The following is a 57,671-nucleotide window of genomic DNA, read 5'->3' as shown; positions in this document are numbered from 1 at the left end:
TATATCCTGATTCGTTCTGTCATCATAAAATATAACTTAAGAAATATGGTGAGTTATTTGTGTAAAGTAGCTGGTGTATCCCGTTCGGGATACTATAATTATTTTTCCATTTCATCTCAAGAACAACGGAAACAAAAGAACAATCAAGATGAAATCGTGAAAGAAATCATATTAAAAGCACTTCGATTTAGAAATCGAAAGAAAGGGGCTCGTCAAATAAAAATGACATTGGTGGGTCATTTTCAAGTTGTCTACAATTTAAAGCGTATCCGTAGAATCATGAAAAAATATGAGATTGTCTGTCCGATTCGGAAAGCAAATCCTTATAAAAGAATGCTGAAAGCTTCAAAAGAACATCGAGTAGTGCCGAATCAATTAAATCGAGAATTTAAACAAAACACCCCAGGAAAAACGCTTCTTACAGATATCACTTATTTAGTTTACGGTAAGAATAAAAGAGCTTATTTATCTACAATTTTAGATGGCTCAACCAATGAAATTTTAGCTTACCATGTTTCAGAACAGATGACATTAGACCTCGTAACAACAACTCTTCATAAACTAAAACGGAATAAGAGGATTCGATTGACTGAAGGTGCATATATTCATTCAGATCAAGGAGCCCACTACACAAGCCCTACCTACCAAAAATTAGTCAAAAAGCTAAAGCTCGGACAATCTATGTCAAGAAGAGGGAACTGTTGGGATAACGCTCCACAAGAATCATTTTTTGGTCATCTGAAAGATGAAGCACATATAAAACCTTGCGAGTCTTTTACTGAGTTGAAACAAGAGATTAAGAAATATATGACGTACTATAATCACTATAGATATCAATGGAATTTAAAAAAGATGACTCCTGTTGGATGATATGATCCCCTTATAGTAGACAGTTGAAAGAAAGTTACTTTACTGTTTATTATGGAGGGGATTTTTTATGGGGAAAATTAGAAGAACTTTTTCAATTGATTTTAAAATGAAAGCTATTGAATTGTACTTACATAGAGGAATTGGAAGTAAGCTAATTGGAAAGGAATTAGGAGTTACATATTCAGTTGTAGATAGATGGATTAAAAAATATAAAAATGAGGGTATTCTGGGCCTACAAGAAAAACGTGGAAGATCTAAACAAACAAATGAAATAAGTCAAGATGCTAGAATACAACGATTAGAAGCGGAAAATGCATACTTAAAAAAGCTATTAGATACGAAAAGGGGGATGAGATCAAAAAAAGTAAATCAGTAGAATATGAGGTCATTCATACCTTAAAACAAAATTTTTCAATTGTATTGCTTTGTGAAATTGCAGGTGTTTCAAGAAGTGGATATTATAAGTGGAAAAAAAGAATCAACAATCCCTCTGAAAAGATGAAAGAGGACCAATTTATCATGTCTAAAATAGGAGAATGCGAACGAGATCCAGATATAAATGGCAGCTATGGTTACCGAAGAATTTGTATATGGCTCAAAAAGTATTATGGTTTACAGGTAAATCACAAAAGAGTATATCGTTTAATGAGGAGAATGGGGCTACAAGCTAAGATTCGAAAGAAAAAGTGGCGGCATTTTGGTTTAAAAGAACAATGCGTCGTGTCGGAAAATCTGTTAAACAGAGAGTTTTCAACTACAAGACCAAATGAAAAATGGGTTACAGATATAACTTATCTTACCTTTAATAATAAGCGCATATATCTTTCAGTGATACTAGATCTTTACAATAACGAAGTTGTGGCCTACCAAATGAGCGAATACAACAATTTAAAATTAGTTACAGATACAGTCAATAAAGCCTTAAGAAAAAGAAAAGCCTGCGAAACAGTATTACATAGCGACCGAGGTTATCAGTATACGTCAAAAAAATATAACCAATTACTTAAAAAGCACAAAATAACTGTGAGTATGTCTAGGAAGGGAAATTGTTACGATAATGCATGTATAGAGAGCTTTTTTAGTCATTTTAAGGCAGAATGCTTTTATAGACATACCTTTTATGAAAAGGCAGAAGTTTTTAAGGCCACTAAAAGATATATAAGCTATTACAATAACAAAAGATTTCAAAAAAGATTAAACAACCTTAGTCCTATTGAATTTGGAACTAAGGCTGCTTAATGAAAAGGCACCTAATCTATTACTGTCTACTTGACAGGGGTAAGACCAGGATACAGAAATCATCTTCTTGATGTTGCCTAACTTTTTTAAAAATGTCCTTTACAAAGGGTACAGATTATATTCCCAGGCCTCTTTTTTATTATTTTGATGTACCAAACATTTTGTCTGGATCCATAAATGCAGCTAATTCTTCATCATTCTCAGCATCTGCTGATGGTTCCTCATTACTAGTTCCCATATCGATGTAATCACCGAAATTAATACTGAAATCATCGTCTTGATCTTGCATTTCAATTGTATTAATTTGAGATTTTTTAAACTGAATTTGATTTTGCTTCTCTTTAAATTCATTGAATTCTTCAACTAAACCTTTAGACAAACGAGACGGTAATGCATCAGTTTTATAGAACGTATACACACTGCCCATAAAATCATTTTTACTAATTAAATACCCATTAAATACCGTACCGTTAATTGGTAATGTATTTGTAACTTCTACTTTTGCATCATCCATAAATGAATCATCAATATTCTTTTGTTCGTCTAGAATTGCAAGCATTCCAAAATGATGCACCTTTGAGGCCTCCAACTCACCATCATCGTTCTTTTTCACTAATTCTATAGGATGGTGGAAAGAACTTCCTTTCAACGATTCTGTGAACATATCTACTATTTCTTTACTATTTTCAATTTGATTCATATTGCGGGAAATTTTATTAATAACTAGACAACCAGTTTTCTCTAATAAAATACGTTTAAAGTCCTGAGAATCTAAAATAACAGATGTTCCTGCGCCATTAGAAGCTGTATTTAATTCATGGATGATTTCACCAATGCGCTGATTGGCATAGTCTCGTGAATTAGCAATACCTTTTTTCTCATTTTCGTTTAATCCCTTAAATTCATCATAGAAATGTTGGTTATCCGCGAAAATAACGAATGCAACACCTTTTGCTTGGTCATTTGCTAACTTCCAAATCTCTTGAGAGAATTTATTTACTTGTCTTAGTACATCAGGCCCATCGGCTCTTACAGGGAGTGTCACAACAATACCCATTTTAATAAAATCTTTACGCTCAATTGCATTATTGAATGCAATTCTTGCATACTTTTGTTGATTTGCTATTAATTCCTCTCTAGGAATTTTCATTGCCATACTTTTAAGTTCTTCAGCGATTATAGGTTTATTATGAAAAGCCGAGAATTCTTCAATTGCTTTAATGATTGTAGAAGTACCTGTTCCACCGCCTAAGCCAGCAAAAAATAGAACCAATTCATCTGTTGGTCTTACACGCTCTGTGATGAATTCCTTTAACTTTTCTTTCGCTTCATCATTTGATTCTAGTACTTTTACAGCACGTTCTGGATTCTTCCCTAGTCCGCCTAATTTTAGTGATACTTGGTTACTTGTAGGCACATTTTTTAATTCGGCTAAATCACCATCGTTACTATTTAAAGCAAGACAGTTGTACACAGATGTTCCATCCGTATGCTTATATTCGGCAAATTTATCTACCATTCTAGTTCCAGCTTGACCAAAACCAACCATTGTCATTTTTACCGCTACTTCGTTTTTCAGAAAGTTCTTCGCCATTATTTTATCTCTCCTTTTTCTTATCTATTGGTTTGTTTACGTCTTCCTAGTTCAATTAACACCTGCTGTCCTCTAATTGTTGAGATTAAAAATTTATAAGGATGCATAATCTTTTCAGTTATTAATGACATTGAAGATAATGTACTAACACTTACCTCAGCTGATCTTCTTGATATATTGGTTCGTTCAACCTCTAATGAGTACGATTTTCCCTTTAATTTCTTAACTCTCCTGTCAATTACAACATTACCTACTATTTCATTTATTGAGATGCCTCTCATATATTTTGTCTCTTGGTATTGTTTATTTACCGCAGATCCTATGTAATGAAATACATTATAAAGTATTTCGTCTTCTTCAAGAATGTCTGCAAACATGTTCACAACTTCATCAGGAAATTTAATTACTTTATACTTTTCGCTCAATACCTCGTTCAAGTTGCCTCCCCCTTAAAACGTTGGTTAATTATTCCTACGAATATATTACATTATTATAAAGCGTATATCAAGTCATTATATATAGCACTTACATATAAAGCGTGTAAGTATTAAAGTAGGCTGAAATGTTGATATATAAACACAAATTTATACGACGTATATGTACGATGTATGTTGTATATGTCAATTATAGGTTTCATGTAATTAACAATACCGTCTATAAAACTATAAATTCATTATTTAATTTGACATTCTTTTGAATAATCCTTTATAAAAAATATCAAATTACAAACATTTCAAGTTAAAAAACTTCACAAAGTATTCATACGCTTTATTTATAAGCTGTATTTATAAGCCCTATTTATAAGATGTATATATAAACCTTTAAAAACAAAGGTTTTGTAGTTCCTATATCAATTTCATATTAACATATTTAACACATTTTCTTTTTGCACAGCTTATATATAGGCTTTGTATGTAAGTTGTGCATGTAAAGGGTGTATATAATATAAAAAATCATTGCTTTGTTCATATTAAATGGTTTGATATGAACTTACTAGTTTAATAAAGAGATCTTCCTATTCATTTTTCTTTATTAATGTTTTTTCTACCATTTATATCTATTGATAAAGGAGCTCTGTCAATGTCATGTTATAGTTTCTCTTCTCTGTTATTAACTCCCATATTTACAAATTCAGTATCTCAAGTGTTAGGCTCTACACATTCACTTGTTAATCTCATATGTACACCATCTTTATAATTAACATATAGAGTCAATGTTAATAAATTTAACTAAATTTATTATATTTTTGTGTAAGTATAGATTTACTAATTGAATTATACATATTACTGTAAGCTACCAACTTAACAAAGCAATAGATACATTAAATGACGATTAGTTCTGTTCAAGAAATTGGACCTGTTGTATATTCTGGCAAGAAAGGGGAAGGGGGGATTGCTGACAAAGTGGAAAGTGACTCAGGATACATCAGAAAGTGAAGAAATGTTAAATGGACTAATTTTGTACATTGGAACCTGTGAATCTAGCAATGGTTATTAAGTTTTAGTTTGAAGAGTTAAAAGTAAATCGTATCCAATTTTCAGTTAGCGTAGAGAATATACGTTCTCAAAAAGCTGTTGAACGAATAGGAGCAACAAAAGAGGGAACTTTTCGTAAACATAGAGTAAAGGCAGACGGAACCATTCAAGACAATATATTTTACAGTATTATTAATGATGAATGGGAGTCAGTAAAAGAAAGATTTATTTATTAGAGAAAGCATACTGTTAGCCTCACCTCTTCTTTTTTAACGAATTCTGTCATTGTACAAGGGAAAGATGATAAAGAAAGGGATGTATACTTTAATACTCGTTGCACCATTTGGTTAAAAAGGTATCTAGATGAAAGAGATGATGAGGGGCTGTATTCGTCGTGCTTTCACGCCTGAATATTCCGAGTTTCTCCGCAATAACATTGTCAGGTGCCATAGCTTTACGCGGAAATTTTCTTTTGATACAAAGATTCTCCTGGAACGAGTCGCTAAAGAAATCACTGGGGCAAACACGATACAGATTGTAGATAGGATCGGCCAAACACTTCGTGAAAAATGAAGCAATGCTAAGAGAAATAGAGAACAAAGCGGATGCATTTTTCGGTAAGAAAAACTTTCAAACGAGCCTTATGCAATCTATTACCATACTTACTACTCAATAGGAAAAAATGCCTGTCACTCCCTGAGAAATGTCGAAGCTACAAAATTCATTCGACATTTCCAGGATAATGACAATGGATTATTTTTTATAATTCTATTTTCTGGTCACCACGTTTTTCTAGATTTTTAGCAGTTTTACTTTGTGCAACATCCTTTTGGTCTTTAAAGGTGCCCATGAGAAAATCATAGGCTGGGTTCGTGACACCATACCAGTAATTTTCATTTTTGAAGTGATGCCATAAATGAACCTTTTTCATCCATCGCCCCCATGGTGATATTGGTTGAAGGGGGCGATGCGCGATATAATGCTTCCACTCATAAAATAATAAAAAGAGCATAATACCTGCAATAAATGCGTTTGTCATGACCAAGCTGGATGAAAGAAAATAAAAAATTGCTCCTGAAATTGCAATGTTTGGCACACTATACCATAAGGGTAAAAATAATAAATGTAATTCATTCGGATTTGTATGGTGGTCATAATGTAAGCGCTTAAGCATTTTTAATAAAAATGCATTCTTTGGTGGCTTTAGATGAAAAATAAACCTGTGAGTAGCGTACTCAGCTAAGGAATACATAATCATTCCCAAAATAAAAGCACCCAAAATTCCGATAGAGGTTAAATGTAAAATCATAAATCCAAAGCTAATGAGGAAAAGACAGCTCATGATCAAAATATCAGGATAGGAAAAATACTCTTTAAAATATTTTAGTTTCATTTATCACGCCTCCAGCTTTCTTTATTTTTTTCTATCTTTCCAGAGAGCCAAGCTTTTCTCCAATGTTGTCTTACACAATCTTTCCGCTTCAATTGCATCTCCCTTTAATGCAGCTTTTAATAAGTCGTGATAATAGTTGAAGGACAACCCACGATGATCTTTTACAGAAAAATATCTTTTCGCCATATCTACATAAATGGAATCGAAGCTATTTAAAATGAGTAGAAAGATCGGATTGGCAGCAAGCCCAGCACACCTTTTTTGCAAATACCAATCAAATGCTGCATAGCTTTCTGCACTATCTTCAAGTTGCTCAAGATTGGCAAGGAGAGCAACCACTTTAGGTTGATTAAACGTAACAGCATCACGAATATAAGTCGGAGTCAACGAACTTCTAAATTCTAATAAATACATAATAAATTCATCTGTAATGGTATGATGATTCTCAACAATATTAATAAGTGTCGTTAGATTCCCATTGCTCCAATAATCATTAATAATCGCTGGCATTCCTTTTCTTCCTGTTATCCATCCACTCCTTCCTAAACGTTGAAGCGCCTCCCGAATAGTTGGGCGACCAACACCAAATTCTTTCGCAAGCTCTCTTTCCGGCGGTAAAGTACTTCCTACAGAATAAACACCAGCCAATATGGATCTAATTAATTCATTCTCAATTTTATCTGAGGAGCGTTCCTTTTCTTTCAAGCCATCGTCCCCTTTATTTTATGGTAATACATGTTAAAGATATTGGTAATACCAAAAAATTATATAACGTGTTTGAATTTTCCGTCAATAGGATTCATTAAAAAAGAGGAAACCATTTTCAAAGTGGTTTCCTCCTTTTTTGCTTACATAGACTCGATTATCATTTGTCTTTCATACCATTTTGTTAACTTATCATTAACACTGTTTGAAATCCGTTTCATTTTCTTATTACAGAATCTCGATAGTGTAGCAGGGGATAAGCCTAACTCATCTGCTATTTCGCGCATTGTTCTATTTTGATGCATATGTTGGTGCATAATTTTCTCTCTAATTAGCTCCTCAGTACTTACTGTACTATGAGCTATCGTATTTATAATCACATTATTTTCTTGCTTATCCGGAGTATCAATTACCTTTTTCTTTGCCAAACTCCCGATATTATCCATTAACTCTTTTGGTGGTAAAATGATGATTCCTAATTTTGAGTAATAATTCTTAAACCAGTTCCGTTCTCCAATTCTTGATTCATCAATTTCCTCAGCGTACTCCCAATGTGAAATAACTTTTTCTTTTTCTAAATCTATTAATACATTTTCTAATTGCTCACGAATACGGTGGGGGCGTCCCTTAGCTATATTAATCCCCATAACAGACAATAGTCCTTTTTCTCCATCAATTGAATATGGTCTTTTTAAATTACTGTACTGTTGTCGAATTCTCCATTGCCAAGATAAATAGCGAATTAGTCGCTTATGGAATTTGTGTCGATAACTATTATACTCCAATGCTTTTTTAGATAATAACGCTGTTGTGCTACTAGATCCGTATAAATACATCGACAAAAAGCTACCTGGCTTTATTCTACAAGATTCAATACCTACGTAATCATTGGTATTTTTATCTCTCCAAAGAACTACAGAATCTAAAACGAAAAGTCTTTTAATTATTTCACGTTTCATTTCAAATTGCTCACCAGTTTCTGCACGATCATTTAAAACCACGACTTCATTATCGTCATTTAAATAAATAAAGATACTCGCCAAAGCAGCTATACGTTGTGCAATTTTAATTTTATCTTCTGCACGATAATACTCTATACCATTTGCTGATGCTTTTGGAATATTACACATATCTAGTACATTTTCATAGCTGAAATCAATAAAATCATCTGGAGATTTCGCTTGATTCAACCACTGTATTGTAATTGTATCTAAACAGTCTGCGGTAAGATCATCCATGTTACTAATAACACCATCGACTAGTATTGACCATCTTTCTGCTTCATTGGTGTTTACTAGCCTTAAATCTTCATCCTTGTGTGATGATAGCTGAGCAACTCCGCTTGTATTTTTAGTTTCTAATGGTAAAACAGGTACTGCTCCTACTTCATCTTCTTCAAAGTGATTCTTGGCTATACCATCTCGTAGTTGATAATATACCGCATCATTACTTACAGGATAGTAATCCTCTTGTAGATCAATTGAATGCTCTTTTAACTTTTCATCTGTTGTATTAGATATTATAGCCGTTTCAACTTCTTCAGATGTACCTCCAAATTCTTGCTCTATTATTTTATCGAGTACATTTCGAATCTCAATTTTATATTTATCTAGATTTGCATATATGTGCAATAATGAAATCCCTTGTTCTTGTTTCTGACCTAACCAAGAGACAAGTGCTGAAAATGAAGGGGATATATTAGCTGAAGTTACTACTTTGTCATGATTTCCTTGTACTTCCTCATAATATCTATTCCACTTTTCCCATAGCTGCGTGTTCTTTTCATACATTGGAGCAGCAAGTAAAAGGGCATCGCTAAACAACACTAATACTTTCTCCATATTAAAAACCTCCTTACTAAATTCCCACCAATTAGAAATATAAATTATAGAACTTGAGACGTTATAGCTATATGGTGGCAACATAGCATATAAGTTGAAACGTTATCAGAATAATCTATATCGAGAAATGATTTATCGAACAGTATTTGTCCTATCAAGTAAACATTCTTGTACTTGTATTATATAAGACTGTACTTATTTGTAAAATTACTACTTTACACCACAATCTCCATGCGGGAAACCCATTTGGCATTAAATAGTGTAAATCATACTTTTAAAGTGAAACGTAATTGTCCCTTTTCTTACAAATGAAATAAAACATTATAGCGATATGATAACAATTACTTTCTGATCAAGAAACATCGATGAAATGTCGGTTTCATCTAAAAAATTCTGAAAGTCACTCTATACAATGATGCAAATACCTCTACTTTTATGAAACACCATAGCTGCATTGTGGCAAGTTCTATTAAAAACTTGAAACGGTTTAGCTTTATGGTGGCAAGTATATTCTCAACAAAAAATGCAAATGGATTGTCGGGTTTTATCTAACAAGAATTAACGGTATTTCATACTTCGATACGAATACCTCTACTTTTTTGAAATCCCATAGCTACATTGTGGCAAGTTCTATTAAAAACTTGAAACGGTTTAGCTTTATGGTGGCAAGTATATTCTCAACAAGAAATGCCAATGGATTGTCGGGTTTCATTTAACAAGAATTAACGGTATTTCATACTTCGATACGAATACCTCTACTTTTTTGAAATCCCATAGCTACATTGTGGCAAGTTCTATTAAAAACTTGAAACGGTTTAGCTTTATGGTGGCAAGTATATTCTCAACAAGAAATGCCAATGGATTGTCGGGTTTCATTTAACAAGAATTAACGGTATTTCATACTTCGATACGAATACCTCTACTTTTTTGAAATCCCATAGCTACATTGTGGCAAGTTCTATTAAAAACTTGAAACGGTTTAGCTTTATGGTGGCAAGTATATTCTCAACAAGAAATGCCAATGGACTGTCGGGTTTCATTTAACAAGAATTAACGGTATTTCATACTTCGATACGAATACCTCTACTTTTATGAAACCCTATAGCTACATTGTGGCAAGTATGTTCTGAACAAGAAATGCTAATGGATTGTTGAATTTCATTTAACAAGAATTAACGGTATTCCATATAGCGACACGAATACCTTTACTTTTATGAAACATCATAGCTACATTGTGGCAGGTACTATTGAAAACTTGAAACGTTATAGCTATATGGTGGCAACAACCCTTTAAATATGAAACATTAACGCACTAAAATCTGTTCATATAAAAAAAATATTTTTTATTTAAATTAGTGCTAAACATTGATATAAAGCCATTCCTTAAAAAAACTAAAAAATCCCAATGAAATGCTATAGCTATATGATGGCAACAACTTTTTTTAAAAAAAACCTATGAATCCATATGTAACAAGGGTTTAGGTACATTTCAAGCGCAATGAAACATTGATTTCAAACATGAAACGGCATAGCTTTATGATGGCAACAATCTAAAAAAAACATGAAACGTATATAGCTATATGATGGCAATAATCCTTTGACGTAAATTAACATGAAAAGGCTATACCACAACATTTATGAATGAATTCTACACATTATTTAGTCATTTCAAAACTTGAAACGTTATAGCTATATGGTGGCAACAACTTTTAACCCAAAGCACTAAAAAACCTATTATATCAAGGTTTAGGTGCTGTTTCATTAATTTCAGATACGTTTCATATTCAAAATACCTTATAGCTTTATGGTGGCCAAAAGATTTTTTTTGTGAAACGTTGAATCCCTTGTGCCTCTAAGGATGAGGCTGCGTTTCACATTTTTGATTTTCCTCTTAAAGAGACACATTTCACCAAGATTCGATTTGATATAATCAAAATTGAATTTTTATATCCTATTTAGGTAAAAACTGAAACTCATAATAAGAGGAGGTGAAAAAGATGGCTAAACCTTTCGTTATAAAGAACAAACGTAGTTTAAATGGTGAAACAACAACTCCAGTATTAGTAACAATTAAAGCATGGCAAAAATTAGTGGAAGCTTTAGAAGGCAAATACTATAGCTTTAAAGATACATATCTAGAAGATATCGTAAATTCAATGTCTTACGAGGAACGAATTGCAGATGAAGAAGGGTTTGTTGAAAAAGCCAAACCATCTTTTTCACTTCAAATGAAAAATCTCTTCACTAAAGCAAATGGTAGAAAGCATAAGCTATATGGTATTACTAATGCAGATCTAGAAGTATTTCTATTTCTACATAAAAAATGTAATACCTATGGTGAACTTTCTCATGTTTCCATTCACATGCTTTGGGAGGACTACAAAAACTATAAAGAAGCATTTTCACATATTCATCATTCACAATTCTATGTTGCGTTGAAAAAGCTTAGCTTACACAACATCATTGAAATTGAGAATGAGTACAGTGGTAAATATAAAATTACATTAACTGATTTTATGAACAAGGAAACGAATAAAGCGAATCCTTACACGTTTATCAGCCCAATTGTATTTACAAAAGAGTTCTTCGATTTATCCATTGCTGCTAAAAAGCTATTTATTGATATCGCAATGCAGCAAAAACGAGAAACTACTTTGAAACGTTCACTATACAAATTTGATGAACAAGGACAACAGACTCATTTTGGCGGTATGTATCGCTTCTTACATAAGAAATACCCACATCAGATACGTTCTGTAATGGCTGAATTAACAACTAAATCTACTGCTACTGGATCTTCTTTGTTTAAAATTTGCAAATTAGAAAAAGGGAAAAAGAATAAAAAGCAGTATACAACACTGTATTTATCTGTACACCCTGATTTCTTGTGTAATAAGGAAGTAGGGGAAGAGTATCGCGATCCATTTACACCAAGACTTACATATAAACGTAAAGCTAAGTTCATTGAAGAATCGTTAGTTGAAATGAATATTGCAGAATTTACAAAAGATATAAACCAATTTGTAAATGTCTTAAAACATTCCTGTCATCGTCAAATCCGCCAAGTGATTCGTGGATTACGCGAAATGATTGATAGACAAGAGGGTTTCCCTAAAAATCTTGTTTATACACTAAGCAAATTATTAAAGCAGTCTTCACAATATCGCGTATTAGATACGGCTGCTAAAACAGGTATTTATTCTCTGATTACACATAATGTACCGAAAGAAAAGCAAGAAGATGCGTTATTTAAATTTGGTACTCACTTTGCTATATATTCATTGCAAAATGTTAAGAAGTTATTCTGTAAAGCGCATGACCTTCTTCATTCTACATATGCGGTTCCTGTGACTGAAGAAGCATACCATCGTAATTATATGCAGTATCAAGAAGAAACACTATTTAGGAAGTATGCTTTTGAGCAAGGAGTAAATGTTAACTCATATATTGCATTAGAAATTAAAATTCGTGAATTATTAAAATCTCATGGCCATAAAGAACATCATATTCCAAGTGATATTCGCGAACTGTTCATTGAAAAAATAGATAGATTGCCTAAGGAAAAAATCCGCGTAATTGAAGTTCCTAAAGACTTTAATTTAATCGATTTTCTTCATTCCTTAGAAGCTTATTACCGTAAAAATAGTGAAACACCATGCACGGTAGATCAGCTGCTTCCTGCAATGTAAAATTACATGCTCTCCTTTTTTGAAAAATCAAAGACGGAGGGCTATTCGTGCTGAAATTAGAAATTATATTCGTACTATCCAAACATAAAAGAGAGAGATTCTTAAATTTGAGTTAGAATACCTCTCTTTTTTTATACACTTCCATACAAAATTCCTAAAATATAATCAGTAATTCACAATTTCACTTTACATTTTTCTGAACATTCGCTCTCTTATTACGATTTAATCTACTAAAAATCGTAAATATATATATAAATTCAGTGGATATCTTAATAATATTGTCCAAATGTGTACAATAAAATAGCTCAAAGCTTTATTTATAAACGTTTTATATATAAAGCTACTTAAAATCAGAATGTTTTTTGTTAATAATGTTGATTTACTGAATTATGTCTATAACTTACTTCTAAATGTTAATAAAATGTGGGTTATTTTATAGCGTATGTGGAAATCATGTTATTAATTTAAGCTAGACTGCCATTAATCTTATATACACTTTTACGCATCAAAATGATGCTGATTATATGTAGGTTAAGTAATTCAACTTTATGATATTTTGTATATTTAGAGCGGCGTAAAAAGCAATAAATACATTTCCAATAAGTGTTTTTTTCGATTTTTTATGGTTCTATAACTTTGCAGACACTGTTATTACTGAGTTTGTAAGCCATTTTTCATAAGTATAATAGTTTTATCTTTATATTCTTTTTATATAAAAGATATATATTATATTAGGTTTTAACGTACTATCCGAAAAATGCGCATCTCTTGATTATCTAAAAGGTAATAGTCTTTCACTAAGTAAAAATAAATTTAAATACTTGAAGTTACTGATAGTATTATTTTATAAAAGATGTGTAATCAGTATGAAAAGGAAAATTAGTTCAAATAGAAGCATTATCAGTATGAACTAAAGGGAAGAGATGTATTAATTGCTCAGACAACAATTATACGCTGAGTTTATCCATATAGGCCTTAATTAGAAGAGACAATGCAATATCATCTTAAATGAACAAACAACTCATGAGGAGTCGATAAAACCTATATTAGAGTAAAAAGAAAACTTATTTTGTCGAACAAGTCTGTCTAAGATCAAAAACACTTTATGAATAAAGTGTTTGTTTTAGCTTCATAAGCTAAACATGTAGAAAAAATTGCTACTCTATGTTTTTATAATTTAATTTTGTATCAGAACCATCCAATATTAAATTATAAAAATTATGGAAACCATTTGAAGTTTACAAGATTCCCTTTGTATATTGAAAATATGCCAAGCTTTCTAAAGAAATGACAAAAAATATAGAATACTATATTTAATAAATCTTGTTTTAGAAATTAAAATAAATAAAAACATTAGAATTAATTTTTGATCTTTCATACTTACTACAGCAAGCTATTGAAGATTTAAGCTTAGTAAATTTCAAAGTTAATCCATTGGTAAATAAATGAATATTCAGTATCTATTAAATGTAATTTCTATAGTAGAGTTACCTGGAAACAAATAAAGTAATCAAGTTGTCGGGGATGGGAAAATTGATTGTAGAACAAAGGGAGTATAATCCACATAAAAATTTCATAGAAATTCGATTTCGGATAGAAGGATATGAGGAAACTGGCTTTACGTTTAAGGCACAAGAAAAAGGAAAGCCAGGTGTTCAATTACCTGTCAAAGTGTTGTATGAAGAGAATGGGAATTACGTGATAGAAGTCAAAGAATTATCTCCAAATTGGGGAGCTTTAGCTTTAGATATTTACAATAAAAACAGTAAAAAAGAACAAATGGATATTCGGAAGTTTACACAAGATGTTAACGAGTACGAAGAAGAAAATGCAAGTACAAAGAGTCCCAATAAACTTGTTCAGACGATTTTTACCGATCAAAGAAAAACAAAAGCAAATGATGAATTGTTAGCTGAAAATAAAAAAACATATGAGTTAGATTTTATAGAAAGAGACAAAAAAGATATTGAAACAAAGATCGAAAATTATGGGAAAGCAATCAAGCTTGAAGAAGAAAATGGGAAGACAGTTTTTGAGAAAGTAAAAGAACTAAAAGATGAAATGAAGTACCAAACCGAAGCGGAAAAAACGGAAACCCAATCGAAAATATCATCTTTAGAATCCAAAATAAAATCATCAGAAAAGAACATTGAATTGTTTAAAGGAGAACAAAAAATCGCACGAGATAAGATCAAAAAATTAGAGCAAAAGGCACAAGAAATTAATAAAAATTGAAAAAGTCATGTCGTCAGTGAATACTCACCAGTGAAATTTGAGTACTCATTGAGTGCTCATTTGGTGGTTTTTGTGTGCTCACTAAGTACTCATGTGTTTGATTTGGGTCATCAGTGAGTACTCACCTGGAGGATTTTCTTGCCCCCATCGTTTTGCTAGGCTCCGCCTAGCCCCACACCCTCGGTGGGGGCAAAAACCCCTTATGCTCTTCTCACTATTTTTTGATCTCTACCCTGAATTGCAGAAAGGAGAGGGAAAAGTGGAAATTAGAATTAGAGAAGTAGATCCAATTGCCGTAAAGAAAATAGATGAAATTGCAAAGAGGAAAGGATTATCCAGGCAGAAATTTTTGAAAGACCAAATTGAAATGCTGGCATTTTTTCAGCAACAAAATAAAAGAGAAATGGAATTAGAAAATATCATCCAAAAGAACATCCATATGATGAATGATTGTTATAGCGAAATGAAAAAAATGAATGAGTTTATACAACTCATGATGCAGGATGATGAAAATGAGTAATGCCGTTCCTGTTCATTCTTCCACCACACCTGGTGTTGTTTTAAAAACAAAATTTGTGTTACCAGGTTCCGATGCATTTCAGAACTATATTGAGTATGTAGATCGGGAAGAAGCAAAAAGTGAAGTGAAGCTGAATCCGAAAATGTTTGAAACGTATCAAGACTATATGGGGAATCCAGAAAAGACATCGGCACTGTTTACGGAACACGCAAATCGTTTAACAGAAAGTGAGAAAAAATCCTTAAAGGAAATGTTTAAAACCGCTCACGAAAATGGAAGTATTATGTGGCAGGATGTCATTTCTTTTCATAATCCTTGGCTAGAGGAACAAGGCATATATGATGAGAAAAATAAAACATTGGATGAAAAAAAGTTAATGGATGTGACACGGCTTGCGATGAAGGAAATGCAGAAAAGGGAGGGGTTAGAAAAAAGTTCTACCTGGTCGGCAGCCATTCATTTTAATACGGATAACATTCATATTCATGTGGCAACTGTTGAACTATTTCCAACGAGAGAACGTGGCAAAAGAAAACCCAAAACATTGGATGCGATGAGGGGAAAAGTCGTAAACAATTTGTTAGATCGTAAGCAGGAACAAAAACAAATTAATGATCTGATTCGAAATAATATGGTGGGAAGTAAAAAAGAAGATTCCGTTTTTGATTGGCGCAATCAACATTTGAAACCATTGTTTTTACAAATCTATAAACAGTTACCAAGTGATAAAAGACAGTGGCAGTATAGCTACAATACCATTCAGCCATTAAAGCCGGAAATTGATGAATTAAGCAGGAGATATATTCAACATCATCATAAAAAAGATTACGATCAGTTTCTCCAAAAGTTAGATAAAGAAGTGCAAGTTTTTAAAGAAGCATATGGGGAAGGCAAGTATGATAAGAAGCAATATGAAAATTACAAAACGAATAAAATTAATGACTTGCATAAAAGAATGGGGAACGCCTTTTTACAAGAAATGAAGGCATACGATAAAGAACAAAAGAGAATCCATCACATAAAAAAATCAAAGCCGTTTCAAAAATTTCAACAGAATGTATCTATTCAGTATTCCATGAAAAAAGTAGAACGTGCTTTTAAAAGTGAATATGAAAGTTGGAAGAACCAAAAGTATTATGAGCGTATGCAAAAAGAGAGTGCATATCAAAATGAAAGGGGTTATTAAATGAGTACAATTAGAAGACAGGTAATGATGGATCAAGAGACAGAGGATTATATAAAGGATTATATGGAGGAACACGGAATTCGATATACAGGGGAAGCAATGGGAAGAATTTGCAAGGAGCATGAAGCAGCAAAAAGCACAGAATGGTCACTAAATTATGTAACGGAAGTCGTATCGAATAACCTACACGATGTGTTAAAAAGTGAGCTAACAAAAATTCGTCTTGGTGCAAATAGTGCGGATCGAAATACACAAGTTTTAATTGAATTAATGAATGGATACTTCTTTGCCAATGACTTAGATTTAGAGAGTATTATTACTACGGATAAAATAGAAGTCGGTGGCGTGAAAATGGCAAAGGAAGTCGTAGCGGAACGAATTAGTCATGCGAGACAAAAACGTATAGATCACGAGGCAACAAAGAACAATGTAACATAAGCTACATTGTTCTTTGTTATAAAAAATAGGAGGTTATTAGGATGTTATTATTTCATGAAGATATCGCATTAGGAGTCATTAAAGAAATTGGAGAAGATGATATTGTGTTACTTGTAAAAGATGAAGAATTAACAATTAAAATTACAAGAGAACAAGTGAGAGAACTGGCAATCCATGTCATGAATCAAGAAAATATGTTAGTTCCGGTTAATGTAAAAACTCATGAGCTTTTCTTTGACACAACGGAAAGATGGAATGAAGAAGATATGGAGGAATTGCAAAGAGCAAGTGAAAGAGTAGGAGAAGATCATGAGTAAAAGTTATAAGAAAAAGTATCAAACGAAATCACCGGAAGAAAAGAAAGAAGCGGTGCAAGCTTTAACAAAAAAGATGGAAAAAAGTATAGAAGGCTATTTTCGTACACCGGGAGATTTGAAAGATTATTTATCGTTTATGGCAAAGTTTTATCACTATTCACCATCTAATATTTCATTAATACAGAGTCAATTTGAAGGAGCCAAGGCAGTTGGTTCCTTTTCTTTTTGGAAAGAAAAAGGGTTTGCGGTTAAGAAGGGTGAGAAAGGAATCCAGATCCTTGTTCCAAACAGAACTATAGCAAAATTTAAAGACAAAGAAGGCACTTGGAAAACAGTAACTCAAGCAAGTGAGGAAGAGAAAAAACAAATCGAATCTAAAAGCGTAGAAGTGATACCTGGTCGCTTATATTTTGCTGTCTGCCATGTGTTTGATGTGTCGCAGACAAACGCAAAAGCAGAAGATCTACCTCGTATTTTTCCGAATCACTGGCTAGAAGGAAGTGTAAAAGATTACAAGAGTTTGTATAGAGGAATGGAAGCTGTTGCGGAAAAGAACGGTGTGAAAATTATTGAGCCGAAGCAAGAACTTGGGGTCGCAAAGGGGGTTAGTTATACCTTAACAAAAGAAGTTGCTTTGAATCCACGAAACAGTGAATTACAAAATGTAAAAACACTTCTTCATGAATTGGCACATGCAAAACTTCATACAGCAGAGACACATATGAATTACACAGCACCAGAAAAAGAGTTTCAAGCAGAAATGACGGCTTATGCCGTATCTTCTTATTTTGGGATTGATACAAGCGAATATTCCTTAGGGTATTTAGCAAGCTGGACGCAAGGAAAAGAAATGAAAGATAAAACGAAATTATTGAAAGAAGTACATGAAACTTCAATTGAATTTATTGAAACAATTGAAAACACATTAGAAAAGGAAAAAGAAAAAACAAATGAAAAAGAGGTGGAAGGTATGGCAAATAGAAATGAAAAACAGGATGAAAAAAACATTTTACTGGTGGAATACATGAGTTTAAGTAACACGACACAAGAGCTTGTTTCCGTTACAGAGTTAAGGGAGCAGGCAGATAGAAATCGAGCGTTTGAGCCTGTAGAAGGTGGAGAAAAATTGAGTGATAAGGAATATATAGATGCATTTAACGTGGCAAATCAAGAAAAGTATGCAGCACTAAATCAGGATGAAATTAATCGTCCAACTATGTTAGTTCAATGGAGCGACAACGAAAATATTAAGAACAATCAACTGATCCCATTTGGAGAAGCCAATGAAAAAATGGCTGAAGTCATTTCAAGTATTGAAAAAGCAAGGGAAGAAGCTAGAGAAAGAGGTGAAACCATCCCTTACAATCAAGCTCGTTATCATATTGCCATTCCAAAAGAAGTAGATAGGGATTTTGGGAGAATGGAGCTTGTGAGTATGGATCGTTTGGATATGGGGGATGGGGACTACAAGACACCGTATGAACAAGTATTAAACGAGAAAAGGTATCTATCGGATGATGTGAAACAAGCGTTACGAGATGAGGTAGTGAATCATAGAAATAACAAAGAAATACCGATGGAAAAAGCACAGGAAAATACATTAGAAAAATCGAAAGAGACACCCCATCACTTAGTTACAATTGAAGTATTAGCAAACGGTATGCAAGATGAAGAACTTGCAAGAATACACATGATGGATGGGGTTACGAAAGATATTAATTATTTATCAGTATGGAACCAAGATAAAACAGATCGGGAAGATTTATATGTTTCTTTAATGGAGAAAAACGGAGAACGAGAAAATGTCTATTTGGATAACATTTTGAAGCCGGATTTATATGAAAAAGTTCAAAGTTCTATTTTTGATGGCAGAGGAAATTTGTCATTTGTCATTCATGAAAAAGATGCAAAAATGAGTCTGGATGAAATCGTAAAAGACGAACGATATGGACTCTTAGTTGATAAAGCGGAGGAACAAAAAGATCATTCGTTTAATGAAAAAGAAGTGGAATTGTATAAAGAAATGAAAAAGGAAGGATATGCACCTATTGCCTCTTTAGATCAACAAATTCAACCTTCAAAAGAAAAAGAGGCAACTACATTAGATAAGGATTTAAGCTGGAAATACGAAGCATACAGACGTTCACAATATGAAGAAACACCAGATAATATTGATAGTATTGTCACTCGTGTAAAAGCTGAAGAGCGATATTATACAACAAAGTATGTTTCGATTGATAATGAGCTGGTAAGCCAGGAACACGTAGTGAAATTAGAAAACCAGGTGGATGAGAAGCTTGGGAAAGAAGGAATAACGGTGAATCAGTCTACAACTTCAAAGGAAATAGATGTAGATAAAAAATTTCAGCCATTAAACGGAAAACAAACGAATAGTAAAGAAAAAGACAAGGAGCCAGATCCTGGTAATGTAGAGCAGCCAAAGGCTACAAAAAAATCAGGTAGGAAAAACGGAACAATGGAAATGGAACGATGAAAAATTTTATAACAGGAAAAACAGATTGAATCATTTTTTGTTACTCAATTGAGAAAACGGAAAGTGATTTTTTTATGTCTAGAAATGAAAGAGGGTACATGTAAAAGCCCTCTTTCTTGTTTTTAGAACGAAAGGAGTGAAAAAGAATGGGAAACATTGTGGAAATCGTAGACATTGATTACAAGGGCGTTTGGGCAGAAAAAAGAGATCCCAAAGAGCTTATTTTCATTTCGTTATCTAACGAAGAAATTCAAGCCGTACGTGAAATGCTGTCGGAACAAAAACCATTATATGTGTTCTTACAGAAGGAACTAGAATGGAAGGTTATGTCATGAATGTATGGCTGTTTGCAGGCTGTATGTTTCTTGTGGCTGTCTCTTTGAACGTATTGTTGTTATTTGGTCAAAGAATCGTGAAAAAGCTGAGGATCAAGAAACAGAACCATAAAGCTGAAATTGTAGATTAAGAGAAAAGGACTATGAAACGGAATAGTCCTCTTTTTTATTTCATTTTATAGAGTAAAGGGGGAATTCCGTAATGTCACATGTCAGTACGGAGGACGCGATGAAAGCAAGAAATATAGACTTGATTTCATATCTGGAAGCAAAGGGAGAAACGTTTAAGAAAGAAGGAAACTATTACCGTCATACAGAGCATGACAGTCTCATTATTAAAGGGAATCAATACGCCTGGAATAGTCGAGGGGAGAAGGGATATGGAGCGATTAGCTTTGCGATGATGTACTATGAAATGACATTTCCACAAGCCGTATTAGATATAAATAAAGGGGATTACAAAGAGTTTGATCGCTCAAAAGCTGAAGAAGAACGCAATAAAGAACAGCAGCCATTTATCTATCCAAAACACTTAGAGGTGCAGAAACAAACAGAGATCAAGCAGTACTTAATTGATGAGCGAAAAATAGATCTTCGTTTAGTGAACTGGTTAATTAAAAAGGATCTCATCGTCCAGGATAAGAAAAATAATGTCGTTTTCAAATGGAGAGAAGAAGGGGGCAAAGGGCAAGTAATAGGAATGAACCGTCAAGGTACTGTCAAAATGGAGAATAAAAGAGGAAGCTTTAAGCAAATTGTCCCGAATTATGAAAAAATCCATGCAGGTTTTACGGTTGATGTAGGTAAGCCGGTTAAGATTTATTTTTATGAAGATCCAATCGACATGTTATCTCATTGGAGTATCAAGCAAAATAAAATACAAAATGCTCGCCTGGTTTCTATGCATGGATTGAAGTCAAAAACGGTGATTCAATCTTTAATGGATGCGAAAAAAGAAGGGCACGATATTAAAGAGGTCATTATGGCAGTGGATAATGATAAAGCTGGGACAGACTTCATTCAGACAATGAAATGCTTTGTAGATCTTAAAGAGGATATCCCAACGAATGAAAAAGATTGGAACGATGTCCGGAAGAAACAAGTGAATGAACAACAGCCAAAAGAAACAGCTCAACCAAAGAAAATGAAACCAATCAAAGAGGTGGAGAGAAGTGTCTAATCTACCAGCAATGCCAAATATACTACAGATTTTGATTTGTGGTTTTATCCTTTATGTTCTTTTTCGTATCTGTAAATTTATGTACTGGAAGATCCAGGAGCGAAGAATACTGAAGCGAATGGCGAAGTCCGGTATTCGCTATATAGATAAAATGGACGGACATCAATTTGAAGTGTATCTGAAGGCTCTCTTTCGAGAACTTGGCTATTCTCCGATGGTCACAAAGCAGTCAAATGATTTTGGTGCAGATCTTGTATTAAAGGGAAAAAATCGTATTGTAATCCAGGCGAAACGATACGGGATGAAAAATAGAGTTGGCATTAGTGCCGTACAGGAGATATATGCAGCACAAGCTTATTACAAAGCACATGAGGGTTGGGTTGTAACGAACAGTGTGTATACAAGGCAAGCGAAAGAATTAGCGGAGGCATGCCATGTAAAACTAATAGATCGTGTAGAACTTCAAAAATTGATTAATAAAATCAATCCGGAGTATTCGGCCGAAGATGTATATCAGGGGATAAAACCTGCAGAACGGAAATGCCCAACATGTAAAAATCATTTAGTCGTTCGAAATTCTAATAAAACAGGGAATAAGTTTTTTGGCTGTTCTCAATATCCCACATGTACACATATGGAGCCAATAAATAAATGAACTGTGATGAAAATCCAGCTCTTTTTCTATTTTTGTAAGAACGTGTTAAAAAAATGAGATTTGATTTAAAAACGGCTTTTCAAATTTGTTTATTTTGCATTTTGATGAATAAGTTGATGTGATAGGTCTTATTAGCTATAAAAACGCATGTAAAGGTATATACAGGCTTTACATGCGTTTTTAGGGTTTTTAGGAAAAATAAAAAGGTTTCTCGTGTATGGTGAAAGCCTGTTACAATAGTAGAGAATAACTTGGGTACAAATTGATAAATGAAATGGGGAAAGATGCTAGATGAAAGCAACCGGAGTGACTAGAAAAGTAGATGAATTAGGGCGTGTGGTAATTCCAAAGGAACTTAGAAATACGCTAGGTATTAAAGAAAAATCACCATTAGAGATCTTTGTAGAAGGTGAAGACATTGTTTTACAGAGGTATCAGCCTGGTGGTGTTTGTGCGTTAACAGGAGAATTGTCAAATCGTAACATATCATTAGCAAATGGTAAGATAGCATTAAGTCCAGAAGGTGCAGAATTATTAATAAAAGAAATAGAACAATACCTTGTAAAATAAGAGGCTCCTTTCAAGGGGCTTTTTTAGGCTTAATATTATAATTTCACGTACCGTATTAATTAATAAAAAACAAAATCTAATTGAATTTTGACTCCTGTCGTATGGCTACTTCCACCTGAACCTGGATACTGTGAAGAAAACTTATCTGGAAGCTGAAATGTTGTAGAATCTAGAATCCGAATGTGTTTAAAGCTCGTGGTATATTGATGAATTATTTCTTTTGTTGAATGAATTCTTTGAGTTAGAAGATTAGCTAGAACTTGTTCTAGCAACTGTACTGCGGAAGCATTAAATCGTTTGTTAAGTCCTTCAGGGCTGATAAGAACACCCGTAGATACTTCAAGATGGCTACATAATTGTGTGAGTGATGTACTTGCAACCTGTTGGCTAAGCCATACACATAAAGCAACTAACTCCTTTGCTTGATATTTACTCTTTTCGCTGAACGAATCCTTTTTCTTTAGCTAGGTGTTCTAGAACACGAGGAGACATATGTCGTTGTAATTCTTCGGCAATCGGTTGAAGTTCGTCAAGAATCAAAAGACCCATAAAAAACGTTATTCTTTCTGTATATTTCTACAAAAAGAATAACGTTTTCTGTGAATTATGGATATAAATTTATCCTAGGTTGATAGTGATGTATGGTGACCCCATATACATAAATACATTTTGTCGAAATTATTAAACAGGGGAATTTTTCTATTTGAAGAACTAATAATTGATTGCCAATATGTATTAGAAATCTCAATCTAAACTAAAGGAGAACAAAATGGGACAAAACAATAAAGGTTTTTCTGAAACAGGATTGCGCAAAATGCGCAATGTACTGGCGCAGCATGTCGATTCTGGAAAGATTCCTGGGCTCGTCGCCTTAGTCAGCCGAAACGGCGAGACGCACGTCGAAGCGCTTGGAACAATGAGGCATGATGGTGGCGCACCAATGCGTCGGGACACGATCTTTCGATTGGCGTCCACTAGCAAGCCGATCGCAGTCTCACCGGTAATGGTTCTGCTCGACGAGTGCAAACTGCATTTGGACGACCCAGTAGACAAATGGCTGCCCGAACTCGCCGACCGGCAGGTGTTGAAACGGCCCGATGGTCCGCTGGAAGAGACCGTCCCAGCACGGCGTCCTATCACTGTACGAGACCTGTTGACCTCCACATTCGGGCTCGGAGTGGATCTCACGTTGATGGGTTCTCCGATCATGAACGCGTTCTTCGAGAGTGGGATATTCGACACGCCAGGGCAGGATATGCCCGATCCAGATGAGTTTATGTGTCGCCTAGGTGCACTTCCGCTAAGCTACCAGCCCGGAGAGCGGTGGCAGTATCATATCAGTATTGAAGTGCTCGGCGTGCTTGTTGCCAGGGTAACGGGTCAGACATTCGAGTCGTTCCTACGCGAACGCATCTTCGATCCACTGGGAATGAAGGACACTGGCTTCTACGTGCCTGAGCTCAAGATTGACCGGCTTCCACCTGCCTTCAACCCCGATCCGCATACAGGTGAGTTCATCGTGTGGGATGAGGGTGCAGGCGGACGTTACAGCAAACCTCCAGCATTCCAAGCAGGCGGTGGTGGGCTGCTCGCAACCGTCGACGATTATCACGCGTATTTGCAGATGCTGTTGAACAAAGGGATGCACGGAACCAAACGGATCCTGTCCCGACCTGCAGTCCAGCTGATGACCACCAACCGTCTTACTCCGGAACAACAAGTATACCGAGACGATTTGGCCAAAAACAACGTCCATTTGTCGTTTGGACAAGGGATACAAGGCGGCTGGGGCTTTGGGATGGCGGTGCGTACCTATCTTGGAGACTACGCGTCTATCGGTCAATTCGGCTGGGATGGCGGAACCGGCACTGCAGCTTACGCTGATCCAGACAAACAGTTTACTGGAATCCTGTTCACCCAGGTTGGGATGTCCACTCCGGACCCATCGCATCTTATCCAAGACTTCTGGACCACGGTCTACCAAGCAATCGAAGACTGAAACCGAACTTAGGTATTGTTTATTGGAATAGGAATATGCATCTTTCAAGGTATTAGTAGCATCTTGTGGACTAGATTCTTTCAATATGGGCCATTAGAGTGGCTATGGCGTAAATGTGTTTATAAAAAATAAGATGGATACGGGCAGGATATGTTAATCAATTCGCGAATACTTCAAATAATCATTAGCAAAGATTCTGCATGAACCATAAAAAATGGTATCCTTAAAAAAGTGAAGGGGCAGCATAGCCTTATGAAACTAGGACATATAATGATTTTCGTCAATGACATGACAAAGGCGAGATGGTTTTATTCTGAATTGCTGGGTTTGCAAACATTGTTAGAGCAAGAAAATAAGCTTGTATTTGCCCTTGACGGCTGTCAGCTTATAGCTTTTAAATGTGAAAAGACCAAAGAAATTGGAGATTATTCAAACGAGGCTAGAACAGTTTTGGTGTTTGAGGTCGTATCTGTTGAGCAAACTTATAAGGAAATGAAGGAAAAGGGTATTCAATTTTTGCATGATAAACCTACTCAAGGGCGATATGCTGCTTTCGTTGATCCGTTTGGTAACGTGCATGAAATCGCTGAATCGTTCGAATGAGAGTCGTTAACTTTGTTACAAACAACGTGGTGAAACATATTACAAAGGTATTGCACTAACGGGACACGATAGCGCAAAGATTGATTGCAATCAAAGTTAGACCGAAGATTAAGATCGTGGTTTGATACTGAATTAGCCCGGGGGTTTCGCGCCCCCGTCTTTTTTTATTTGTCAGCGTCACAAAGCGCCATATCGTCGCCACATAAATTGCGTATATTAAGTTGTTCGCTATACAAACGGCACAAGCGAAATCATAGAAACATTGATTACTGCGTCCTAATTGGGTGTGGATTTGAAATAAAGTTTAACCGTTTTGAAAAAAGATTAATTGTTTATAGGGGAGGACGCACATTTTAACGTTTTTATACGCTAAGGGATTCTCAAAACTCCATAACACGAGTTGAATTGAGAATCAAATTACATCTAATTTGATTCATAACAGATTGGCGTCATAGACTACCGAATAAAAACACAGGGTTTTATCTCTGTGTTTCTTCAAATTTTCGTTTTTGAATATATGCTTGAGCATGAATAATTTCTTCCTGAAGTTCTTTTAATTCTTTCATAGATTCTGATTCAATAGTCATGTAAGTAGTAACTAAACTAATCATCATATCCATCTTCTCTACTATATTTTGAATGACCTGTTCAGATTGCTCTTTTTTAGGGTGTTGTATTGCTTTTAATACATCTTCCATATAATTGTTCTTTCTTTGCTGGATATCATAAATAAACTGTTTTGTGTTTGAGTTCAGTTGTTTTTCCTCCGTTTTAGATATATTTCTATTCTATCATATTTAAATAGAAAATATTGGATTCCCCTAAATTTACACCAGTCTCATACATTTTCTCAATTATACAAACTAATTCCTTAACGTACAGGGAACTAATCGAAACGTTTCAATTTTGTGTCTAAACGTACATTATCAAGACCTAAATTTATAAATGCTTAAAATTAAAAAATTGGCTGTTGTCCCAAACGAAAAAGATGAGCTGAATTCTTGTGAAAAACTGTAAAAGGTTGGAATTCTCGTTTTGGGGACACTCAAAATATTAGCTTGATGGGCATGGGGTAGCACCACATCGCTATCAAGCTAATAAAAAGAAATACCCTCAAAATGAAAAAAATACGTTATTCTTTCTGTAGAATCATAGGAAAGGATGGCGTTTTTTTGCTTTATAGATAGTGCAAAACCTTAGCTTGATAGTGATGGGGTACCGCCGGTTCTGGTGCAAAAAATCTATAAAACTTGGACATACTGATATTACTACTCTAGAAAAGGTGTGTGATCAGTATGAAAAAGGAAAATTTGTTCAAATGGAAGCATTATCAGCCTGAACTAATATTGTTAACGGTAAGATGGTACCTACGGTATAATCTCAGTTTTCGTGATTTGGTGGAAATGATGGAGGAACGGGGCTTATCCTTTGCTCATACAACGATTATGCGTTGGGTTCATCAGTTTGGTCCTGAATTAGACAAAAGAATCTGTTTTCATCTCAAGCAAACCGATGACTCTTGGAGAGTCGATGATACATATATCAAAGTAAAAAGTCAATGGATGTACCTGTATCGTGCAGTTGATTCAGAGGGTAATACAATTGATTTTTATCTAAGTAAATCAAGAGATAAACAAGCAGCCAAGCGCTTTTTCAAGAAAGCCTTGGCTTTTTCGTATGTTTCTAAACCTCGCGTGATAACAGTAGATAAGAACCCTGCCTATCCTGTAGCGATTCAAGAGTTGAAAGAAGAGAAACATATGCCTGAAGGCATACAACTAAGGCAAGTTAAATATCTCAATAATATAGTGGAACAAGACCACCGGTTTATTAAAAGACGAGTTCGTTCTATGTTAGGATTCAAGTCGTTTAAAACAGCAATCTCTATATTGAGTGTTGTTGAAGCCATGCATATGATGAAAAAGGGGCAACTTGTTTTACCGGACAAGTCTGTCCAAAAACAGAAATAATTTATTCATAAATTATTTGGCTTAGCTTCATAAGATAGAAATGAAGAGAAAATTGCTACTCTATGTTTCTAACTAATATTTTTGCACCAGAACCTTTTTATATGCAATATTGCATAATATTATATATATTATTCATGTTATGTTTAAAAATTATAATATACTTAAAAAGTATATTATCATGAAAGGAGATACACCATGTTACCAAATACAACACGTAAACTTAACAAAAAGAAGAAATGGATTATCAGTGGGGTTATTACATTAATTGTTATCGTTGCAGCCATCAATATTTTTGTCATGCAAGGTAAGAAGAAGGGTGAGGCAAAGGCAGATGCTGTTAGCTTCGAAAAAGTAACAGAGCGTAAACTTAATAATACAAAATTGATTTCAGGGCAGGTGAAACCTGGGAATATTGAAAGCTTTTATGCAGATCCGACAAAAGGAAAAGTAAAGGATATTGAAGTGAAAGAAGGACAAGAAGTAGAGAAAGGAACGAAATTATTCTCTTATGATAATGAAGAAATTAATTTACAGATGAAGCAAGCTGAGCTTGATCAAAAAATGGCTACTATGCGTTATGATCAAGAGCAAAAGAAAATAGATTCCATAAAGAAAGAGATTAAGAAGGCGAAAGATAGCGGTGCTGGGAAAGAAGTAACAGATCCGTTAGAAGAGCAAGTAAGCGAATTAGAAATGGCACAAAAAACAACTGATCTTGAAAAAGAAAAAGGAAAGTTACAAAAAGAAGAGTTAAGTAAAAAACAGAAAGAACTTACGATTTATAGTAATTTTACAGGTGTTGTACAAAAGTTAGATAAAGATGCAGCACAAAGTTCATCTCAAGCTTTAGGTGGCCAAGGGAAAGCATTCTTACAAGTTGCTTCTAAAGATCCGTTCCAAGTTCAAGGGACTTTAACAGAGCTTCAAAAGTCACAAATTCAAAAAGACCAAACGTTTACTGTAACTGCGAAAGCAAATAATAAGAAGAAGTGGACAGGTAAAATTACAGAAGTAAGTGAATTCCCAACGAGTGCAGAGATGGCTCAAGCAGCTGGTGAAGGAACTCAAAATATGTCTCAATATACATATAAGGCAAGTCTTGATAGCCAAGATGGTTTATCTCCAGGTTATCACGTTTCTTTACAAGTAAATTTAGAGAATAAGACAATGATTGCTGTTCCAAGTAAGAGCATTGTAGAAAAAGGCGAAGATGCATTTGTTTATATCGAAGAAAAAGGAAAGCTTCGTAAGCAAAATGTGAAAAAAGGTGCTACTGATGGAGATTGGACAGAGATTGTTGAAGGCGCAACAGTGGGGCAAAAGGTGGTTAAAAATCCTTCCGACAACGTGTATGACGGAATGGAAGTGAAAGAGAAATGATTACTTTAAATAATATTGCTAAAACGTATTATCAAGGAAAGCTTGCGGTACCGATTTTGCATGGTATTAGTTTAACGATTCAGAGTGGTGAGTTTGTTTCAATTATGGGACCGTCTGGTTCCGGTAAATCAACGCTTATGAATATTATCGGTTGTTTAGATCGTCCAACAGAAGGCAAATATATGCTGAATGATGTGAATATCTTAACAGCAGATGAGTCAAAGCTAGCTTTAATTCGTAATGAATATATCGGCTTTGTGTTCCAGCATTTTAATTTACTGCCACGTCTTTCAGCGGTGGAAAATGTTGAACTTCCTCTCGTATATGGTGGGGTGAAGAAAGCTGAGCGCCGTAAGCGTGCTTTGGAAGCACTTTACAAAGTAGGGTTAGCAGATAGAGTGCATCATTTACCGAATGAGTTATCAGGTGGACAGAAACAGCGTGTAGCAATTGCGAGAGCGATTGCGAATAATCCAACGTTCATTATGGCCGATGAGCCGACGGGTGCGCTTGATACGAAGTCTGGTGAACAAGTTATGGATATTTTCACGAAGCTTAATGCAGAAGGTACGACGATTGTTATGGTTACGCATGAAGAAGAGGTAGCAGCTTATTCATCTCGCCGCATTGTACTGCGAGATGGGAAAATTACTGAAGATAGAAGGTGTGGAGTATGAGTTTACTAGATAGTATGAAAATTGCCCTATCTTCTATTTTAGCTCATAAACTGCGTTCAGCTTTGACGATGCTCGGTATTATTATCGGAGTAGGTTCTATTATTACTGTCGTTGCGATTGGGCAGGGCGGGGAAGCGATGCTGAAGTCGAAAATCGCTGGTTCTGGTAATAACCTTATGCCAATTCAGTTTAAGCCGGATATTAATGATGAGTTTGCTATGGGTGGGCATGAGGTACCAAAATTAACGGAAGAAGATATTCTTGAGGTGAAACAGGTAAAAGATGTTGCCCATGTTATTACGACGAATAGTACGATGGAAACACTTGATATAAACGATAAAAAAGCAATGATTAATGTTATTGGACTAGATAGTGAATATTTTCAAGTAAATAAAGTGAAAATGGTCAAAGGCCGTTCATTAAATGAATCAGATATTTCGCAAGGGAATAACGTTGTGATGATTAGTATGAAGGCAGAAGAGACGTTATTTAAAAATGAAAATCCAGTAGGGAAAATTATTGAAATGAAAGGACAGCCGGTGCAAATTATCGGTGTCTATAAATCAGATAATGAATTTATGGGATTTGAAACTGAGGAAATACTGATTCCTCTCACTTTATGGCCTATTTTATACGGAACAGATGAAATTCAAAGTATCGCAATTCAAGCTAAAAATGTAGACAATTTAGAATCAGCAGGAAAAAAAGCTGTTGAAGTATTAAATAGTCGTAAGCCGAGTGAAATTCCAGGTAAATATGAATTAGTGAACTTAAAAGAGTTCCAAGAAGGAGTTTCTAAAGTCACTAATATCATGACAATGATCATCGGTGGTATCGCAGGTATTTCATTAGTCGTTGGTGGTATCGGTGTTATGAACATTATGCTCGTGTCTGTAACGGAGCGTACGCGTGAAATTGGGGTACGTAAAGCACTTGGAGCAACGCGTAGTAAAATTTTATTACAGTTTTTAATTGAAGCCGTTATGTTAACGCTTCTAGGTGGTTTAATTGGAATTGGTCTTGGATATGGCGGGGCATATATTGTCTCCACATTCGCAAAATGGCCACCGCTCGTTTCGTGGGAAGTTGTTGTTGGAGGCGTATTATTCTCGATGACACTTGGTATTATTTTCGGATTAATTCCAGCAAATAAAGCTGCAAAATTAGATCCAATTGAAGCACTTCGCTACGAATAGTTTACTAGTGTAGTAAAGATAAATATCTTTACTACACATACATATTGTTTGAGTCAATTGTTTGTACCATTCTTTAAGAGGATTATATATATAGAAGGAGGCGCAATAATGGAAGCGAATATTAATACACAAGATGTAGGTGCGAAAAAGCCATCATTATTTGGAATGATTACATCTCCTGGAGTACAATTTGAAAGAATGAAAACAAACAAGAAAGTTTGGGGTATGTTCCTATTAGTAGCATTGTTACAAGGGCTTCTAGGTGGTTTAAATGCGTATGTTATGTATACCTCACCTGAGATGCTTAAAATGAAAAAAGAATTAGGTGAAATGGCTGGACAAAGTTCACTTACATCAGAAGTTATTTCTGGAATTGGAACAAGCTTTGCTAGTGCGATGGTTGGAACACTATTCATAGCAGCTATTTATAAAATGTTTATGATGTTCTTTGGTAATGATACGCCTTATAAAACCTTATTGAATATTGTAGCTTATACAAACATTGTCCTTATTATTGGTGAACTTATTAATTCTATTTTAAGTATAATCTTTGGTAGTGGAATGAGCCAATATACGAGTTTAGGGTTATTATTTACGAAAGGTACATTTGCATATGGAATTGGTAATACAATTGAAATATTCTATGTATGGAATTTAGTCTTAATTTGGCTCGGATTACACATTACAGCTGGATTAAGCAAAGTGAAAGCATCGATTCCAATTATTATTCTATTCATTATTAAAGCGGTATTCTTTGCGGCAATTATTGTATTAATAGCGAAGTTTTTACCAGGTATGTTAATGTAAATAAATTAAGTTCATTATTACTAAGTTTAGTAAAAGATTTGTAACATTAATAACCGGTTCCTTAACGTACAAGGTACCGGTTATTTTGTGTCCAAAATGTGTTCAAACGTACAATTTTCTTTTTTTGTATGGTGACCCCATTAAGATACCCCAAAGTACCAAAAAACGTTATTCTTTCTATACAAGCTAGATTAGAAAGAATAACGTTTTTTAATCCAATAGATTTAATTTCCAATAAACCTTGCAACAGAACCATCTTTTTTTATAATTGATTTTTACCATTTTTTATAATTTATACCTAATATGATCTATAAAATAAAAATTCATTATTAACAGTAATTTTCTCTAGAATAACTGAATTTAAATAACTGATTATCGACATTAAATTATGTAATTTTGCGTAATGTTACATAATTCCTTCATTTTTCTCTTTATTTCGATAGGAATAGACAGTATAATTTTATAGATTTAATATTTCAGAAAATTATACGAGGTAAATACCATGAAAAATAAAAAAAGAACAGCTACAGTTGCATTAACAACAGGATTAGCTTTAACAGCTGTAATACCATATGGAGTAGGTCATGCAGAGGAAACAGATCAACTACAAGTTCAAATTCAGGAGGATTCATTCCGTACAGGTGAACTTACACAACCATCACAAAAGGCACCAGAGAATGTAGTAAAAGATGCTCTTAAGGAGAAGACAGAGCAAGCTTTGTCTCCAAAACAAGTGAATGGAGAAACGGGAGTAGATTATAAGGTTCTTCAAAAACGTGGTTCTTATGATGGGACTACACTTGTGCGTATACAACAAACGTACGAAGAAAAAGAAGTATATGGGTATCAATTGACTGCACACGTAGATAAAAGGGGTGTTATTAAAAGTATTTCAGGGGATAGTGCGCAAAATTTAAAACAAGAAGATTTAAAGAAGCCTATTAATCTATCACAAGAAGAAGCGAAACGATATATTTATACGAAGTATGGGAACGATATCAATTTTATTTCTGAGCCAGAAGTAAAGGCAGTTATTTTTGTTGATGAAAATAATGGACAAGCTAGCAATGCATACCAAGTGACATTTGCTGCTGCAACACCAAACTATGTATCTGGAACTTATTTAGTGAATGCTCATAATGGTGATATGTTAAAAAATATGGTGCAAGAATCAGGTTTAAAAGCAAGTGAAAAACTTGTTGGAGCCCTAAAGGAAAGTAGAAAAAGTAATCTTACATCATTAACTGGAACAGGAAAAGATGATTTAGGTATATCTCGTACATTTGGTATTTCTAGACAAAGTGATGGGAAATATGCGCTTGCTGATTACACAAGAGGGCAAGGAATTGAAACATATGATGTAAATTACAGAGATATTAATAAAGAGGAAAGCTATTACCCTGGTACACTAGCAATTAGCACTTCAATAACATTTAATGACCCAAAGGCGGTAAGTGCTCATTACATAGCAACAAAGGTATATGATTTTTATAAAAATAAATACGGACGTAATAGTTTTGATAATAAGGGACAAAAAGTAGTTTCAGTTGTACATGCGTGGGATTCTGAAGATACAAATGATCCGAAAAATTGGGAGAATGCATTCAGTACTAATATTAATAATAGTAGTATGCTTGTATATGGAGATCCTGTGGTAAAGGCATTTGACGTAGCGGGACATGAATTTACACATGCGGTTACATCTAGCGAATCCAATCTTGAATATTCCGGAGAATCTGGTGCGATTAACGAGGCGTTATCGGATATTATGGGAACAGCTATTGAGAAATATATAAACAATGGGAAATTTAACTGGACAATAGGAGAACAAACTGGATCAGTTTTACGTGATTTGAAAAATCCATCTTCAATCAATTCTTCAGATGGAGTACCGTATCCAGATGATTATAGTGCATATAATGATTTAAATGGAGAGGATGATGGAGGCGTTCATTTCAACTCAAGTATTATTAATAAAGTTGCGTATTTAATGGCAAAAGGTGGCACTAATAACGGTGTAACTGTAAAAGGTATTGGCGAGGATAAAATGTTTGATATTTTCTATTATGCAAACACTGATGAATTAAACATGACTTCCGATTTCTCTGAATTGAGATCAGCATGCCTTCGAGTTGCAACAAATAAATATGGCGCGAACTCAACTGAAGCTCAAGCAGTCCAAGAAGCTTTTGATGCAGCAAAAATCAAGGTAACAGTGAAAGAAAAAGAAAAGCCTGCGGAAAACCAAGCGCCGGAGTTAACTGTACCGTTTACAACTACACTACATGTAGGTGATACGTTCGACCCGATAAGAGGTGTAAAAGCTGTTGATAAAGAAGATGGTGATTTAACAAATAGAGTAAAACATAAAGGCAATGTAGATACTTCTAAAACAGGTAAATACAGTGTGGAGTACTCGGTTGTCGATTCCCAAGGGGTTAATGCAACGGCTACACAGACTGTAATTGTAGAGGGAAATGGCGAGACTCCAGATATGGAACCTAAATTAACAGTGCCTGTTGGAGCAACAATGAATGTAGGAGATTCATTCGACCCAATGGCAGGAGTATCAGCTACTGATAAAGAAGACGGCGACCTTACTTCTAAAGTAACAGTTGATGGTAAAGTAGATACATCTAAAGCCGGTACTTATGTATTAACTTACACAATTACAGACTCTAAAGGTCATGAAGTAACTGCGAAACAAACAGTAACGGTTAGAGCTAGAGAAGAAGTTAAAGATGAAAAAACAGTACTAAAAGTACCTGCTGAAACTACAATTACTGAGGGTAATCAATTCGATCCAATGGCAGGAGTATCAGCTACTGATAAAGAAGGCGGTGACCTTACTTCTAAAGTAACGCATGAAGGAACTGTTGATATATCTAAAGCCGGTACTTATGAAGTAATATATAGTGTCAAAGATTTCGCAGGCAATGAGGTAACTACAATACAAAAAGTGGTTGTGAAAGATAAGGACAATGGTAACGGTTCTGATAACGGAAATAATGGCTCAGACAACAATAACGGTAATAACCCTGATAAAGGCAGTACTGGTACTAACAACAGCAATGCCTCTGATACTGGTAACAGTAAAATCTCAAACAATAGTACTTCTGATAAAAAAGAAGATACATATAAAGAGCTTCCAAAAACGGGTGCAAGTACAAATAACAGTGCAGCAATGGGTTTATTGATGGTTCTTGCGGGTATGGCTCTTTCTTTTGGTCGTAAATTTAGAAAGGTATTAAAATAATAGTAACTTATTGCAGTAAATTAAAAAGCACCTTCAAATATGCAGTGACCCCTGTCAAGTAGACAGTATTTAAAAAGCGCAACTAAGCAACCTGAGTTCTATATTTATATGGACTCAGGTTATTTAATTTCTTTTGAAATCTTTGATGGTTATAAAAGTGCATATATTTACGCACGGCAAGTTTGACCTCATTCGCTTTATGGAAGGAGTGTAAATGAAAACACTCTGCCTTAAAGTGACTGAAGAAGTTTTCCATACAAGCATTATCCCAACAGTTGCCTCTTCGAGACATACTTGCCTTCATCTGATATTTTTTAAGTAATTGATTATATTGACGAGATGTATACTGGGACCCTTGATCACTATGTAAGAGGATTCCCTTCACATTTCGTTTTTTCTTTGCCTTTTTCAGTGTATCTAACACAAGTTTTAAGTCGTTTCTACGACTGGTTTCATAGGCAACAATTTCATTATTGTATAAATCCTTAATAGCGGATAAGTACAAGCGCTGTCCATTGAAAATCAAATAGGTAATATCGGTTACCCATTTCTCATTCGGTTTTGAAGCTTGAAACTCCCTATTTAGATGGTTCTCTGAAATCACATAAGCTTCTTTTTTTCCGTAATAAGGTCGTTTTTTCCTAATTACGGCTTTGATACCTAGTTCACTCATCAATCTTTGGATGCGCTTATGATTCAAATGAAGGTTATATGTGGCTTTCAGCCACACTTGTATTCTTCTATATCCATAAATTCCTCTTAATTTTTTATGACACGCCAATATCTTTTTCTTAATTTCGATATCCTCTGATTGTTTTTTTGAAGGCGTCGTATGCCGTTTTATCCAGTTGTAGTACCCACTTCTGGTTACACCAGCAATATCGCATAGAATGGTCACTGTATAACCTGTTTTTGTCATTTCATGGATGACTTCGAATTTTTTCGTTTTGGATACGACTTTCATTCCTCCTTTTACATCCCTAAGAGCTTTTTTAACATTTCATTTTCCGCTTCTAATCGTCTGATCTTAGCTTCTGGATCTTCGGGTCTAATCCTTGGTCTACCTAAACCTGGTCCTTTTGCTTTACCGCGTTTTTCTTCTAGTCCTTTGATTCCTTCAGCTTCAAAGTGTTTCATCCAACGACTTACAACCGAGTGATGAATACCTAATTCTTTCGCAATGGTTTTATAGCTCATGCCTTCTTTTAAGTATAAATCTATAGCTTTTTTCTTAAATTCTACATCGTAAGTGACTCTAATTTTCCCCATAAAAAAATCCCCTCCATAGTAAACAGGTTAATGTGCTTTCTTTTTCCTGTCTACTATAAGGGGATCATATCAATATGGAAGGTGCTTTTTATCAACTTTTATAAACTGTACTTCATGATTCTAGGATGTATTTAAGAAGTTGAATAAGAGTTTTCTTTTTCAAGAGTAGATATAGGAAGATTAATATTAACTGTTGTTCCTTTACCTACTTCACTTTCAATAAATATCTTTCCTTGGTGCTTTTCAATAATTTTATAACAGATCATTAGTCCTAAACCGATACCATTTTCTTATAATACTATAAAATGGTTCTCCTAGATAAGGTAAACGTTCTTTTTCAATTCCACACCCGTCATCGATAAATCGAATGTTTACCAGGTTTTTATCAGGTACATATTCGATTTGAATTAAGATTTCCCCTCCCATTGGAGTTGCTTCAATTGCATTTTTTAAGATATTTATAAAAGCTTGCTTTAATTGATTACATTCACAAAGTATGAATGAAGTATCAGATGTAAACTCAGTTTTAATTTGTATGCAATTCATTATCGCTTGAGGTTCAAGTAACATTACAATTTGCTTCATTAATACATTCAGGTCATTAGTTTTAATTTCTAATGCCTCAGGTTTTGCTAATGTCATAAATTCATTAGTAATACTATCTATGGTTCCGGTGCAAAAACTTCAAGGTAATTACAAGTAATCTCTAAAACTTGGACATACTGATACTATTACTCTAAAAAGGTGTGTAATCGGTATGGAAAAGAAAAATTGGTTCAAATGGAAGCACTATCAGCCTGATATTATCTTATTAACGGTAAAATGGTACCTACGGTACAACCTAAGTTTTCGTGATTTGGTGGAAATGATGGAGGAACGGGGTTTATCCATTTCTCATACAACGATTATGCGTTGGGTTCATCAGTATGGTCCTGAATTGGACAAACGGATCCGACGTTACCTCAAACAAATAAATGACTCTTGGAGAGTCGATGAAACATATATCAAAGTAAAAGGCCGTCCTCGTACGAAGTTCGATAGTATGGAAGAAGAATTGGAATACTACAAGGCGCAAGTGGCTTACTTAAAAAAGCAGTATCCAAATCTATAGGAGGTGTTCTTGCTCAAACGGCTAAGTACGAGATTATTGAAGAACTACGTTTTCGGTACAGAGTAACCTGGCTTGTCGTCATTGCGCAGTTAAATCGCTCTAGCTACTTATAAGTGGCGTTCAACATGTAGTCAAAGGCAATTACGCCTTTCAAAGGATAATACATTGCATGAACAGATTCAAGCAATTGAAACATACATCTATCATTATAACTACAAACGATTCCAAAAACGACTCAATCATCGAGCTCCGATCGAATATCGAATTTCGATGGCTGCATAGTCTTTTTTACAGTTGTCTACTTGACGGGGATAAGTCCAACCAGTCTATCCAAAATCAAAAAGAATTCATCCATCAATTGTTTGGACTTGCAACATAAGATACGATTCCGTTAGGAATATATATGCTTTATTCTCTTTTGTTTTATTTTTGCACCAGAACCTTTCATTTCAACAAAGGTGTAAACAGGTAGTAATGCTGATAGTAAGTTTCTGGATCGTGATGTTGTTAATTTTTGGTGAAAGCTTGTTACAATAAAATAGAATTATATTGGATACAAAAGATAATGAAAAGGGGGGGAAAGCTAAATGAAATCAACAGGAATGACTCGAAAAGTAGATGGATTAGGGCTTGTAGTTATCCCAAAAGAATTGAGGGATACTTTTGGTATCAAAGAACAATCACCATTAGAGATCTTTATAGAGGGAGAAAAAATTGTTTTACAGAAGTATCAAGCTGGTGGGGCTTGTGTGGTAACAGGTGAGATTTCAGAACGTAATATGTCATTAGCAAATGGAAAGATTACGGTAAGCCCACAAGGTGCGGAGTACCTGGTTAAACAGTTGCAACAATACCAAGTTAAATAGGGAAATTCAAGGCTCCGCTATACAGGAAGCTTTTTTATCACTAATATAATAATTTCACGTACCGTCTTAATTATTATATTAAACAACACGAACCAATAGTCTACATTTATATATTGTTTCTCTCTTGGGATGCTATATCCTTACAAATGGATCGAGTTTGATATAATAGAAGGAAAAGAACAAATGGAACAGATGCGAAAATCTCTGAAAAACATAGAGAAACAAAGCCTAACTAAAAAAAGTGAAACCTCTTCGACTATTTCTAAAGGAAATCGCGATTGGAAATATCCCTCTAAAATGAAATGAAATTGTTACCTGTTAAAATATAAATTAAGTATTAAAGCAACTATCTGGAATCTAATTGTAATTCAGCTTTGTCGTTTGTCAGTGTATTAGTAGAATTACAATTTCCAGAGTAGATAGCTCTTGCTTCATCACACGAATCAGATTTTTCACATCCTATAAGCATTCCTAATGTTATAAACGATAATAAAATCTTTTTCATTATAATACACGCTCCATACTATTTAGAATGTTATGATGTTCTTAGACTAAGTGAAATTCAATACATATATTCCCATGACAAAAAACATATGTATTGAATTAAAGAAACTGAGGAAGGTCAGTTTTTGACCAATTTATATAATAGACTTCACCATACATGCCCGTCGACTTAAGAAGTGGGTTGTTCCCCAAACCGAAAAAAATGAGTTGAATTCTCATAAATAACTGTAAAATAATAAAATTTTCGTTTAGGGGCTACTTTAAAATCTTAAGTTGATGGGCATGCGGCGGCACCCCTATGTATAAAAAACTTTGCACCAGAACCCATAGATAAGTCAATGAGAACATACCAATTTTTTTACTTAGAAAAAGATAGACATTAACAAAAGTGTATACTGTCTACTAATTTATATGGTGCTACTTTGTTTTCTATTAACATTATCTAATCTGAATTTACTTCATTTAAAGATAGTTACCATTAGTCCTATTGTCGGCTATACACAAAAAGCGTATCTATGCAGATGCATTTTTTGTGTTATTATTCTTTTGTAAATTGAAATAAACTAATTGAACCTAATAACATGAATAGATTTAGAAGCATTTAATAAAGTTATTAAAATTGTTAAACAGTCAAAGTATTATCTTTAGTCTTATAGTCAGGTGCTTTTGGTGTTGGCTCATATAAAGCGTTTAATAAGTGATTATATTCACTTCGTGTAATTTCTTTATTATACAATTGAATTAATAAATCTTTATGTTTTTTTGAAAAAGCCATTTTGTTAAAAAACTTAGGATACATATAATTATTCTCTCCACTTCATGTCGGTTCTAAAATTTCATGTTGCTTTCATTTAATTCTTATAAAAATTACATTATCGTGACTTTATAACATCACTCCCTTTTCAAAAATATTCATCAGATATCAACATTAGGGTTCTGTTGTAAAGTTTTCTAAAGTAAGCTAAACTCTGTAAAAAACAAACAAGGAGCTTAATAAATGGGATATTTTAAAGGAAAACAGTTCGAGAAAGATATTATCTTGGTAGCCGCTCTGGCCACTATTTTCGTTTTTCTTTAAGCTATCGCGATGTGTCTGAAATTCTCAAAGAACGTGGTATTTCTATTCATCCAACAACTATCATGCGCTGGGTTCATGAATATCGAAATCTTATCTATCAAATTTGGAAGAAGAAAAACAAAAACACATTGTTATCTTGGCGTTTGGATGAAACCTATATCAAAATTAAAGGAAAGTGGTGTTATTTATATCGAGCAATTGATAAAGAGGGATAAACACTTGATATTCAACTTCGTCAAAAACGAGACAAACCAGCAGCATATGCTTTTATGAAAAGACTAGCTCGAACTTTTGGAGAACCAACGGTTCTGACGACATATCTCCTTCTTTAGCTTCCGCATAAGGAGATATGTCTTTACAAAAATACCTTTCTCGTACAATAAAGTACCTCAATAATATCATCGAGCAAGATCATCGACATGTGAAACGTCGAATTTCCCGTTCCTTAGGCTTTCAAAGTCTTCGCCATGCCTCACGTACTATTAAAGGTATAGAAACTGTCTATGCCATATACAAACAAAAGCGAAGTCTTCAACCAAACTTCGTTTTTTCGACGTATAACGCATTACATGAATTATTAATAGTTTCATAAAACTGGTCCGCAATATTCCCCATCTCTTTATGTCTTCGGAAACTTTGCAACAGAACCAAGAAAAGGAATGTAGTAAATAATCGTATACAAGTACTCTCTTACGATAGATATGTGAGGTGCATGAAAATAAAAAAAGGGAAAAGAATGATAAACATTCTTTTCCCTTTTTACCTACTGGAACTTTCATGCTCATTAGTTTTTCGGTATATCGAAAAATGCTGTAGAATTTCCCTTTTCCATTATAGCAATAAAACCAGTTTATGTTATATGCAATATTGCATATTAAAATGTATTGATAAAAATGTAAGCGCTTACTATAATGAAAGCATAAAGAGAAATCACATCTTAGCAACAACAAAAGAGGAGGAAATAATATGACAATCGCAATGACAATTTTAAAATTTGTAGGTGGAGCACTTCCATTCGTTCAAGAACTTTTAAAAGCATTTATGTAAGTTCACTATTTAGCAATTATTTATAAATAATTATCATACCTTAATACGAAAAAAAGGAAGAAGTTGATTTTTTTGAAGACTACAAAAAATACTAAAGGAAAAAAATTACTAGCAAGTTTATTAATCGGCTTTTGCACTATTAATTATTCATCTATTTCCTTCGCTGAAACACCTAAAAGTAATTCAGCTAATGCACCAAAACAAGCTATTGACATTGATACTGGCATAACAAATCTAAAGTATAACAATCAAGAGGTTTTAGCAGTAAATGGGGATAAAGTAGAGAGTTTTGTTCCGAAAGAAAGTACAAATTCAAATGGTAAATTTGTAGTAGTTGAACGTGAGAAAAAATCACTTACAACTTCACCAGTCGATATTTCGATTATTGATTCTGTGGCTAATCGTACTTATCCAGGGGCAGTACAACTTGCAAATAAAGCTTTTGCAGATAATCAACCTAGTTTATTAGTGGCTAAGAGAAAACCTTTGAATATTAGTATAGACTTACCTGGCATGAAAAAAGAAAATACAATAACTGTCCAAAATCCGACATATGGTAATGTGTCTGGAGCAGTAGACGATTTAGTATCTACTTGGAATGAAAAGTATTCAACAACACATACGTTACCTGCAAGAATGCAGTATACAGAATCTATGGTTTATAGTAAATCACAAATAGCAAGTGCTCTTAATGTTAACGCTAAATATCTTGACAATTCACTGAACATTGATTTTAAAGCGATTGCAGATGGAGAGAAAAAAGTGATGGTTGCGGCATATAAGCAAATCTTTTATACCGTAAGTGCAGAACTACCTAACAATCCATCAGATCTTTTTGATAATAGTGTTACTTTTGATGAGTTAACTCGTAAAGGGGTAAGTAATGCGGCTCCGCCTGTTATGGTGTCAAATGTAGCTTATGGTAGAACAGTTTATGTGAAATTAGAAACATCATCTAAGAGCAAAGATGTACAAGCTGCCTTTAAAGCCTTAATTAAGGGGCAAGGCGTTGAAGCGAGTGGACAGTACAAAGATATTTTTGAAGACAGTACCTTTACCGCTGTAGTATTAGGCGGAGATGCAAAAGAGCATAACAAGGTTGTTACAAAAGATTTTAATGAAATCCGAAATATTATTAAAGATAATGCAGAATTAAGTTCTAAAAATCCAGCATACCCAATTTCATATACAAGCACTTTCTTAAAAGATAACGCAACTGCTGCTGTTCATAACAATACAGATTATATTGAGACTACAACTACAGAATATTCTAGTGCTAAAATGACGCTTGATCATACTGGTGGATATGTTGCTCAATTTGATGTATCTTGGGATGAATTCTCATATGATCAAAATGGCAAAGAAGTACTAACCCATAAAAATTGGGAAGGAAACGGCAGAGACAGAACTGCTCATTTCAATACAGTCATACCACTTCCATCGAATGCAAAAAATGTAAAAGTTGTAGCAAGAGAATGTACAGGTCTTGCATGGGAATGGTGGAGAACAATTATTAATGAACAAAATGTTCCATTAACAAATGAAATAAAAGTTTCAATTGGAGGAACAACATTATATCCAAGTGCTAATATTAATCATTAGGTAAAAGTGAAGCGCCCTGTTTACAGGGTGCTTTTTTACTTGCTCGCAAGTATATCGGCGCTTTTTCTAATATATCATACTCATCAAATTGGAGAGTCAATTTAAGTAGAGGGACCGTCACATAGCCATCTAGCTAAAATTTCATAGTACCAAAGAACAAAATTTTTTGCTAACTTATAACAAATAGCTCATTTTTTCATTTTGGGGTAATTCTGAATTCTTAAGTTGATGGATGTGGGGTAGCACCACACAATAGCAAAGGCAAAACATATTACGTTACTGCAAATGAAGCCTATGTATATGTGAAATGATTTTTAAAACCATCTCCTTTTAAGGGACGGTTTATTTTATCAATGAATATACTATATTAAGAAATTTAAGAGGTGATAATAATTGGATTATTTAATTGAATTAAATCAGTGGGGCATAAAAGAAGGGTTACCTACTAAACCCTATGTAGATGCAGATTATATACAAGCTGATAAGAATATTCAGGGGATAAACAATGCGTTACAATTTGCAGCATCTAATAATTACTCTGAAGTTATTCTTCCAAAAGGCAATTACGCTCTATGTTACCCACGTGAGATTGTTATGGTTTCCGATTTGGATTTTAATTTAAATGGATCAACATTAAAAGTTATATACGATTCTAATAAAAAATCGCCATTTGACAATAGAACAACTACTGATTATTACAACTTCAAAGGGAATAGTATCGTATTTGGTAAAGTCACCAATTCTAATTTATTTGTTGGAACAATAATTGGATGTAGGGACGACAGAAGTTTCTCTAATCCTTTAGAAGTAGCAATGGAGCATACGTATGGTATTCTCTTTCAAAAAAGTTCAAATTATTGTTCTGTGAAAAATTGTAAGGTTCGCGATTATATGGGCGATAATATTTCATTTAGCTCAAACTCGATATTTGATTATGGAGAATTTGATCAAGGTCTTACTTTGAGTACCTTAGATTACAACACTGGACAACCTATTCCTTCTACGAATACACTCACAACAAAGATGTTAAACATACCTCAAGATTTAACACCAAAGATTACTTCCTTTCTTATAGCTGGTGCAGGATACGCTAGAACAACAAATTTAAATAGTAAAGACTTGGATATCTTCTTTTACGATAATAACAACAAATTCATAGGGGTTATGAAGAAAAGAAGAATCTATACAGATATTTCAATCCCAGTTAACGCAATGAAATTTAGACTTCAATTTTATAATGAAAACAATGTAAATAAGAATCTGCAATATACAATTATGTTTGGTGGTATCCCTCACCATAACACTGTTGAAAAATGCGAGGTTTTTAATGGTCATAGGGGTGGTATCACTTTAGGGGGGAATTACAACGAAGTTATAAATAATAAAATCCGCGATAACGGAAAAGGATTGGTTAGGTTTTTGGATGGGAAACCTATTTTCAACGATCCAACTCGTTATTCAATAAACATGGAAGATTCATACGGAGCAAGCTGTACCATAAAAGATAACGAAATTTACGGGAGTTATCACGGCATTTTAGTTGGTTGCTATGATGTCTTAATAGAACATAATCATATTTACAATATAGACTACCTAGCGATTAATCTTTATTCCTTAATGCATGCAACTATTAAGGCTAATTTCTTATACAACTGTCAAAATAACATTGGACTCATGACTTCTAATTTTAGTGCGGCATTTGTGAATATTATAGAAAATAGTTTTACAGGCGGTAATATGAATTTAACTAATGATTCGTATAGGGTTTCTTTATCTAACAATCAATACGTAAATCCTGATTTCGTTACATTGGGAGATAATTGCACATTTGATAATAATCACATTATTTTTACAGAAAATCCGACTACCACACCATGGATAAAAGCAAATAAAATAAGAAAATGTACCTTTAAATCGGTTTTAACACAAAGAGAGATGACGTTTAAAGTTAAAGAATATGATAGTTGTAAATTCGAAAATCTACGAGTCAGATCAGAAAACCCTAATACTCAAAATGTAGACGTTTGTGAGTTCACAAGGTCAGAATTTCTTAATTGCGAGTTAAGAAATCATTTGTTTAGTGGGCGTCCAATGAATATTAGAGTTACTAAATCAAAACTTATAGATACAACGTGCGAAGTTGGTATTACAAATGTGGATAATCAAGTACCATACACTACACTGGAAGACTGTGCTATCTCCATTAATACGAAAAATAATTTATTCTTATCTGATACAAATCGTCCATATACAACTTATATAGTAGAGAAATGCAATGTTACTATTGATAATCCAGCATTCGCTGCTCTCTTAGCTTCAGGGGCAGCAGCGGGAGTAAACGAGTTAATTTTAAAAGACAATGGATTTGTTTATACAGGAACAGCACCATTGAATTTAAAATATTACACAAATAAAAATCATATTCGTAACTTCATCAATTCGAATAACACCTTTACAAATATCAATTTACCTGCTGCGAATTAAAGCTGGCTCTTTCGAGTCAGCCCTTTTTTATTCTACATCCACAAGTTCATTAAGTTTAAATTCTGTATTCAATCCAAATGCATCCGTGTAGTATACCGTTTATGTTCTTATGCATGTGGGGTAACGCCACATCAGATACTTTAAAGGAAAACAATTCAAGAAAGCTATTATTTTAGTAGCCGCCCTGTACTACTGTAGTTTTTCTTTAAGTTATCGCGATGTTTCTGAAATGCTGAAAGAACGTGGTATTTCAGTTCACCCAACAACCATCATGCGATGGGTTCATGAATATGGAAATCTCATCTATCAAATTTGGAACTAACTTCTTCCGAAACATTGTTCCGCATTTACCAACCTGTTTATGTTTTTTTAAAACTTTGCAACAGAACCACATTGTTTTAATTAAATTTTATGTTATACTTCTATAGGCATCTGATTTTTATTCTATATAAAAGCAGGTGAAAAGCCCTTATCAAATCGATAATGGCTTTTCTATTTTTCATGAAGATCGATTATATGGCATGAGCAATAAATTTAAAGGAGAATTATAAAATGATTTTTCCAAGTAACATCAATACGTCTTATGAGTATTCAATTATAGAAATTCAATGTTTACCTTGTATTTCTACAGTACCTGATTTTTATGATAATTTTGTACTTATTTGTAGTACTTATCTTAATAAAAATGATAAAGCACATGGTCATACTACATTTGAAATTCAATCAATAAAAGAACTGTCTTATAATAATCCAAATGTAAAAAATGCTAAGAAGTTTGTATACCAAGGTGGGTCTTTGAAAATAAATGATTTTGTAACAATTACTCAAGCGGAATCAGACTATGATACGAAATTCATAGCGAGACTTTCCTATCAATATCATAGCGATCAAGAGAGGGAATATATACAAGAGCAAGATTTACTCTTATTTTCCATTTCTGAAGGGCCAAAGGGGCAATTGTCTAATATTCCTTATTTATATCTTCCTCCGGATTTTAAGAAGTATATAGAATATTATCAGGCTAAGCACGATTCTGAAGTTCTTCACACCGCTTACTCAATATTAGAACATTTCATAAAAGAACATGATTGTTCAGAATCTTTCATTAATCAATTTGAAATTTTAAAAGAAAAACAAAAGAATAAATCTCTTATCTTGTATGATAGCTTTTTACGGAATCAATATAAGAAAATTTGATTTATTTTCATAGAAACATCAAAAACCCTTTAAATATTATACAAAATACACCTATTTGTTTATAAAAATGAAGAAAATGCATAAATTCATAAAACTATATATGTATTTTGTAGTATCCTAGACCATATCTATCTAAAAGTCTTTCATAGTACATTTTTGACACTCCCACCCCTAAAGGGGCAAGCTGACATACGTCAGTGGGATTCTTGCTACCAAAGGCGAAGTCCATTTCTGGTATCGCTGACGTGCAAGATTGCGATGTGCTATCACCACTCCCATGACAGACCGTATAGGTTCATGGGCTAAGGGGCTGTTACCATACCGTACAGATTGTTTGGTTCTCCTTATGTTTTAGAGTCTTTTGCATGACTTTGAAGCCATTTTAACATGTTTTGCTACGCAAAAGCGATACTTTCATCCTATGCTTAAAGGCGGACTTAAGTCCTGCAGGGGCTTTCTCGTATCGTAAATCTGTAAATTTTAGTTAAAAGATACCACTTGTTTAATAAACTTAGTGAAGTAAAGTTAATTACTTTAATATATTATTAGGAGAGAATTTATGAGTAAAAAACTATTAAAATCAATAACATCATTAACGATGGTAGGAGGTGCATTGTTAGGAACAAGTAGTGATCCCGTAAAAGCTGAAGTCCAGTCAGGGAGAAATTCAGTTGTATTTAATGATGTTCCCAAAAACCATTGGGCAAATAATGCCATTACGAGCTTAGCTAATCGTAATATTATCGGGGGATATGGAAATGGAATGTTTGGCCTGGGAGATAATGCTACTCGTGAACAGGTGGCAGCTTTAATTTATCGTGTGCTAGCTCCTGCTAAAAAAGGAGGCACTCTTAATAAGGACAACTCTTTTTATATTATGCAAGATGGGTCTCAGCTTAAAAATCCATATAAGGACATTAATAAAAACTCAACAATGTTCCTAGAAGAGATTCTATTTTTGACAGACATAGGAGTCTTTAAAGGGGATCAAAATGGGGAATTTCGACCAAAAGAATCATTAAGTCGTGCAGAAATGGCACAGGTCATCAAGAATGCTTTTAAAGTTCCTGTGTTAAGTAAACATACTTTTAATGATGTACCAGATAATTCATGGGCGAAGGACGCTATTAGTGCCGTACAGTCGAATAAAATTGCATCAGGTACAGGTAATGGAGGTTTTGAACCAAATAAAACTGTAACTCGTGAACAGTATGCACAGTTTTTATTTAATGCATTAAATTATATGGAACAATTTAATACACAAAATCCTGATGTGACAAAACCAAATAATGAAGGTACGAGTGTACAAACTGAGGTACAACTATTAGAAGCTTATAAAAAAGACATGAAAAATTATATTAATAATCATGAAGAAGATATAACTATAACATATAAATCTAAACAATCTAATATTAGAGAAGTTATGGATACGCTTGTTAAAGCATATGATGAGACAGTTGATTCAAATGAATACATGAAATATAACATCGCAAATACACAATATTCTATTCGTGGTATTCCAGGAGATTATGTATTTACATTAAAAATTACATACCGTGAATCAAAAGAGCAAATGAACTATGTAAAGACACAAGCAAAATCAGTTATCACTTCTATTGTTAAAGCTGGTATGGATGAACATGAAAAAGTAAAAGCGATTCATGATTATGTCGTAAAACATGTTTCTTATGATACTTCTTTCCAGGCTTATACGGCATATGAAGCTTTAGCAAACCGTTCTGCTGTTTGTCAAGGATATGCATTATTAACTTATCAATTGTTAAAAGAGGCAGGAGTAGAAGGTCATATTGTAACAGGGACTGGAAATGGACAACCTCATGCTTGGAATCTAGTGAAAATTGAGGGGAGATGGTACCATCTTGATACAACCTTCGATGATCCAATTCCAGATGTAGAAGGACGTGTAACTTATTCATACTATAATTTATCTGATGAACAAATTGCTAAAGATCACCAATGGGATCGTAATCAATTTGCGAAAGCAACAACAATCTATAATAATGAGTTAACAAATAAAATTCAGATCGGTAGCCCGAAAGCAATGGGATATCAGAAAATATTAACGGATATCAAACGCTAATATGAATCTGTGTAGTTTATTAATAAAATAAAACAATGCACAAACGATTAATTGAGGTCTGTGTAACAATGGACCAGTACTAGATGAAAAAAGAATCCCATAAACCTATATGATATGGGATTCTTTTTTTTATTTTATTTGTTTTGTTCATCTGATGTGTATATTTACAGCATGTAATCATTTTAACTAAATTTAGGTAATTCCTCTCTCTCCTCAATTTGTATGTAGGTGCATGGCACCAACAAATAGGTGGGAGATGAATTACTTTTTTTCATAATAAAACATACGTTTTATTGTTATCATCTAGTTATGAAGTGTCCTTTAACAAGTGATTATATAAGGTTAAGTAGACAAAGAAACTGCGAAAACCAAGAAAATCCTTCCAATCGTAAAATAATCAAGGTATCTAAAGAATCTCCATTCGTTGAATATCTAAGGCAGGAATAGTCCGAAGTAACGCCCAGCTAGATGAAAGAGTACGTTCGTCATGGAACTGAGAAGCTCCCACCTCTAAGCGTTAGCATAGGTGGTGAGTAGTTCACCGAACTATATAAACTAACGAGATAGCCTAATTCATGATTAGTTCTTGTACTTGTATAGAAATAAACACGCAAGATAGGTGAATTTAGGAAGCGACCACTTCTAAACAAGCTGGAAGTGGGGATAGTTTAAGAAATTCATTTAGTCCTTATATGTGTTTTGTAAATAACGATCATATAAATCTTTTTCTAAAATACTTTGTTTATCTTGTAGTTCCTTAAATTGTTCAATGAATTCACTATCTTCTTTTGTGCTTCGACACAAAGTATAAAAAGCATCATGGAGAATTTTAGATTCTTGATGAGCATCATAGTAGTCTATGTAGGTCTTAAATTCTGGTGGTAGATAAAGATAAGGGACGTTAGAAAAAGAACCTTTGATTCCTACTGAAGTAGAAAATAGGAGTAAGTCTTTATTTTGTATATATTCCATCTCTTGATCTTTAGAATATTGGTAAGAAAGGTTTGCTATAATCTTTGTATCATAATCAGTTTTCACCTCAATCATGTTTACAAAATCATTAATCCTTAAAGTACCACCTTTGAATGCAAACTTTTTTGCTTCTTTAACGTGTGAATTATTATAAGATAATTCTTTTATAGATTGGATTTCAAATGTAGTATGACCATGTGCTTTATCATTTTTATTAAGATATGTACTACAAATAAGAACAAAGTCGTTTTGAAATTTTATTGTTTCAGAATTATAGGGTAAGCATCTAATTTCTATTATTGAATACTCACACTTACCGTTAACATTATTGGGAAAAGTCATTATTATTATAATTCTCCTTTATATTTATTTCAGGTGAAGAGTAGTTACTCTTCACTACCTTTATTTTAAATAAATTATATATTAATAGTAACCCTCAATTCCAGAAATTTATCATTTTAGCCAAGAAGACTCCTTCCTCAAGGAACGTGAAGGGTCGCAGCCCAGTGAGTAGGTGGGAGATGAATTGGCTTCGGACAAGGGGTGGCATGAAGCCATCTTAATTGTTCGACATATGTAAAGTGTTACTGGGTAATTTGTCATTATCACTTCACTACCTATCGAATGTATGTTTGTTGTATAATAGACACATGTCGAACTGGAGGTGAAACGAATGATTATCAATAAAGCATATAAATTTCGTATATATCCAAATAAAGCACAAGCAACGCTAATCAATAAAACGATTGGTTGTTCTCGTTTTGTATTCAATCATTTCCTATCTCTATGGGATAACGCATACAAAGAAACAGGAAACGGTTTGACATATGGTACATGCTCTGCCAAACTTCCTGCCATGAAGAAAGAGTTTGTTTGGTTAAAAGAAGTAGATAGCATTGCTATTCAGTCGTCTGTTCGCAACCTTGCGGATGCTTATACACGTTTTTTCAAAAAACAAAACAGTGCTCCGCGTTTCAAATCTAAGAAGAACAATGTACAATCTTACACCACAAAACAAACAAATGAAAACATTGCCGTTGTAGGAAACAAAATTAAATTGCCGAAACTAGGTCTTGTTCGATTTGCCAAAAGTCGTGAAGTAAATGGACGTATTTTAAATGCTACGGTTAGACGGAACCCTTCTGGCAGATACTTTGCGTCATTGTTAGTAGAAACAGAAGTGCAAGAACTTCCGAAAACACATTCTTACATTGGAATTGATGTAGGACTAAAAGATTTTGCCATTTTGTCAGATGGAAAAACCTATAAAAACCCGAAGTTTTTTCGATCATTAGAAGAGAAGTTAGCCAAAGCACAGCGTGTTCTTTCTAGAAGAACGAAAGGATCTTCTCGCTGGAATAAACAACGAATAAAGGTTGCTAGAATTCATGAATACATGACAAACGCTAGAAAAGATTACTTGGACAAAATCTCAACTGAAATCATCAAAAACCACGATGTTATCGGTATAGAAGATTTGCAAGTATCGAATATGTTAAAGAATCATAAGTTAGCAAAAGCGATTAGTGAGGTATCATGGTCACAGTTTCGAACCATGTTGGAATATAAAGCAACATGGTACGGTAAACAAGTCATTGTCGTATCGAAAACATTTGCTTCAAGCCAATTATGTTCTTGTTGTGGATATCAAAACAAAGACGTTAAAAATCTAAACCTACGTAAATGGGATTGCCCTTCTTGTAGTACACATCATGATAGAGATATTAACGCAAGTATCAATCTAAAGAATGAAGCGATAAGGCTTCTAACCGCAAGGACTGCGGAGATAGCCTAATAAATTAGAGTTCGATAGAACTCTTTACTTAGGAATCCCCCACTTCTAAACGAAGTGAAAGTGGGGGTAGTTCAAGAGGGTTCATAAAAAAGCGAGTCCATTCTATGTTAGGATTGAAGTCACTTCGTACAGCTACATTAATTTTAAGTGGCATCGAAGCTATGCATATGATGAAAAAAAGGCAACTTCACCAAAGAGTGAAATCTGCCCAAAATGAAGTTAAATTCATTCATAAATTGTTTGGATTAGCTGTTTAATCTCCTCGTTAACAGGATATTGCCGTTCTATGTTTCTAGTGAAGTATTTTCGCACCAGAACCGTTATATCAATATTGATAAATTTATTACAAAATTAGCTATAAATGATTCAAAACCCAAAAGTTTACTTTCATTTCCCCTTAAACATTGACTTTAATCTATTTTTATTGATATCCTAAAAATATATAAAAAAGTATACATTCAAATTAATGAAAATAAAGGGATTGAAAAGTAGATGAATAAAAAGCAACATTTAATTGATGTACAACCAATTCGAAGCAAAGAACAGCTCGAAGATATGAAATGGTCTCTTAAACGTCATTGTTCAGATCGTGATTATATTTTATTCCTGATTGGAATTAATACTGGGTTACGTGTAAGTGATTTACTTAAAATGGAAGCGGATGAAATTTTAAAACTGAAGCGAAAAAAACGGAAAGAATTTAGAGTTAAAGAAGGAAAGACAAAAAAGGAGCGTATCATAAATATTACATCCATTTTTGAGGAAGTGCTTCCATACGCTGAAGATTTAAAAAGTAACTGGTTATTTCCTTCTCGAAAAGGTGATAAGCCCATTAGTAAAATTCAAGCGTATCGACAGTTACAAAAAGCCGGAGATTTTGCAGGAGTCGAATCTTTGGGTACTCATACAATGCGTAAAACATTTGGGTATTGGTTTTACAAGCAAACAAAGGATATTGCTATGTTACAAGAAATATTGAATCATAGTACACCACAAATTACACTAAGATACATTGGAATTAATAAAGAAGAAAAAGATAATGTACTTGATACATTCCGAATCTAATTTGAATTTTTAATGTGGATTTGAAATAAAGTTGAATCGTTTATGGGGTAGGACGCACATCGCCATCAACCTAAGAAAATGGATAACCCCCAAGTCTTACAAATAGATAATAAAAGGCTTTCTTATATTGAATATATATTTTTATTAGGGGAGAACTCAAAAAAATATCTGCAGGAAATACAACGTTGTTTCAAATCTATAAAAAAGTTTAGATTGTATAAGTTACATTAACAGTGGTCTTCATTATAAATGATAAATTACAAAAGCCGATTTCCATAGTTTATAGGAGAACGGCTTTTTTCGTGTGGGGTACCTGGTACTATCTAATTAAGAGATATAATTCCCAAATCAAAAAAATGAAAAATTCTCAATTTTATCGTTTTGGGGTATTAATTTATCTTAGCTTGATGGGCATGTATGATGACCCCTAATATATGTATTAACGTGGGCTTTATGTTATTTGGTTGGCGGGCCCCCTCTAGTCTGGTGGGACTTTTTATTCACATAATTCCTGTTATCGATAGTATCCAAAAAAGCTAACTACTTATCTTTTTTCAGATAAGTAGTTAGCTTTTTCGTTTTGGTGACACTTTAAAATATTAGTTTGATGGCTATGTTGTGTAACTCAAAATCAAATGTTTATAAAATTAAGATTACCAAGGTATTTAGAGTTCGAGGCAGTTACACAAAATATAAGATATGGGTAAGTAAAGGAAAGAATTTTATGTTTTTTCAAATTCCTAAAAGAGTTCTATAGATCAATAAAATATGTTTTTTTGAAATTGTCACTTTCCTGTAACAAAAGTGATTTATTATATATTTTTGAAACATAATATAGAAAGAAGGAGAATTTATGAAGAAAATCATACCAATAATTGCATTAATGGGCATGATGAGCTTAGGGATGCAGGAAATGAATGTGAAAGCTGAAATTTACAAATGTGCAGATTCCAAAATGGATTTTTGGAATTCCAAAAGAACAGGTACTAATTTTATGAACAGTACTTCATTACCTGAGAATTATAAAAGTGCAAAGGAGGCCAATATTGAATATGTTCGTTTAGCACCGGATAAATGGGCAAAAGATAAAGATTTTTTATTTGAGGATAAACCAGATACTTCTGGAAAGGATTTTCTGATAGGTAATGCAGATGACTATCAGGGATTAGTAAAGGAGGATTTAGAAAAATTAAAAGAGGATTTAGATGCCGCACAATCGCAAGGAATGAAAGTTGTTCTTACAATGTTATCTTTACCTGGTGATCGATGGCGTCAATTTAATAATAACAAGAATGACGACAGAATATGGGAAGAAGAGAAGTATCAAGAGCAAGCAAGCCAATTTTGGAAGGACCTTGCGCTTGAATTAAAAGATCATCCTGCTGTGGTTGGTTACAACATTATCAATGAGCCACATCCAGAAACATCTAAGAATAATAGATATAATGATTTTTGGACGGAAGATTACGAGAAATGGTATGAAAAAGTGAAAGGAACGACAGCTGATTTAAATAGATTTTATCAAAAGGTCATTAATTCCATTCGTGAAGTGGACCAAGAAACACCGATTATTTTAGATTCAGGTTTATATGCTACTCCATGGGCCTTTAAATATTTAAAACCAGTAAAGGATAAAAAAACACTTTATGCATTTCATATGTATGAGCCATATGAATTAACGAGCCAAGGTGAAAAACAAAACAAGGAATATCAATATCCGGGATTTGTAAAAGTAGGGGATTTAGAGAAACCTGTAATGTGGAATAAACAAGGATTAAATAAATTCTTACAGCCTGTTCAAAATTGGTCTAAGAAAAATCATGTACCATCTAATCGAATCATGGCTGAGGAATTTGGAATTAATCGTACCGTTCCAGGAGCCCCTCAATATATGCAAGACTTAATTTCTATATTCAATCAAAAGGAATGGCACAAATCATTCTATGCATTCCGTGAAGATACTTGGACAGGAATGAATTATGAATTAGGAACAGGAAAAATAAAATGGGATGAAGAGGGGATACCAGTACATCAAGATAATCCACTTTGGGATGTAATAAAAAATGATTTACAATCAACTATTACTAAGTAATATAGGGTGTTAGGAACGTGAAGGGATACAGCTGTTGCTTTGAAATAAAGTCGTACTGTTTTGAATAAAGTTTAACTGTTTGCAAAAAAGTTGCACCGTTTTGCATCATTAGGTAAAGCTGTCACGGTAAAACTCCTGAGTTTCGATCAAACTTTATTCCAAACCAACATAAAAAAGGACTTCTATGTTTTAAAATCTTTTTTATTTGTAATCAGGATTTTTGCAAGACTTGTGAATTTCATAGAAAACAAAAGGGATATAAAGCAAAATGTTATTGTTTTGTACATTAAAGGTTATTTATGTTATTTAAATTATATTTTTGCGAAGGTACTAGAGGGAGTGTTATTATGTATAGTGTGCTTGAAACTGCAAAAGAGAACAATTTAAGTCCTCATCATTCTCTTCGATATTTGTTTGAAACGCTCCCCAATATCGATTTAAACAATTATGAAGAAAAATTTGTGTTGGATTCTCTTTCTATTGGTCTTAGTTGTGGGAGAAGCCCTAGTTTCGTGTTATAACTATAAAAAATCCTCATATATAAACATATAGATTTAAGTTGATTATATGAAATGAAAAATCAAGTCGTTATTTTGGGGATTCAGACTACCAATTATTTAAACTATTATTCACACTAAAAGAAGTACAAGGAGGAAGGTATATCTATTAAAATAGTGAGATATACCAAAGTAGAAATGAACATTAAATTTAACAAAAAAGTAGTAGCATTCACAGCAGGATTAACGGTATTATCTTTACCATTGGCATCATTTGCAGAGGAACAACAATCAGTAAACAATAAGCAACTTACAAGCGTTCAAGAACAAGGTAAAACAGACCAACTTCAAGCATCAGATGAACAGGCTTTAAAAAGTATTGAAGCTAGTTTTGAAGGGGTAGACGGACGTGGTGAAGGTACTGTCGATAATAAGAAAGCAGACAGCCTTCAACGTTCAGAAGGTATTCATGAAGAAACGGGCACATTAACTGTTCCTAACAATTCAAACAGAACAAAACGTAGTCTGTCTTCCGCATCATCTAGAATCTCTAGTACAATAAACGGTGTTCCATTCACTGAATGGATTGTTCCAGTAGGTAACGATAATATTCGTCCTCAAAACTACATGAGTCCAAAGTACATTACAATTCATGAGACTGATAATACAAGTGTAGGAGCAGGTGCTAGAAACCACGCTCAATATCTATATAACCAAGCAGTAGGGAACACAGACCGAGCTGCATCATGGCACTTTACAGTAGACGATAAAGAGATTTATCAACACTTACCATTAAACGAGAACGGGTGGCACGCAGGAGACGGTGATGGTTCAGGTAATAGAGAGTCTATTGCAATTGAAATCGCAGTTAATAGCGACGGTGACTACAGTAAAGCAGTAGATAACGCTAAGAAACTTGCGGCTTATTTAATGAAAGAAACTGGTGTACCGTTAAATAATATCGTAAAACACCAAAGGTGGAGTGGTAAAAACTGTCCTGCTATCATGATTAATAGTGGACAATGGGGTTCATTCGTAAATGGTGTTGAGGGGTATTATAATAACTTTTATCAACCAAAAGATGATATAACAGGAGGTTGGTATGAATCCGCTATTCGAGAGTTAAATAGAAGGGGTATTATGGTAGGGGAAGGAAACGGAGTTTTCGCGCCTAACAGAGCCGTAACAAGAGCCGAATTTTCTCAATTAATCTCTAAGTCTCTAAATCTGCCGGCCGGAGATGCATCATTTAAAGACTTAAATGATGCAAACCCAACTCTACGAGATGGTATTAAACGCACTGCAAGTGCGGGAATCATTAAAGGTAGAGGCGACGGTTATTTTGACCCGAACACACCAATTACAAGAGAAGAATCAGCGGTCATTGTGAACAAGGCTTTACAGTATAAAGGTCAATGGGGACCAGTTGCAAATTTACCATTTGTAGATAAAGACCAAATTATCTATAAGGAAGACGTACAAAGATTGTATGGCTTAGGAATCGTAAAAGGTAAAGAAAACAACCAATACGACCCTAAAGGTACAACAACTCGTGGAGAGACTGCAACGTTCCTATTAAATATGCTTCAAGTTATTGAAACTGGTAAAGTTCAAAATGTAATCGGAATGGCTCAAATCAACGGTATTGGAGTAAATATTCGAAGCGGAGCAGGTACAAACTATCCTATTGTTAGAAAGTCAAGTAAAGGCGAAAATGTTACAGTATATGAAGAAAAGAACGGTTGGCTAAGAATTGGGACAGATCAGTGGGTGTATTATGACTCTAGTTATATCAACTATAACAGATGATAAAAAACTAAATAGTTAAAGGGATAAGTCATATAGAGATATATGACTTGTTCTCAGGCTGTGGAGAAAGTCTTCGCCACAGCCTGTTTTTGTGTCTGAACTTTTTTATCTGTCAACACTGATAAAAAAGAAGAAAAGGAGAGATTTCTGATGAGGGGTGTGAGCTTGAAATAGAGTCACGATATTTGGAAAACATGTAAATGTTTATGATCGATTCACTGATTTAAATAGTGAACCGTGTTACCTTAATTATTAATGTATCATTTTCATTCTACAGTAGAATAGTAATTTGAAAGTTTCCCCACTTATTTTAGGGGAGAATTATCATTTTTCCGATATGGGTTCGTTTATTTTGTTACCCTTTATCATCCCTTAACAACAAATACGACGCTAAACCGATCACAACAGCGCCTAATATAGTAATTACGGTTCTGGTGCAAACCTCGAATGCTGTCAAAATATACACAAAAATATGAGAATGATTACGGACATTCAATCTTTACAAAGTATAAAAATACGGATTTTTAATACTGATTTCCGAACAACTCATTTTCATAAAAATATAACATTCATGTTGGATTATCTACGTAATCATTTTTGCACCAATGATGTAATTTTTGTTTGAGTCGTTTGGCTCCGTAAGTGTTAGGTGGAAATTTCATTTTCCCTAAAAATTCGAATACAATCACATCAGCATGGTGCTGTTCCGCAAAGTTTACGATGCGACGAGCTGTATCTATCATGATATGTTTTTGTAGACCGTTTATCTTTCTCCAAAGGTTAGGAGCGGAAATGTACCCATATTTCTTTTGTGCGATTTTTACGTTCTTACTCATTCGATCCATCCGGTCTTTTTCTACTGGCTGGTTAATAAATGTACGTCCAATGACAGTTCCATCGGAACGAATGGCAGAACATACCGCAGAATTGGTCATTCCAAGGTCCACGGAAATAATCGTTTGGTCTTTTATGTTTGTTTTATTTAACGGAATTTTCTTCTCATAGGAGATAGCTAGGTAGTATTTTTTACCACTTTTTATCAGCTTTGGATTGCATTCTTTCCAACCTAAAACGCCCCTCTTTTCTAAATCCATTGGTTTATATGTAATATCTACCCAAACCAAATCTTTTTTTATAAATAACTTTAATTTCGCTTCATGGTTACTTCCTTTTTCAAACATGTTACCACGGTAAAACACAGGAAATTCATTGTGTTTCAGTTGAAAAGAAGGTGGACGTTTTGAAAAACGTTTCCCTTCTTGCTTCGCTTGTTCTTTTTCTTCTACCCAGTTTTGGAGTAAGGAACGATAACTTTTCACTTTTCCGAAGGCGGAAGCGATAGCCGCGCGCCTGAAATAACTAGGGAACTTGTAAAAACGTTGGTTGAACTCTTTATATTTAGGAAGTGGGTTTGTTTTCGTCGCATGCGTTAACATTTCCACGGCTGGTACGATTCCTTTTGTGTTCCAATCATCCAAACTTAAAAATTCTTTATCAATAACATTCATAAAATACGAAAGTGCTTCATTAAAAATTTGAATCGTTGGTTCAAAGATGC

At 34.0% G+C, this 57,671-nt stretch carries 44 protein-coding genes and 8 pseudogenes (2 of these 52 cut by a window edge); 39 read left to right on the top strand and 13 right to left on the bottom strand.

Features of this window, described 5'->3' with window-relative positions; genetic code table 11:
- From MHI07_RS26575 to MHI07_RS26565, 3 genes are all read left to right on the top strand, one after another.
- Nucleotides 1-870 (top strand): IS3 family transposase gene (locus tag MHI07_RS26575; RefSeq protein ID WP_340826982.1); it begins 437 nt to the left of the window's first position. Within the gene, nt 1-870 belong to an annotated coding region that runs on past the window's edge; the region does not span the whole gene.
- A gap of 67 nt (nt 871-937) precedes the next feature.
- Entirely contained in the window at nt 938-1,246 is a 309-nt protein-coding gene (locus MHI07_RS26570; RefSeq protein WP_078175295.1) for a helix-turn-helix domain-containing protein, read from the top strand.
- Nucleotides 1,168-2,109 carry an IS3 family transposase gene (locus MHI07_RS26565; RefSeq protein WP_139358357.1) on the top strand — a complete coding sequence of 314 codons (942 nt, stop codon included), beginning with the start codon at nt 1,168-1,170 and terminating at the stop codon, nt 2,107-2,109. The genes MHI07_RS26570 and MHI07_RS26565 overlap by 79 nt, the downstream gene beginning before the upstream one ends.
- A 139-nt stretch (nt 2,110-2,248) precedes the next feature.
- Here MHI07_RS26565 and MHI07_RS26560 read toward each other — a convergent pair whose 3' ends face one another.
- Nucleotides 2,249-3,703, bottom strand: coding sequence for a cell division protein FtsZ (locus MHI07_RS26560; RefSeq protein WP_215582652.1), 1,455 nt, complete (start codon nt 3,701-3,703; stop codon nt 2,249-2,251).
- A gap of 20 nt (nt 3,704-3,723) precedes the next feature.
- Entirely contained in the window at nt 3,724-4,140 is a 417-nt protein-coding gene (locus MHI07_RS26555) for a hypothetical protein (RefSeq protein WP_098395112.1), read from the bottom strand.
- A gap of 1,301 nt (nt 4,141-5,441) precedes the next feature.
- Here MHI07_RS26555 and MHI07_RS26550 point away from each other — a divergent pair.
- Nucleotides 5,442-5,558: pseudogene (locus tag MHI07_RS26550) on the top strand (integrase); the annotation flags it as partial.
- A 380-nt stretch (nt 5,559-5,938) separates the two neighbouring features.
- Here MHI07_RS26550 and MHI07_RS26545 read toward each other — a convergent pair.
- The 3 genes from MHI07_RS26545 to MHI07_RS26535 all read right to left on the bottom strand — a co-directional run bounded on the left by MHI07_RS26545 (nt 5,939) and on the right by MHI07_RS26535 (nt 9,117).
- On the bottom strand, nt 5,939-6,571 hold the full coding sequence (locus MHI07_RS26545; RefSeq protein WP_340826981.1) for a sterol desaturase family protein: 633 nt from the start codon (nt 6,569-6,571) through the stop codon (nt 5,939-5,941).
- Between the two features lie 21 nt (nt 6,572-6,592).
- On the bottom strand, nt 6,593-7,276 hold the full coding sequence (locus MHI07_RS26540) for a GntR family transcriptional regulator (protein WP_215582972.1): 684 nt from the start codon (nt 7,274-7,276) through the stop codon (nt 6,593-6,595).
- A 143-nt stretch (nt 7,277-7,419) separates the two neighbouring features.
- Entirely contained in the window at nt 7,420-9,117 is a 1,698-nt protein-coding gene (locus MHI07_RS26535) for an AraC family transcriptional regulator (protein WP_070142970.1), read from the bottom strand.
- A 1,997-nt stretch (nt 9,118-11,114) separates the two neighbouring features.
- Here MHI07_RS26535 and MHI07_RS26530 point away from each other — a divergent pair.
- From MHI07_RS26530 to MHI07_RS26480, 11 genes are all read left to right on the top strand, one after another.
- Complete coding sequence (locus MHI07_RS26530) at nt 11,115-12,806, top strand: hypothetical protein (RefSeq protein ID WP_215582971.1); 1,692 nt, start codon at nt 11,115-11,117, stop codon at nt 12,804-12,806.
- Between the two features lie 1,524 nt (nt 12,807-14,330).
- Nucleotides 14,331-15,041 (top strand): hypothetical protein, encoded by a 711-nt coding sequence (locus MHI07_RS26525; protein WP_340826979.1) that lies wholly within the window; start codon nt 14,331-14,333, stop codon nt 15,039-15,041.
- A 259-nt stretch (nt 15,042-15,300) separates the two neighbouring features.
- On the top strand, nt 15,301-15,561 hold the full coding sequence (locus MHI07_RS26520) for a hypothetical protein (protein WP_016102512.1): 261 nt from the start codon (nt 15,301-15,303) through the stop codon (nt 15,559-15,561).
- On the top strand, nt 15,554-16,747 hold the full coding sequence (mobP2, locus tag MHI07_RS26515) for a MobP2 family relaxase (protein WP_215582967.1): 1,194 nt from the start codon (nt 15,554-15,556) through the stop codon (nt 16,745-16,747). Before MHI07_RS26520 ends, mobP2 begins: the two co-directional genes overlap by 8 nt.
- Nucleotides 16,748-17,185, top strand: a complete 438-nt coding sequence (locus MHI07_RS26510) for a hypothetical protein (protein WP_215582963.1) — start codon at nt 16,748-16,750, stop codon at nt 17,183-17,185.
- 41 nt (nt 17,186-17,226) lie between these two features.
- Nucleotides 17,227-17,502 (top strand): hypothetical protein, encoded by a 276-nt coding sequence (locus MHI07_RS26505; RefSeq protein WP_215582961.1) that lies wholly within the window; start codon nt 17,227-17,229, stop codon nt 17,500-17,502.
- The gene (locus tag MHI07_RS26500) at nt 17,495-19,996 is read left to right on the top strand and encodes an LPD25 domain-containing protein (RefSeq protein ID WP_340826978.1); all 2,502 of its coding nucleotides are present in this window, start codon (nt 17,495-17,497) and stop codon (nt 19,994-19,996) included. The genes MHI07_RS26505 and MHI07_RS26500 overlap by 8 nt, the downstream gene beginning before the upstream one ends.
- A gap of 146 nt (nt 19,997-20,142) precedes the next feature.
- Nucleotides 20,143-20,331 (top strand): hypothetical protein, encoded by a 189-nt coding sequence (locus MHI07_RS26495; RefSeq protein ID WP_215582958.1) that lies wholly within the window; start codon nt 20,143-20,145, stop codon nt 20,329-20,331.
- Nucleotides 20,332-20,533: 202 nt separating this feature from the next.
- Complete coding sequence (locus tag MHI07_RS26490; RefSeq protein WP_215582957.1) at nt 20,534-21,511, top strand: DUF3991 domain-containing protein; 978 nt, start codon at nt 20,534-20,536, stop codon at nt 21,509-21,511.
- Nucleotides 21,504-22,166, top strand: a complete 663-nt coding sequence (locus MHI07_RS26485; RefSeq protein WP_215582956.1) for a restriction endonuclease — start codon at nt 21,504-21,506, stop codon at nt 22,164-22,166. Before MHI07_RS26490 ends, MHI07_RS26485 begins: the two co-directional genes overlap by 8 nt.
- Nucleotides 22,167-22,457: 291 nt before the next feature.
- The gene (locus tag MHI07_RS26480) at nt 22,458-22,736 is read left to right on the top strand and encodes an AbrB/MazE/SpoVT family DNA-binding domain-containing protein (protein WP_215582954.1); all 279 of its coding nucleotides are present in this window, start codon (nt 22,458-22,460) and stop codon (nt 22,734-22,736) included.
- 71 nt (nt 22,737-22,807) lie between these two features.
- Here MHI07_RS26480 and MHI07_RS26475 read toward each other — a convergent pair.
- Nucleotides 22,808-23,285, bottom strand: a pseudogene (locus MHI07_RS26475) (IS4 family transposase); the annotation flags it as partial.
- 220 nt (nt 23,286-23,505) lie between these two features.
- On the opposite strand from MHI07_RS26475, the gene MHI07_RS26470 reads away from it, so the two are divergent.
- The 3 genes from MHI07_RS26470 (at nt 23,506) to MHI07_RS26460 (ending at nt 25,338) form a co-directional block, all read left to right on the top strand.
- The gene (locus MHI07_RS26470) at nt 23,506-24,735 is read left to right on the top strand and encodes a serine hydrolase domain-containing protein (RefSeq protein ID WP_215582953.1); all 1,230 of its coding nucleotides are present in this window, start codon (nt 23,506-23,508) and stop codon (nt 24,733-24,735) included.
- Nucleotides 24,736-24,750: 15 nt separating this feature from the next.
- On the top strand, nt 24,751-24,867 hold the full coding sequence (locus MHI07_RS26465) for a DUF418 domain-containing protein (protein WP_340826977.1): 117 nt from the start codon (nt 24,751-24,753) through the stop codon (nt 24,865-24,867).
- Between the two features lie 120 nt (nt 24,868-24,987).
- A complete protein-coding gene (locus MHI07_RS26460) occupies nt 24,988-25,338 on the top strand; it encodes a VOC family protein (RefSeq protein WP_016119744.1) in 351 nt (116 codons plus the stop codon).
- A 479-nt stretch (nt 25,339-25,817) separates the two neighbouring features.
- On the opposite strand, the gene MHI07_RS26455 is transcribed toward MHI07_RS26460, so the two are convergent.
- Nucleotides 25,818-26,093, bottom strand: a complete 276-nt coding sequence (locus MHI07_RS26455) for a hypothetical protein (protein WP_071719813.1) — start codon at nt 26,091-26,093, stop codon at nt 25,818-25,820.
- A 540-nt stretch (nt 26,094-26,633) separates the two neighbouring features.
- On the opposite strand from MHI07_RS26455, the gene MHI07_RS26450 reads away from it, so the two are divergent.
- The 6 genes from MHI07_RS26450 to MHI07_RS26425 all read left to right on the top strand — a co-directional run bounded on the left by MHI07_RS26450 (nt 26,634) and on the right by MHI07_RS26425 (nt 34,624).
- Complete coding sequence (locus tag MHI07_RS26450) at nt 26,634-27,308, top strand: IS6 family transposase (RefSeq protein ID WP_340826976.1); 675 nt, start codon at nt 26,634-26,636, stop codon at nt 27,306-27,308.
- Between the two features lie 195 nt (nt 27,309-27,503).
- A complete protein-coding gene (locus MHI07_RS26445; protein WP_215582947.1) occupies nt 27,504-28,688 on the top strand; it encodes an efflux RND transporter periplasmic adaptor subunit in 1,185 nt (394 codons plus the stop codon).
- Nucleotides 28,685-29,365, top strand: a complete 681-nt coding sequence (locus MHI07_RS26440; protein ID WP_199710547.1) for an ABC transporter ATP-binding protein — start codon at nt 28,685-28,687, stop codon at nt 29,363-29,365. Before MHI07_RS26445 ends, MHI07_RS26440 begins: the two co-directional genes overlap by 4 nt.
- Nucleotides 29,362-30,561 (top strand): ABC transporter permease, encoded by a 1,200-nt coding sequence (locus MHI07_RS26435; protein ID WP_199663427.1) that lies wholly within the window; start codon nt 29,362-29,364, stop codon nt 30,559-30,561. The genes MHI07_RS26440 and MHI07_RS26435 overlap by 4 nt, the downstream gene beginning before the upstream one ends.
- Nucleotides 30,562-30,669: 108 nt before the next feature.
- A complete protein-coding gene (locus MHI07_RS26430) occupies nt 30,670-31,368 on the top strand; it encodes a Yip1 family protein (RefSeq protein ID WP_199710545.1) in 699 nt (232 codons plus the stop codon).
- 502 nt (nt 31,369-31,870) lie between these two features.
- The gene (locus MHI07_RS26425; RefSeq protein WP_215582943.1) at nt 31,871-34,624 is read left to right on the top strand and encodes a M4 family metallopeptidase; all 2,754 of its coding nucleotides are present in this window, start codon (nt 31,871-31,873) and stop codon (nt 34,622-34,624) included.
- 82 nt (nt 34,625-34,706) lie between these two features.
- Here MHI07_RS26425 and MHI07_RS26420 read toward each other — a convergent pair whose 3' ends face one another.
- From MHI07_RS26420 to MHI07_RS26410, 3 genes and pseudogenes are all read right to left on the bottom strand, one after another.
- Entirely contained in the window at nt 34,707-35,588 is an 882-nt protein-coding gene (locus MHI07_RS26420) for an IS3 family transposase (protein ID WP_215582334.1), read from the bottom strand.
- Between the two features lie 8 nt (nt 35,589-35,596).
- The gene (locus MHI07_RS26415) at nt 35,597-35,893 is read right to left on the bottom strand and encodes a transposase (RefSeq protein ID WP_215578889.1); all 297 of its coding nucleotides are present in this window, start codon (nt 35,891-35,893) and stop codon (nt 35,597-35,599) included.
- A gap of 131 nt (nt 35,894-36,024) precedes the next feature.
- Nucleotides 36,025-36,559, bottom strand: a pseudogene (locus MHI07_RS26410) (ATP-binding protein); the annotation flags it as partial.
- Nucleotides 36,560-36,650: 91 nt separating this feature from the next.
- Between MHI07_RS26410 and MHI07_RS26405 the strand changes: the two are divergent.
- The 3 genes and pseudogenes from MHI07_RS26405 to MHI07_RS26400 all read left to right on the top strand — a co-directional run.
- Nucleotides 36,651-36,915: pseudogene (locus tag MHI07_RS26405) on the top strand (IS6 family transposase); the annotation flags it as partial.
- Nucleotides 36,916-37,169: 254 nt separating this feature from the next.
- The gene (locus MHI07_RS29440; protein ID WP_157380025.1) at nt 37,170-37,286 is read left to right on the top strand and encodes an IS3 family transposase; all 117 of its coding nucleotides are present in this window, start codon (nt 37,170-37,172) and stop codon (nt 37,284-37,286) included.
- A 305-nt stretch (nt 37,287-37,591) separates the two neighbouring features.
- Nucleotides 37,592-37,870 carry an AbrB/MazE/SpoVT family DNA-binding domain-containing protein gene (locus MHI07_RS26400; protein WP_002191591.1) on the top strand — a complete coding sequence of 93 codons (279 nt, stop codon included), beginning with the start codon at nt 37,592-37,594 and terminating at the stop codon, nt 37,868-37,870.
- A gap of 1,126 nt (nt 37,871-38,996) precedes the next feature.
- Here the strand turns inward: MHI07_RS26400 and MHI07_RS26395 are convergent.
- On the bottom strand, nt 38,997-39,149 hold the full coding sequence (locus tag MHI07_RS26395; protein ID WP_215583036.1) for a hypothetical protein: 153 nt from the start codon (nt 39,147-39,149) through the stop codon (nt 38,997-38,999).
- 222 nt (nt 39,150-39,371) lie between these two features.
- Here MHI07_RS26395 and MHI07_RS26390 point away from each other — a divergent pair.
- The 7 genes and pseudogenes from MHI07_RS26390 (at nt 39,372) to MHI07_RS26355 (ending at nt 47,883) form a co-directional block, all read left to right on the top strand.
- A pseudogene (locus MHI07_RS26390) lies at nt 39,372-40,044 on the top strand (IS6 family transposase).
- A 518-nt stretch (nt 40,045-40,562) separates the two neighbouring features.
- Nucleotides 40,563-42,101: a thiol-activated cytolysin family protein gene (locus MHI07_RS26380; protein WP_340826974.1), complete on the top strand. Its 1,539-nt coding sequence runs from the start codon at nt 40,563-40,565 to the stop codon at nt 42,099-42,101.
- 248 nt (nt 42,102-42,349) lie between these two features.
- Nucleotides 42,350-42,412: pseudogene (locus tag MHI07_RS26375) on the top strand (N-acetylmuramoyl-L-alanine amidase); the annotation flags it as partial.
- Nucleotides 42,413-42,494: 82 nt separating this feature from the next.
- The gene (locus MHI07_RS26370; protein WP_215582937.1) at nt 42,495-44,585 is read left to right on the top strand and encodes a right-handed parallel beta-helix repeat-containing protein; all 2,091 of its coding nucleotides are present in this window, start codon (nt 42,495-42,497) and stop codon (nt 44,583-44,585) included.
- A gap of 130 nt (nt 44,586-44,715) precedes the next feature.
- Nucleotides 44,716-44,901: pseudogene (locus MHI07_RS26365) on the top strand (IS6 family transposase); the annotation flags it as partial.
- Between the two features lie 236 nt (nt 44,902-45,137).
- The gene (locus MHI07_RS26360; RefSeq protein ID WP_070143918.1) at nt 45,138-45,782 is read left to right on the top strand and encodes a hypothetical protein; all 645 of its coding nucleotides are present in this window, start codon (nt 45,138-45,140) and stop codon (nt 45,780-45,782) included.
- A gap of 559 nt (nt 45,783-46,341) precedes the next feature.
- On the top strand, nt 46,342-47,883 hold the full coding sequence (locus tag MHI07_RS26355; protein ID WP_070143917.1) for an S-layer homology domain-containing protein: 1,542 nt from the start codon (nt 46,342-46,344) through the stop codon (nt 47,881-47,883).
- Between the two features lie 681 nt (nt 47,884-48,564).
- On the opposite strand, the gene MHI07_RS26350 is transcribed toward MHI07_RS26355, so the two are convergent.
- The gene (locus tag MHI07_RS26350) at nt 48,565-49,197 is read right to left on the bottom strand and encodes a hypothetical protein (RefSeq protein WP_199710469.1); all 633 of its coding nucleotides are present in this window, start codon (nt 49,195-49,197) and stop codon (nt 48,565-48,567) included.
- Between the two features lie 331 nt (nt 49,198-49,528).
- On the opposite strand from MHI07_RS26350, the gene tnpB reads away from it, so the two are divergent.
- The 5 genes and pseudogenes from tnpB (at nt 49,529) to MHI07_RS26325 (ending at nt 56,113) form a co-directional block, all read left to right on the top strand.
- The gene (gene tnpB / locus MHI07_RS26345) at nt 49,529-50,650 is read left to right on the top strand and encodes an IS200/IS605 family element RNA-guided endonuclease TnpB (protein WP_215582300.1); all 1,122 of its coding nucleotides are present in this window, start codon (nt 49,529-49,531) and stop codon (nt 50,648-50,650) included.
- Nucleotides 50,651-50,730: 80 nt separating this feature from the next.
- A pseudogene (locus MHI07_RS26340) lies at nt 50,731-50,907 on the top strand (IS6 family transposase); the annotation flags it as partial.
- A gap of 235 nt (nt 50,908-51,142) precedes the next feature.
- Entirely contained in the window at nt 51,143-51,715 is a 573-nt protein-coding gene (locus MHI07_RS26335; RefSeq protein WP_199710363.1) for a tyrosine-type recombinase/integrase, read from the top strand.
- Nucleotides 51,716-52,568: 853 nt separating this feature from the next.
- A complete protein-coding gene (locus tag MHI07_RS26330) occupies nt 52,569-53,807 on the top strand; it encodes a glycoside hydrolase family 5 protein (protein WP_340826971.1) in 1,239 nt (412 codons plus the stop codon).
- A gap of 695 nt (nt 53,808-54,502) precedes the next feature.
- The gene (locus tag MHI07_RS26325; RefSeq protein WP_215582932.1) at nt 54,503-56,113 is read left to right on the top strand and encodes an S-layer homology domain-containing protein; all 1,611 of its coding nucleotides are present in this window, start codon (nt 54,503-54,505) and stop codon (nt 56,111-56,113) included.
- Nucleotides 56,114-56,682: 569 nt separating this feature from the next.
- Here the strand turns inward: MHI07_RS26325 and MHI07_RS26320 are convergent.
- On the bottom strand, nt 56,683-57,671 hold the 3' portion of the coding sequence (locus MHI07_RS26320; protein WP_252198891.1) for a transposase. The gene runs 52 nt beyond the window's last position; only the last 989 of its 1,041 coding nucleotides appear in the window; its start codon lies off the right edge, out of view — the gene reads right to left on this strand; its stop codon occupies nt 56,683-56,685.

It is taken from the genome of Bacillus sp. FSL H8-0545 (genome assembly GCF_038006105.1).
In the GTDB taxonomy this organism is placed as follows: Bacteria; Bacillota; Bacilli; order Bacillales; family Bacillaceae_G; genus Bacillus_A; species Bacillus_A cereus_U.
The sequence above is the reverse complement of the archived record's forward strand: the minus strand, read 5'-3'. Positions and strand labels throughout refer to the sequence as shown.

Coding starts and splice junctions, on each gene's coding strand:
- MHI07_RS26570 (WP_078175295.1), top strand. CDS start 938: ATGGGGAAAATTAGAAGAACTTTTTCAATTGATTTTAAAATGAAAGCT.
- MHI07_RS26560 (WP_215582652.1), bottom strand. CDS start 3,703: ATGGCGAAGAACTTTCTGAAAAACGAAGTAGCGGTAAAAATGACAATG.
- MHI07_RS26545 (WP_340826981.1), bottom strand. CDS start 6,571: ATGAAACTAAAATATTTTAAAGAGTATTTTTCCTATCCTGATATTTTG.
- MHI07_RS26535 (WP_070142970.1), bottom strand. CDS start 9,117: ATGGAGAAAGTATTAGTGTTGTTTAGCGATGCCCTTTTACTTGCTGCT.
- MHI07_RS26530 (WP_215582971.1), top strand. CDS start 11,115: ATGGCTAAACCTTTCGTTATAAAGAACAAACGTAGTTTAAATGGTGAA.
- MHI07_RS26525 (WP_340826979.1), top strand. CDS start 14,331: ATGGGAAAATTGATTGTAGAACAAAGGGAGTATAATCCACATAAAAAT.
- mobP2 (WP_215582967.1), top strand. CDS start 15,554: ATGAGTAATGCCGTTCCTGTTCATTCTTCCACCACACCTGGTGTTGTT.
- MHI07_RS26510 (WP_215582963.1), top strand. CDS start 16,748: ATGAGTACAATTAGAAGACAGGTAATGATGGATCAAGAGACAGAGGAT.
- MHI07_RS26505 (WP_215582961.1), top strand. CDS start 17,227: ATGTTATTATTTCATGAAGATATCGCATTAGGAGTCATTAAAGAAATT.
- MHI07_RS26500 (WP_340826978.1), top strand. CDS start 17,495: ATGAGTAAAAGTTATAAGAAAAAGTATCAAACGAAATCACCGGAAGAA.
- MHI07_RS26495 (WP_215582958.1), top strand. CDS start 20,143: ATGGGAAACATTGTGGAAATCGTAGACATTGATTACAAGGGCGTTTGG.
- MHI07_RS26490 (WP_215582957.1), top strand. CDS start 20,534: ATGTCACATGTCAGTACGGAGGACGCGATGAAAGCAAGAAATATAGAC.
- MHI07_RS26480 (WP_215582954.1), top strand. CDS start 22,458: ATGAAAGCAACCGGAGTGACTAGAAAAGTAGATGAATTAGGGCGTGTG.
- MHI07_RS26470 (WP_215582953.1), top strand. CDS start 23,506: ATGGGACAAAACAATAAAGGTTTTTCTGAAACAGGATTGCGCAAAATG.
- MHI07_RS26460 (WP_016119744.1), top strand. CDS start 24,988: ATGAAACTAGGACATATAATGATTTTCGTCAATGACATGACAAAGGCG.
- MHI07_RS26450 (WP_340826976.1), top strand. CDS start 26,634: ATGAAAAAGGAAAATTTGTTCAAATGGAAGCATTATCAGCCTGAACTA.
- MHI07_RS26445 (WP_215582947.1), top strand. CDS start 27,504: ATGTTACCAAATACAACACGTAAACTTAACAAAAAGAAGAAATGGATT.
- MHI07_RS26440 (WP_199710547.1), top strand. CDS start 28,685: ATGATTACTTTAAATAATATTGCTAAAACGTATTATCAAGGAAAGCTT.
- MHI07_RS26435 (WP_199663427.1), top strand. CDS start 29,362: ATGAGTTTACTAGATAGTATGAAAATTGCCCTATCTTCTATTTTAGCT.
- MHI07_RS26430 (WP_199710545.1), top strand. CDS start 30,670: ATGGAAGCGAATATTAATACACAAGATGTAGGTGCGAAAAAGCCATCA.
- MHI07_RS26425 (WP_215582943.1), top strand. CDS start 31,871: ATGAAAAATAAAAAAAGAACAGCTACAGTTGCATTAACAACAGGATTA.
- MHI07_RS26420 (WP_215582334.1), bottom strand. CDS start 35,588: ATGAAAGTCGTATCCAAAACGAAAAAATTCGAAGTCATCCATGAAATG.
- MHI07_RS26415 (WP_215578889.1), bottom strand. CDS start 35,893: ATGGGGAAAATTAGAGTCACTTACGATGTAGAATTTAAGAAAAAAGCT.
- MHI07_RS26400 (WP_002191591.1), top strand. CDS start 37,592: ATGAAATCAACAGGAATGACTCGAAAAGTAGATGGATTAGGGCTTGTA.
- MHI07_RS26395 (WP_215583036.1), bottom strand. CDS start 39,149: ATGGCTTTTTCAAAAAAACATAAAGATTTATTAATTCAATTGTATAAT.
- MHI07_RS26360 (WP_070143918.1), top strand. CDS start 45,138: ATGATTTTTCCAAGTAACATCAATACGTCTTATGAGTATTCAATTATA.
- MHI07_RS26355 (WP_070143917.1), top strand. CDS start 46,342: ATGAGTAAAAAACTATTAAAATCAATAACATCATTAACGATGGTAGGA.
- MHI07_RS26350 (WP_199710469.1), bottom strand. CDS start 49,197: ATGACTTTTCCCAATAATGTTAACGGTAAGTGTGAGTATTCAATAATA.
- tnpB (WP_215582300.1), top strand. CDS start 49,529: ATGATTATCAATAAAGCATATAAATTTCGTATATATCCAAATAAAGCA.
- MHI07_RS26335 (WP_199710363.1), top strand. CDS start 51,143: ATGAATAAAAAGCAACATTTAATTGATGTACAACCAATTCGAAGCAAA.
- MHI07_RS26330 (WP_340826971.1), top strand. CDS start 52,569: ATGAAGAAAATCATACCAATAATTGCATTAATGGGCATGATGAGCTTA.
- MHI07_RS26325 (WP_215582932.1), top strand. CDS start 54,503: ATGAACATTAAATTTAACAAAAAAGTAGTAGCATTCACAGCAGGATTA.